We start from the raw sequence: 57,671 nt of genomic DNA, 5'->3' as shown, positions 1-57,671 counted from the left end.
CCGGGGATGACGGACCAGCCCGTGGTCATTCCGGAGCCGCGGTTGCCGAGCCCGATGACGCCGACGCGGACCGTCGCGTGCGGTTCGAAGGGCACGTTGATCATCGACTTCTGGCCCGCGCGCCGACGAGGGGTCGCGGCTTGGCCGAGTACGGACGCGGGGGCGGTGGCGGGAGCCGCGGAAGCGCCGGCCGCCGATCCGATTCCGACGGCGAGCGCCCCCGTGGCCAGCGTTCCTCCCAGGACCAAACGGCGTGAGACTGCAGGGATTTCAGGCATGCGACAACGCTCCTCGTTACGCGACCGGGCATCACTGGCGGGGTCGACTCTCGCCGGAACGTCGGTGACATGTCAAGAGTTGCTCACCATCGCCGAGTTTCGAGCATTAGTGAGCATTCGATCGACCCGGGTCTGTCCGGAAGTCATGACGACGGACCGTCCCCTACGCTGCTGCTCGTTCGTCGTGTGGGTGAGAACCCACTCACTCCGGAGGATGCGATGCAGTACGCCCTGCTGATCTATGCGGCGCCCGACCAGGAGGATGCGCTGTCGGACGCCGAACGCGAGGCGGCGTACGCCGAGTACCTGACGCTGGCCGAGGACCCGCGGAGCGTTGCGGCCGCACAGTTGCAACCGGTCGAGATGACGACCGGTGTACGGGTGGCCGGTGGCCGCACCCTGATCACGGACGGCCCGTTCGCCGACACCAAGGAGGCGCTCGGCGGGATCTGCCTGATCGAGGCGGCGGATCTGGACGAGGCGATCGAGACGGCGTCGCGCGTTCCCGCCGCACGCTACGGCGGCATGGTGGAGATCCGGCCGGTGGTGCGGCGCTGACCGCGTTGGAGGAGGTCTTCCGGGACGAGTGGGGCCGGGTGCTGGCCGCACTCGTCGGGTATCTCGGCGACTTCGACCGGGCCGAGGACGCCACGCAGGAGGCGTTCGCGATCGCGGCCGAACGCTGGCCCGGATCGGGCGTGCCCGACCGGCCGGGGGCCTGGCTGGTGACGACCGCCCGCAACCGGGCGATCGACCGGATCCGCCGGGACCGCACCCTGGCCGAGAAGATCCGCCTGCTGGCGGCACCGGAGGCCGTCATGGACGCGTTCGACGACACCGTGATCAAGGACGAACGCCTGGAGCTGATCTTCACCTGCTGCCACCCCGCACTGCCGCCGGAGGGGCAGGTGGCGCTCACGCTGCGGGCCCTGGGCGGCCTGGAGACCGCCGAGATCGCCCGGGCCTTCATGGTCTCCGAGGAGACCATGAAGCGGCGGCTGACGCGGGCCAAGGCGAAGATCAGGGCGACCGGAATCCCGTTCGCCGTCCCCGGCGCCCACCTGCTCCCGGACCGTCTCGACGCGGTCCTGGCCGTCCTCTACCTGATCTACAACGAGGGCTACCGGGGCCGGGTCGACCTCGGGGCCGAAGCCATCCGCCTGGGGCGGGTGCTCGCCGATCTCATGCCGGACGAGCCGGAGACGCACGGGCTGCTGGCACTCATGATGATCCACCACGCCCGGCGGCACGCCCGGTTCGCCGGCGAGGATCTCGTACTGCTCGACGACCAGGACCGCTCGCTGTGGGACATGGACCGGATCGCGGCGGGACGGGCGGTGCTCGACCGCGCCTTCGTGCTCGGCGGGCGCGGCGCCTATGTCGTACAGGCCCTGATCGCGTCGATGCAGACACGGCAGCCGGTCGACTGGCCGCAGATCGCCGCGCTGTACCGCCGCCTGGTCGAGCTCACCGGCTCCCCGGTCGTCGAGCTCAACCACGCCGCGGCACTCGCCCAGGCCGGCGACCCCGCCGGGGCGCTGCGCGCCGTCGACCGGCTGGACCTGGACGGATACCTCTACTACCACTCGACCCGGGGCGAACTGCTGCGGCGGCTCGGCCGGCCGGCGGAGGCCCGGGACGCCTACCGCCGGGCTGCCGAACTGGCCACCACGACGCCCGAGCGCCGGTTCCTGAACCGGCGGATCGAAGAATCCTGACCCGGGCCGTCCCCCCGGGGCCGGCCCGTTCGTCGTCCGGGTGAGAGGGAGAACCCACTGATCCATGGAGGACGTCATGAGCACCGCCCCAGCCACCGCGGCGATTCCGGGATACCTGGCCGGCACCTGGCGGGCCGACCCGGACCGCTGCGAGGTCGCCTTCTCCCTGCGGTACCTCACGTTCGGCACGGCACGCGGCCGGTTCACCGGGTGCGACGCCACGATCGTCACGCGCGAGGAGCCCCGGGCCTCGGCGGTCACCGCGACGGTCGACGTCGCGTCGATCGACACGGGCAACGAGAAGCGCGACAAGCACCTGCGCTCCGCCGACTACCTCGATGCCGAGAACCATCCGACGATGAGCTACCGGTCCACCGGAATCCGCAGGAGCGCCGACGGCTGGACGGTCGACGGCGAGCTGACGCTGCACGGGGTCACCCGCCAGGTACCCCTGGCCGTCGAGCCGGACGGCTTCGGCCCGGGCCCGTCAGGCGGGCAGCAGGCCGGTTTCACCGCGACCGCGCGCATCGACCGGCGCGACTTCGGGATCACCGCCCGGACCGACGGGGGAGGCGTCCTGGTCGGCAACAAGGTGTCGATCCGCCTGCTGGTCCGGGCCGCCCTCGTCAGGTAGCGACCCGGGCCGGGCTCCCGAGTGACGCGGGCCGTCACTCCGTACACGACCTCAGGAGAGGCAACATCCTCAGGAGAGGCAACATGTCGACAGAGCAGGAAACCCGCAACAGAGCGGCATTCGACCGCTTCCACGACGCGACGAACAGCGGGGACCCGGACAACATCGCGAGGACGGTCGACGAGGTCGTCGCCCCGGACGTGCTGTTCCACGCACCGCTGCCGGGCGACCGGACGGGTGTGCAGGCGATCAAGGAGGTGTGGACGGTGCTGCTCCGCGCCTTCCCCGACATCCAGGTCGCGGCCGAGGACGTGATCGCGCACGGGGACCGGATCGTCAGCAGGCAGACCGTGACCGGAACCCACCGGGGCGAGTACCGCGGTATGCCGCCCACCGGCAGGTCCGTCAGGTACGGCGAGATCTTCATCCTCCGCTTCGAGGGGGGCCGCATCGTGGAGATCTGGGGGGTGGTCGACGTCCTCACCCAGCTGCGACAGCTCGGCATGGCCCACGCAAGCGCTGCGTGAGCGCGGATACGGCGAGGACGACGGGTCAACGAGGTTGCGGGGTGCGGCGGGAGGTCCGGCCCACGGCTGTCGCGCGGTCGGCGGAGGTCGAGGAGGACGAAGCAGCTCAGTGAGGAGCCGAGTCCCGGCCGGTCAGCAAGGTCTGGCCGGCACGGGCGCCGCTTCCGCCCATTCCCGGCAGGGAATTGCCGCTGTCGCGGGCCCGGCGCAGGATCGTGTCCGAAGCGATCCACCGGGCAAGGAGTGCACACGTGACCGAGAGTGACCCGCAGGACCTGGCCGACCGCTACATCGCCCTGTGGGTGGTACCGGATGCCGGCGAACGCCGTGCGGCCATCAAGCAGTTGTGGGCCGAGGGCGGCACCCACTTCCTTCAGCCTCCCGTGGAGATGCGGGAGACCGCGGCAGGACTCGGCTTCGACCGAACGGCTTTGACGGCCCAGGGCGTCGATGCCTTCGAGACCCGCGTGGCGCGCAGCCACGAGCAGTTCGTCAAGGAGGCGGGACTCACCTTCCGCTCGCGCGGTGACGCCGTACGCCTGCACGGCATCGTCAAGTTCTCCTGGGAGACGGTGTCCACCGGCACCGGCGACGTGGTGGGCGGCGGTCTGGAGATCCTGGTGCTCGACGACCACGACCGGATCACGGCCGACTACATGTTCCCGGGGGCCTGACCGGGAGCCGGTCCCGCCGGGATCGTCTGCCGGGCCGCTGACGCGAGGGCGTCGGCGGTCTCCTGGTCGGCCGGCAGGAACGCCTCCAGTCTCAGTTCGGCGAGCGTCACGTCGACGGCGGTGGCGAAGGTCGTCACCGTCGTCATCAAGCGCAAATCGCCCAGCGATGAGCGGAGTTGGAGGGGAACGGCGAATCCGAGCTGACCGGAGGAATGATCCGGGCCGGGGACGTATCCGGCGAGTTCGTCGCGGAGTTCCTTCAGATGACCGAGGCCGGCGAGGATGTGGCGTCCCCATTCGGAGAGGTTGCGGATGCGGGGAGCCAGTCCGTCGGGGTGAAGGGCGAGGCGGTAGACGTTCCTGCCCGGGCCGACCAGCTCGGGGGCCGCACCCTCGGTGAGGAGACCGAAGGCGGAGTTCGAGGCGACCAGGTCGCCGGCCCGGTCCACGACCAGGGCCGGGTAGGGCAGATGGCCGTACAGAATGCGGTCGATCGCCGCCCGTACCGGGGCCAGTTCCGGTCCGTCGATCGAACCCTCCGGGTACGCGGGCGCGTACCCGGCCGCCAGGAGCAGGTCGTTGCGCTCGCGCAGCGGCAGCTCCAGCGACTCGGCCAGCCGTACGACCATGAGCCGGCCCGGGGCAGACCTTCCGGACTCGATGAAGCTGAGGTGGCGCTGAGTGGTTCCCGCCCGGAGTGCCAGGTCGAGCTGGCTGAGCCGGAGACGGGTGCGGCGGTCGCGTAACGCGCGGGGGAAGTCCACGGGCCCGTTGTACCGGTGCGGGAGGATTCAGGTCCATTCCCCGCAGGGAATGAGCGGGGCGTCTCCCGGCTCACCGGCCGTGCGCGGAGCGGCCGTTCGTCCCGGCGGGCTGCCCGAAGAGGCAGTGCCGGATGCCCCGGCCCCGTCGGAGGCGGGCTGGACGGGGCAGGGAATCTGCCGTGATGGTGGAGAACCGGCAGGAGGAGCGGGCCACTGCGGTCCTGCGTGGTGCACGCCCGCGACGGTGCGGCCAGGGAGACGGTGATGAGCGCACAGGACCACGGCCATCCGCACGAACAGGACGCCGGGCGGGAGCACCACGCTCCGCCGCGGGAGGGCGAGTACGACCCGGGGCGCGGGCACGGGGAGCACCTGCACGGTGCGGCCGCCGTGGCGCAGCGTGCGGCGGACACCCGGGAGAGGGGTGCGGACACGCACCACCTCCTCCGGGCGGCGGCCACCGGCCGGGCCGATGTCGTCGGAACAGCCGGCATGGGAATCCTCCAGCGGACGGTCGGAAACGCCGCGCTCGGCCCGATGATCCAGCGCTCCAGGGCGGCGGGAACACCCGAACGGGCCGAGGACGAACCGCGGTCGCCGGTCCACGACGTCATCTCCTCATCGGGCGGCACCCCACTGGACACGGACACCCGCACGGATCTGGAGAACCGGATGGGCGCGGACTTCTCCGACGTACGCATCCACAACGACTCCTCCGCGCACGAGTCGGCCAAGGGCGTTGGCGCGCACGCGTACACCGTGGGGAACAACGTGGTCTTCCAGCGTGACGCCTACGACCCCGCGTCACCGCAGGGACGCACGACGCTGGCGCACGAGCTGACCCATGTGATCCAGCAGCGCAGCGGACCCGTCGAGGGTACGGAGGCGCCCGGAGGCATCCGGGTCAGCGACCCATCGGACCGGTTCGAGCGCGAGGCCGTGGCGAACGCGGACCGCGTGCTGGCCGATCCGGCGCCGGCGGCCGCCCCGGCCGCCGCGCCGACCGTCGCATCCGCCCCCGCCGTGCAGCGGGCCGCCACCGAGGACGAGGACGAGCAACCGGCCGACGTGCAGGGCTCGTTCGTACAGCGGGCGCAGGACAGCGCCGCGGAGGAAGAGGAGGAGACCCCGCCGGCCTGAGCGCCGCGCCGGCATCTGCCCCGGTCAGCCCGCGGAGTCGGCGCGCATCGTGCCGCCGAGGAAGAGCGACTCCGAGCACCGCGAGGGTGTGCGTGCGGCGACCGGCTTGCCGACCTTCCGGCAGTCGATCGTCATGGTGACCTTGCCCCCCGCCGGGACCAGGATCGGCGTCACGAAGTGGTAGTCCGAGTCACGGAAGTTCTCCAGCCCGAGGCTCAGCACACTCGTGTTCGACCCGGCGGAGACGACGACCGTTCCGGCATCTCCCTGCGGGTTCTGGACGACGATGTCGGTCAGCTGGAACGTGTGGCCGTCCGGCACCTGGAGGGCGGCCGCGGAGTTGGTGCCACCGCCCACCGAGTCCCTGACCCGGACCTGCGCACTCGTCGGAGTGGCCGCCCCGGCACCCGCTTCCGAACCGGCCTCGGCGGAGGGGCTCGGCGTGGGCTTCGAAGCGCCGCCGCCCGACCCCGCCCCGGCGGAGTCACCGGTCCCGGCATCGGCGCCGGCCCCCGCCGCGTCGCCCTGCTGCGGCGCCTTGCTCTTGTCGGCCGCGGCGGCGGAACGTACCGCCTCGGGGGTGACCGCCTCCCGCGCCGCGGACTTCACGGCCGGCCGCAGCAGCGCGTACCAGAGCCCGACCAGGGCGATCAGCAGAACGGCCGCCGTGATGAGGGCCCGCGGCAGCCAGCGCGGCAGGATGGGCTCCTGCTGGTAGGAGCCGTCGACGAGGACCGGTTCGACGGGCTCCTGGCCCTCGGCCACCTGCGTGGCGGCGAACACCTGGAAGGGGTGCGTCACCGGCGTTCCGCGCCAGATCCGCTTGGCGGGCCGGACCCGCAGCCGGCCGAACTCCGCCTGCCCGGGTGCGATCAGCAGCTCGGGCGCGACGAACGCGACCCGGGCGAGCTCGGTCCCCGGCTGTGCCCCCAGCCGCACCGTCACCGGTGTGTTGCCCAGGTTGTCGACGGCGAGCTGGTGCCGTCCGCGCCGTGAACCGTGCGAGCTGCGCGGGACCAGTTCGGCCGTCGTCGCGGTGAACGGCAGCACGGTCACCCGGCCCTCCGGCACCACCGTCCCGCTCTGCTCGCCGGTGGGTACCACCCGTACTCCGAACGGGGTCTCACCGGCGGGAACGGTCGCATCGCGAGGCGGCCGCAGCACCAGTGACACGGTCCCGGAGTCGCCGGGGTACAGGGACAGGACCGCCGGCTCGACCGCCGACCAGGCGGCGCACGCACCGACCACCTCGAAGCGGTACTCCTCGACGGTCGGGCCGGAGTTGCGGACCTGAAGGGGGACAGTCGTCTCCTCGCCCGGTGCGGCGTTGACGGACGAGGCGTCGAGACTTGCCGTGAGACTCATACCGCGGACCGTAGAGTCGGCGGAGCCATCGAACATCGGCCTCGAAGGAACACTTTCGGGCAGATCCCATGCCCCTGACACTCTTTTAGTTTCCCTTTTCGAAGCCAAGGGCATCTTCTGACCGCCTCATGACCAATGAGGCGTACGCGAACGGCTGTGAGGCGTGTGCGTGTTGTGGCTTCCAGCTGTCGCCCGAGGGGGAGCATCGGCATGGAACACAAGGAACGCACGACGGTCGCGTTACGGGCCCAGGATCCGATCTCGCAAGCAGGTGTGGCCAGCCAGTTGAGGGCCCGCCCCGAGGTCAATGTCATGGAATGGGGCGAGGGCGAGAACGCGCCCCAGGTCGTCGTCATGGTCGTGGACTCGGTCGACGAGGACGTGTTGCGGACGCTGCGCAGTATTCAGCGCACCAGCGACTCCCGCACCGTGCTGGTCACCACGGACATCGATGAGCAGAAGCTCGTGAGCGCGGCGGAGTGCGGGGTCGCCGGCGTGATCAGGCGGTCGGAATCCACGCCGGAACACCTGGTCCACGTCATCGCGACGGTCTCCCGTGGCGAGGGCCATCTGCCCTCCGACCTGCTGGGAAGGCTCCTCGCGGAGGTGGGCAGGCTCCAGGGACAGGTGCTGGGACCGCGCGGTCTCCACTTCACCGGTCTGGCGGCGCGCGAGGTGGACGTGCTGCGTCTGGTGGCCGAGGGATACGACACCGCGGACATCGCCACGAAACTGGCCTACTCCGAACGCACGATCAAGAACGTGCTGCATTCGGTGATGACCCGGCTCCAATTGCGGAACCGTTCCCACGCGGTGGCGTACGCGATGCGCCAGGGTCTGATCTGACTTCTCCGGCACCCCGCACCCGGCTGTTCCACTTCCGGAATCCGCCGAGTTGATCCCTTTCACGTGATCTCCCGGACCCGCCTCCCGGAAGTGATCTTTCGGAGTGATCCTTAGCGGTGATCCCTCGGAATGATCCATTGGATCCATTTCCTGGGCCGGCCGGGCGTGCGCTTTCGCGGAATTGCCCCAAAGGGCAATTCCGGCTACCCGGGGAAGTGGCTCGCCTTCCGCTGTGGGCGGCAGGTCCCCGCGGGATCGTGTGGGCGCGGCTCTTGGCTGAGAGGGTCCGGGTGCGGGGGAGGAATGCGGTGCGGTGGTTCCAGCCGGTGAAACGGTCACGCGGACTCGTGGGCGCGCGCCGTTCGGCGGCGCTGGTCCTGCTCCTCCTTGCTGCCGGAGTCGCCCCCGCGTCGACCGGGTCAGGCATGGCCCGGGCGGTCCCGGTGCCACCCGATCCGTGGGTCACTCCGGCGAGCGTCCACGAAGCCCTCGATCCGGGCGGCTCGACGGGGGTGGACAAGCAGGTGCGCACACCGGCCATCCCGCCGAAGCCGGATGTGGTGCTGCTGGTGGACGGGACCGGAAGCATGGGTGTCCCGATCGACAACGTGAAGTCCGGCCTGAAGTCCATCACCGACGCGGTACGCGCCGAGCAGCCGGACTCCTGGTTCGCCGTGGCCACCTACGGTGACGAGAAGGACGACCCGACGGCGGAGTTCGCGGTCCTCCAGGGCCTCACCGACAACCTGAGCGACGTCCAGCACAAGGGCGTCGACGAACTCGGCACCGGCCGCGGGTTCAAGAGCAAAGGGCCGTCGGAGGACTGGATCTACGCCCTGTGGAAGGTGGCCAACGGAGCGGACGGCGGGACGGCGTTCAGGGCGGGGGCCAGCCCGGTCGTCGTCCTCGTCGGAGACGCGTCGAGCCACAACCCGAGCAACGGGATCCGCTACGAGGACGCGGTGTTCGCCCTCCAGGACAAGGGCGTACGGGTCATCGCCGTCGACGTGACGACCGCGGACGGCGACGGCCTCAACGGGAACGGCTACTCGAGCGACACCTACCAGGACCCGTATCACCAGCCCGACCAGGCCAGACGGATGGCCGCGGCCACCAACGGGCGGATGCTGAACGGAATCCCCGGCGACGGGGTGTCCGATGCGATCATCGAGGGCCTCAACAACCTTCCCACCGCGGTGGGTTACCGCCTCGACAACTGTGACCCCCACCTGACCGTCGCCCTCGACCCGCCCACCGTTCAGCTGACCAGTGGCGAGACCGCGCACTTCGCGGAGAACATCGACGTCTCGGCCGACGCGCCGCAGGGCACGACCCTCACCTGCACCGTGCAGTTCCTGCTCGGCACCCAGGTGCCGGGAACGGACACCATCGGGCCCGCCGCAGCCGCCGATCCCGACTTCCAGCAGCAGATCAGCATCGACGTGAACGACATCGACGCCCCGGTCGTCACCGTCGACGACCGCATCGCCCGGCCCGAGAACGACGACGGGGCACGCATCCGCTACACGGCGACGGCGACGGACGCCAACGACGGGACCCTGCCCGTGGTCTGCACCCCCGCCTCCGGATCGTTCTTCCCCGTCGGAACGACCACGGTCACCTGCTCGGCCACGGACGCGGCGGGCAACACCGGAACGGACACGGCACGGTTCGAAGTGCTGAAGCCGCCGCCACCGGGGAAGCCCCCGACCCCGCCGGGGCCGCTGCCGCCCGCGTCCGAGATCGCGGTCAAGGTGGACGTCAGCCCGGACCGCACCTACGTCACCCGCCCGGCCCGCGCCCGCTTCACCGTCACCAACGCCGGCCCGGACACGGCCAGGGGAGTCGTCATCGGCGCGACCTGGCCGGTCCCGACCGCGGCGAAGGACCGGAGCCTGCCCGCACTCACCCGCTGCACGGCCGCCGAGCCGTGCACGATCCCGGCGGGCGGCCGGATCGAGGTGACGCAGCCGGCGACCTACCGTGCGGCGATCACCGGTGACGTACGGGCCACGGTGCGCGGCACGGTCCCGGACCACCGCACCGCGAACAACCGGGACACGGACCGGTTGCGTGTCCTGAAACCGGCCCTCACCGTCACCCCGCAGGTCGCCAGACCGGGACAGCCCGTGCTGGCCCGGGGGAGGGACTATCCGCCCGGCGAGACCGTGAACCTTACGTGGGACATCGGCATCACGGCCGACCGCTCTGGCGTGAGAGTGGCCCGCGACGGCACGTTCGAGGTGCAGATGCTCGTGCTGCGCAAGGACACGCTCGGCCCACGCGTCCTGCGCGCGGGCATCCGCAGCCTTCCCCGGCTCCAGAGGCCGGTCCTGGTGGTCCAACGCAACCTGCAGCCACCGGACTTCAAGGGCCGGACATGAGAGAGGCCGTCTCCGGATGATCCACGAGGTGGACGACGTACTGCGCTCCCTGATCCGGGCCGAGGTGCTGGAGGGCGGCCAGATCGCGGTGGTCTTCGACGCCCCGACGCGTGAATGGGCGGCCAAGGTGAACGCCCCGATGGTCAACCTCTACCTCTACGACATCCGCGAGGACATGCGGCGGCGCGAGCGTGGACTCCACAACGAGTACGACGAACGGGGCGCCGTCGTGGCACGCCGCCGTCCGCCCCGCTACTTCAAGCTGTCGTACCTGATCACGGCGTGGACGAAGCGCCCGGAGGACGAGCACCGCCTGCTGTCCTCCCTGCTCTCCTGCCTGCTGGCGTACGAGGCCCTGCCCCCGGAGAGGCTGGCCGGCTCCCTCGCCCGGATCGGGGCCGCCGTCCCGATGTCGATCGCGCTGCCGCCGCCGGAGGACCGCTCGTTCGCGGACGTGTGGAGCGCGTTGGGCGGTGAGCTGAAGCCCTCGCTGGACCTGGTGGTGAGCGTCCCGGTCACTGCCTCGCCGACCTACACGGCGGGCCCGCCGGTGGGGGAGGAGGGGCTCCAGGCGCACGTCGGGGACGTACCGCCGCCCGTGGAACCCCAGCGCCGCGATCCGATGCCGGGACGCGACGGCCTCCCCGTGTACGGCAGTCGCCCCGGGCGGCCGGCACCGGAGTCGGCACCCGCCTCCACGGAGCCCCGTCGCGGCCTGGCCCTCCGGATCACCGAGACCCGCCGCGCGGAGGACGGCCGTACGGAGGACGGCCGTACGGAGGGCAACTCCGCATGACACCACCCCCCGGGCACCACCCCGCCGACGACCCGAACCTGCGCCATCTGCTGGCCCGAGCGGTGGACGTCGAGCGGCGCATCCGCCATGCGGTCGAGGTGAGGCAACGCACGGATCCGGACCCGGAGGACGGGTTCCGGGGGCTGTACCTCACGGACGAGAACATCGCGAGGCTGCTGGAGGGGGACGGAGGGCGGGAATTCCCCGAACCCCCGGCACAGGGCGACGTCGGCCCTTCCGGGAGCACGGACTCCCGCCTCACCACACTCCAGGCCGACTTCGGACTCACCGCGCTCGACATCGACATCCTCCTCATCGCGCTGGTCCCGGATCTGGACGACCGCTTCGAGGCGTTCTACGGCTACCTCAACGACGACGTGACCCGCCGCCGCCCGTCGATCGGCCTGGCGCTCGGCCTGTGCGGCCGGTCCCCGGCCGACGCGGTGGCGCGGGGCCGGCTGGCGGCGCGCGCCCCGCTCCGTCGGGCCGGCCTGCTCCTGGCCGAGGACCTGGACCGCCCGTTCCTGAGCCGGGCCCTGCGCGTACCGGACCGGATCACGGCCCACCTCCTGGGCGACGACACGAGGGACCCGCGCCTCGCGGACCTGCTGGCGCCCTGGCACGCGATGGCGGGCGTTGGCGACCCCGCCCCCCTGGCACGGGTCCTCGCCGACGGACTCCCGCTCGCCTACCTGAGCGAGGACCAGGGCGGGGCGGGAACGGCCCTGGCCGCATCGGCACTCACGCTCGCGGGCCGGGACGTCCTGGGCCTGGACCTGAGCCGCCTGGCGGAGGACCCGGCCCCGCCCGACGCGGTACGGTCCCTGGTCCGCGAGGCACGACTCACGAACGCGGGCCTGGTCTGCGCCCCGCTGGACGCGCTGTCCCGCGAGCACCCGCAACTCCTCAGACTGCTCACCGGCACACCCGTCCAGACCGTCATGGTGGGCAGAGCGCCGTGGGACGCGTCCTGGTCGACGGTCCCGCCGCTGCTGCTGCACGCCCCGAGGGTGGAACCGTCGGCACGCGGCGCACTGTGGAGCGACGCGTACGCACACACGACATCGACCCCGATCCCACCGTCCCTCGACCCGGACCACCTCCTGGCCCCCTTCCTCCTCACTCCCGAGCAGGTCACGGGCGCGGCCCGCAGCGCGGCGCAGACGGCGCAACTGGACGGAGGAACGCTCACCCCGGACCACGTACGCCAGGGAGCCCGCGCCCAGAACGCGGCAGGCCTGGACCGCCTGGCCCGCCGCATCGAACCGGCGGTCACCTGGAACGACCTGGTCCTCCCACCGGACGCCCACACCCAACTCCGCGAACTCACCGCCCGCGCCCGCCACCGCGACCGCGTCCTGGGGGAGTGGGGCATGCGGCCGGGAGGGGGCAGGGGCCGGGGCGTATCAGCGCTCTTCGCAGGCGACTCCGGCACGGGCAAGACGATGTCGGCGGAAGTGATCGCGGCCGATCTGGGCCTGGACCTGTACACGGTCGACCTGGCGACGGTCATCGACAAGTACGTCGGCGAGACGGAGAAGAACCTGGAACGCATCTTCACGGAAGCGGCGGGCGTCAACGGCGTCCTGCTCTTCGACGAGGCGGACGCGATCTTCGGCAAGCGCTCGGACGTGAAGGACGCGCACGACCGCTACGCGAACGTCGAGAGCGCGTACCTCCTGCAACGCATGGAGTCCTTCGACGGCCTGGCCATCCTCGCGACCAACCTCCGCGCCAACCTCGACGACGCCTTCACCCGCCGCCTGGACCTGGTCATCGACTTCCCGGTCCCGGACCCGGAGCAACGCCTGGTGCTCTGGGAGCGCTGCCTGGGCACGGTGCTCCCGCGCGGAACGGATCTCGATCTCCCGTTCTGCGCCGAGAACTTCGAGCTGGCGGGCGGCAACATCCGCTCGATCGCGGTGACGGCGGCGTACCTGGCGGCGGACACGGGGGGCCCGGTGACGATGACGACGCTGATCCACGCGATCCAGCGCGAGTACCAGAAGCTGGGGAGGCTGACGCTGGCTTCGGAGTTCGGGCCGTATCTGGGGTTGGTGCAGGGGTGAGGGGCGAGGAGCGGCCGGCTTCCCCTCGGCCGCCTGACACATCCCTCCGCGTGTTCCCTTGCGCGGGCCGGTGGATGACGCCACCGTGGGCGGGCGGACGTGCTGTTGACCGACAGACCACCGCCGTACTGCGACGGGAGCCGACGTGACTGCTTTGTCTGTACTGCCTCATACCCTGCACGGCGAGGGTCCGCACAAGGTGATCGCGGTCCACGGCTGGCTCGCCGACCGTTCCGCGTACGACCCGGTGCTGGCGGACCTCGACGTCGCTACGTTCCAGTACGCGGTGGTGGACCTGCGGGGATACGGCGAGGCGAGGGATGTGGGCGGCGCCTACACCACGGCTGAGGGTGCCGCCGACGTGCTTGCGCTGGCCGATCGGCTCGGCTGGGACCGCTTCTCGCTGATCGGCCATTCGATGGGCGGTTCCGTCATCCAGCGGACGCTGGCAGCCGCGCCGCAGCGGGTGCGCAGGATCGTCGGTGTGTCACCCGTCCCCGCGTCCGGCCTGCCCCTGCCGCCTGAGCAGTGGGAGCTGTTCGCCGAGGCGGCGCAGAACCCGGGCAACCGTCGGGCCATCCTGGACATCACCACCGGAGGCCGACGCCCGGCCGCCTGGCTGGACCGGATGGTGCGTCGCTCGGTCGAGTGCAGCGACGTGAAGGCGTTCCGGGCGTGGCTGGATTCCTGGGCGGGCGAGGACTTCCACGACCGGATCGACGGTTCGCCGGTGCCGGCCCTGGCGGTGGTGGGGGCTCTGGACCCGGCCCTCTCCGCGGATCTGCAACGTTCCACGTGGATGCGCTGGTTCCCGAGCGCCGAGCTCGTGGAGCTGCCGTCGTGCGGCCACTACGCGATGGACGAGGCTCCGCTCGATGTCATCCGGGCGGTGGAGGACTTCCTGCGGGCGGACCCGGAGGGTGGCGAGGCGAGCGCGTGAGCGGGCCCCTCTCCCCGGTATCCGTCCCGGACGTCTTCGATCCGAGGCAGTACGCGCTGGGCGTCCCCCACGACCGCTACCGCCACCTGCGCGACCACCACCCCGTCGCGTGGCAGAAGGAGCCGGAAGTTCTGGGCTGGCCGGCGGGCCCGGGCTTCTGGGCGGTCAGCCGGCACGAGGACGCCGTCCGCGTACTGAAGGACTCGCCCACGTACTCCTCGTACCTGGGCGCCACCCAGATCCGCGACCCGGACCCCGCGGACCTGCCGTTCATCCGCCGGATGATGCTCAATCAGGACCCCCCGCACCACCGGCGACTGCGTACGCTCGTCAGCCGCGCCTTCACCCCGAGACGCGTGGACCACTTCGAATCGGTCGTAAGGGAACGAGCCCGCTCCCTCCTCACCCGCGCGATCACCGAGGCACGGGCCGCTGACGGCACCTGCGACCTGGTCACTCAGGTCACCGACGACTACGCCCTGCTCAACCTCACCGATCTGCTGGGCGTACCGGCCACCGATCGCGCGCTCCTCCTCCACTGGACCCAACGCGTCATCGGATATCAAGACCCGGACGAGGCAGGGACGCCGACACTCGGCCCGGACGGCAAGCCGGTCAACCCGCGCTCCCCGGCGTCACTGCGCGACATGTTCGACTATGCGCACACGCTGGCGGCACACAAGCGCCGACACCCTGCCGACGACGTCATGACGGCCCTCGCCACCGACCCGGAACTGACCGCACCCGAGCTGGAGATGTTCTTCTTCCTGCTGGTGGTGGCGGGGAACGACACGGTACGCAGTGCGGCCCCAGGCGGTCTGAACCTCCTGGCCGAGTACCCCGAGGCGTACGCTCGCCTGCGCATCGGCGAGGTGGGGTTCACCACCGCAGTCGACGAACTGCTGCGTCGCCACCCGCCCGTCCTCACCTTCCGCCGCACTGCGGCGGCGGACACGGACCTGGCGGGCACGCGCATCCGCGCCGGCGACAAGGTGGTCGTCTTCCACGCCTCGGCCAACCACGACGAACGCGTCTTCCCCGACCCGTTCACCCTGGACCTCGCCCGCTCCCCGAACCCGCACATCTCGTTCGGCGACGGCTCGCATGTCTGCCTGGGCGCGCACTTCGCGCGCTTGCAGCTGAGGGCGTTGTACGAGGAGGCGTGCCGGGTACTCCCTGCCGGGCCACTCCGGCTTGAGGGCCCACCACGTCGCCTGGTGTCGAACTTCATCAACGGGCTGAAGTCGCTGCCGGTGCGGGTGGCCGATGAGTGACGCCCGCTGTCCTCATGGCGCGAGTCCTGTGCTCCCGCTGCGGCGGATTCTGAGGAGAGCTCCTGTCCGGCAGCAGGGAGTGGGCCCGAGGCTCCAACAGCGGAACACCACTGGCTGGCTGTCGATCCCAAGGGGTATGTAGGGGATCCCGCCTATGGCGGCGGCACGTTGCTGACGTCCCGCGCGCTGACGCTCTCTGAAGCGGATGACCTGGGTAAGGCTTTCCAGCGCGGCGTGGATGTTTTCGCCGAGGCCGCGGGAATCGACCGTGAACGCGTCCGGCGGTGGGCCCAGTTCAATGCCTCTAGGCTGCATTCTGGGGCCGGTGCCACGGTTTTCGTATCGCCCGTGCCGGACCACGGCTGGGCTCACCGAGTTCGCCGCCCGCCTGGCGGATCTGCTCACCGGACGCTCGTAGAGCGTGATGGTGATGGCCGGGTCCGGTCGGGGGGCGAACGAGTGTGGCCACCTTTGATCATCGTGAGTTGTGCGGACTGACGATGAGATGGCGGCCACAGGCCACAGCATGGATCCCGACCGGTTGCGGGAGGCGTTCGTGGTGGCCATGAGTGGGCCCGGGAAGGCCGGCCCGCACGGAATGCAGCGCCGGCGGCGACTCGATCAGCAGCGATCCCTCACCAGCCACCACCGGTGACAAGTCGCATCCCGGACGGGAAGATTGTGCTCTACAGCTGGGTTTTTAGGGACTTGCTGCTGAGGCAGAAGGTCACGCATCGAAAATGCTTCGCAGCATTTGATCCCAGTAACCGTTGGTTTGGGTCGGTGCTCCGGAGTCTGTACTCGCCAGATTCATCAGAAAACCTTGGAGGAAGTCATCGAAGGATGGGGCAGGAGAACTTTCGGTCTCTTCGAAATCGTTAATTTGTTTCTGAATCTTGCAAATGAAATCGATAAAGAACTGAAGGTGCGTGTTGATCCGCTCCGTCGATTCGTCATTCCAGGAAAATACCTCTCCCGTGCTTCCGTCGAGGAGGATTACTCCTGAATGGGTGCCTGCGCCGAGGTAAAGCAGGTCATCAAGGTTCGACCGGCTTTCCCCGCCAGCCTCTTCGCGCGCCTCTTTGAGAGTCTTGATTCCCTTGCTGATGTCATGGAAGAAGAGGTCATTTCCCAATTGTTGCGGGATTCCGAGCTCGGAAAGGAGAGTCGTGACCTTTTCGTCGGGCGCCCGCGCAGCGAGTCGGAGGCGGGCTCCTCTCCGTATGCCGATGCCTTCATAGGAAAAGACGTCCAGATATTCGACCGGATCGATCACGGTGATTCACTCCTATGTGGAATCGGCGTTTTCTATCTTCTTCTTCGTTTCCTCGATGGCGGCGTTCAACGCGTCGGTTCTGGCTTTTAGGGTGATCTTCTGATTATCGGTCAATTTCTCGTCGGACAAGTTCGACGAGTCCAGGACCCCAACCTTGACTTTTGCGTCCTGGAGAATTGCAAGTGAGAGCAATCCTTGGTCCCTTTTTCTTCTGATCTTAAGCCATTCCTCGTCCTTGGGGTTCCCTGGGCTGTCCTCGGTTCGCCCCCAGTATCGGTCGGGGTCCGCTTCCAGTAGCATCGTTCTTTCCGAGGCGGGTGTCAGGTTGCTTTCGTTGAGGAATAGTTCGACCATCTTTCGATTTCGATCGATCCAGGATTCAGAGACCGTGGCCGGTCGGGGGTTGCTTCCGCCGATATTCCCGCCCTGATAGAACGTGGAGAACTTGGCGGTCGCGTTTATTGCGTAACCGGCGTCGGTGAGTTCCTTGACAAATGTTGCCAAATAGTCTGCGCACTTGACGCAACAATTGTATCCGACATGCAGGTCAATTTTAATGATCACGTCGCCGGGTTTTGCTCCACTGGCTTCCAGTTCGCCCTTCTTTGCTTCCCAGAAGGATTTAAATATGGCTATTACGGTTTCTTCGGCGTGTGCGATTTCGCTGACCTTTGCTTCTTCGCGTGCGGACACCTTCGGTTTGTTCTTGGAGGGCCCGAAGAGTATTCCGTCGATTTCATTGATCACGATGCTTCCTGTCGCCCAGGCCTTACCACTCACTGTGATCTCGGAGTAAGACATGAGGTGCTGAACATTCTCCTTGTTCGGGTCGAATGTAAACGAAGGGCTTTCGTCGGCCGGGTTTACTTTTGCCAGTACGAGAAATGAACCGCCTGGGGCCGGTTCGATGGTGAGTGACTTAACTCCTTTCTTTTTCCATTTCTCTAAGGATGAGCTTATTATTTGAGGTAGGTCCTTCGGGTTCTTTCCTGATATGATCTTCTTGTAGGTGTCTCGGGATGCATCGTTGGCTATCTTTGCCTTTTGTTGTTGGGTGAGGTTTTCTGTATCTCCTTCCTTGGTGGAATTTCCTGATGATGGTTTCGGCTTTGCTTTCTCCTTCTCTGGTTTGGGTCGGAATCTCCTGGCCTTCTTGGCAATGAAGTCCACGATCTTGTCGATCGCCCGGTTCACCGGCCGCGCCACCGCATGGAACACGCTCTTGACCTTGTTGGCCAGGCTCCCGATGCCCAGCAACGACGCCAGGAAACCGATCAGCAGCGGCACGCTCGCCGCCAATGCCGCCTCGACCATCTTCGGGACGCCTGCCTGGCCGCCGTTGGCTATCGCCACCACCGCGTCCAGCACCGAGTTGACGAACTCCGCTATCTGCGCGCCCTGCGTCACGACGAAGGTGACGATGTCGATGATTCCCTTGACCGCGCGGACGAAGGCGGAGGCCGGGTTGAGCAGGGAGAGGATCCATGTGACGCCCGCGATGATGACCGTCGGGATCAGGTAGCTCGTCAGCTTTTCCAGGATCGTGGCCTTGAGGTCGCCGGCCTCCGCCTGGATTTCCTTGACCGCGCCCGCCGGGCCCTCGCTCGCGATGTTCTTCGCGACCGGGACCGACGTCTCGACCGCCGCCATCGCCTCGTCCGGGACGCCCTTGCGGGTGACGCGGGCCTTGATGTTGTCCCAGGTCAGGCCCAGCAGTGAGCCGATGAGCTGGATGATGCCCTTCATGTCGAACTTCTGGGGGAGTTCGAGGCCCGCCTTGACCGCGGTGCCGAGGAGCCAGGAGACGACGCCCGTCTTCAGGTGCTCCGCGATGTTCGTGACGAAGAGGTTGAGGCCCGCGCCCACGGCCCTGACCAGGTTGCCCAGGAAGCCGATGGGGTCCTTGATGATCTTCATGATGGCGCCGGCGGCCTTGGCGAGGATGCCCAGGAGGAGGTTCTTCAGCTCGTTGATCGTCTTGATGGCGCCGACGATCGCGTCCTTCGCCTTGTCGATCAGGCCCTTGTTGGCCTCCTGGAGTTTCTTTATTTCTTCGTCGATCTTGTTGAGCGCCGCCGTGTACTTGGACGCCAGGTCCTGGACCAGCTGCTCCGACTTCTCGTTGACCGTCGCTTCCAGGTCGTCGAACTTCCCCGCGAAGTCCTTCGCCGCCTCCTCGCCGAACTGGCGCAGGTCCGCGGGGAGTTTGTCGACCTCCGCCTTGAGTTCGGTGCGGCCCTTGGCGATGCGGGCCTTCGCCTTGCCGAGTTCCGTGCCGATGATGTCGGCGACCGAGGAGATCACCGTCTGCATCTGGGCGACGTAGAGCTTGCGCGCTTCCTGGTAGAGGTCGTTCGCCGCCTCGGGGAGGCCGGCGAACTTGTCCTTCACCCAGCGGGCCTTGCCGGTCCAGCCCGAGTAGCGCTTGTCCTTGTACTTCTTCATCCGGCGCTTGTGGTCCGCCGTGAACGCGTCCCTGGCCGCCTTCTCGCCCGCCGTGAACGCCGTGTCGACCTTCTTGTCCAGGTCGGAGAGCGTGGTCTCGACGTCCTTCTTCGTGCCGTCGTAGACCTTCTGGAGCTTCGCCGTGACCTCGGCGCGCTTCTTCTCGTCCTTCGACTTCGTCTCGCCCTTGCCGCCGTCCACTTGCTGGCCGGCCTCGCCGCGCGTCGCGGTGAGGGCCGTCATGGCGGCCGCGCCGGAGGCGGCCGCGCCGGCCTTGGCCGTGGTGAGCTGCTGGTTCTCGGCGGCCCTGCCCTTCGAGGGGGCCTTCTCGGAGTCCGCCTCGGCCGTCTTCTTCGCGGAGAGGGCCTCGTTGAACTCCGGTTCGTTGCCCTTGGCCAGCTGGTCCTCGGTGACCTCGGCGTCCGCCATCTCCTTGTCGTTCTGCGCCGGGCCTTCGGAGAAGTCGGTGACGGCCGGCGGCTGCTTCGCGGGGATCGCGTCCGACGCGGCAGGGGCGCCGGGATTGCCCGGCGGCCGGTCCGGGGTGAGGGGAGTGACCGGTTTGTCCTTGGCGGCCGAGGTGTCCGGTGGGGCCTTCGTCGCCGTGTCTATGTCCTTGGCCGACGACTCCTTGCCGTCCGTGACCTTGCCGTCGACCTCCGCCTTGACCTTCTCGGCCTTGCCCGACTTGGAGAACTTGTCGGCCTCGTCGAGGTTTTTCGGCGCCTGGGCGTCGATCGCCTTGTTCACCGCGTCGACGAACGCCTTCTTGTCGAACTCACCGGGCTTCGCCGCGTTCATCTTCTCGGCGTTGGCCGCCTTGCCCTGGGCTTCCTTGTCGTCAGGGGGTGCGACCGCCGCGTCCTGGGACGCCTTGGACTCCGCGGCCGCAGGCGGGTGGACGGCGATGTGCGTCTTCTTCGCCGCCACGGCCGCCTTGAGGCTGCGGAAGCCGGGGGCCTGGGCCGGGGCCGGCTTGACCGGGGCCGTGTAGCGCTGGGCCACCAGTCGGGAGACCGCCGCGTTGCCGGCCGCCCGTTGCAGGCGCTGGATGCTCCGGCGGTCCGGGGCCGCGGCGGACGGGGCGGGGGCGGCCCGGTCCGTGCGGGGGGCGGCGTCCGTACGGGGCGTTTCGGGTGGGGTCTTCGCCGGAACCGCCTTCATCCGTCCCTCCCGCCAGCCACCGAACCGCCCGGACGTGGTGTGCCAGGCTGCCGCGCGCGTACCGGGCGGGTCGAGCGCGGGCGGACCGCGGCCGGGGCACGCCCCCGTGGTGCGGGAGGCGCTCGCGGATTGCCTCATCGGGCAGCCGCCGGTGCACGGCGGGGCGGCCGAGTATCCGTTCCCGGTGATCGTGCGACTGGCGAGAATTGCTCGCGGTCCCCGGCCGTGAAACGGGGCGAGGAACATGTCGAGGAGCGCGTCAAGGAGAGGCTCATATGCCGTCGTACCTGTCCCCGGGCGTCTACGTCGAAGAGGTCGAGTCCGGATCCCGGCCGATCGAAGGGGTGGGCACATCGGTCGCCGCCTTTGTCGGCTTCGCCCAGCAGGGTCCGTTCGACGAGCCGACGCTCATCACGAACTGGAGCCAGTTCGTCAGCACCTTCGGCGACTTCGTCGACGGCACGTACCTCGCCTCCTCCGTCTACGGCTTCTTCGCCAACGGGGGCGGCATCTGTTACGTCGTGCGCATCGACGAAGGAGCTGACGGAGCGGAAGGGGCCGAGCGGGCCGAGGGACTGGACAGCGGTGCCGGTGCGCCGGCCGTCGGGGCCGAGGTCCAGATCGGGCCGTACGCCGTCAAGCCCCGGGCCGGCGTGACCGGTGAGATCAGCGTGGAGGTCGCGGAGGCCGAGGGCGACGACCCGCCCTCCGACGTCTTCCAGCTGATCGTCAGGCGGGACGGGCAGGTCGCGGAGACGTACCCCTCCGTCACCACCAAACGCAGCAAGGAGAACGTCGCCACCCGCGTCAACGCGAAATCCGAGCTCATCGAGATACGCGAGACGGGGCGCGGCGCCGCCCCCGCCAGGCCCGAGGTCCAGACCGTCGCACTCGCCCCGGCCGCCCCCGCCGCAGGCGGTGCCGGAGCGCTCGCCCCCGAGGTGTACGTCGGCGACGCCGACCGACGCACGGGGCTCGGCGGGCTCGAAGCGGTGGACGAGGTCACGATGATCGCCGTGCCCGACCTGATGGGTGCGTACCAACGCGGCCTGCTGGATCTGGAGTCGGTCATCGCCGTGCAGCAAGGGCTGATCACTCACTGCGAGTTGATGGGCGACCGCGTCGCCATCCTCGACCCGCCGCCGGGACTCTCTCCCCAGCAGATCAGGGGCTGGCGCACCGACCGGGCCAACTTCGACTCGAAGTACGCCACGCTCTACTACCCCTGGATCAGCGTCGCCGACCCGTCATCCGGCCGCGCCACCCTCGTACCGCCGAGCGGGCACATCGCGGGAATCTGGGCGCGCAACGACGACACGCGCGGGGTGCACAAGGCGCCCGCCAATGAGGTGGTGCGCGGGGCCGTGGCGCTCCAGACGCAGCTGACCAAGGGCGAGCACGATCTGCTGAACCCGATCGGGCTGAACTGCATCCGCTCCTTCCCCGGGCGCGGCATCCGGGTCTGGGGCGCACGCACCCTGGCCTCCGACCAGGCCTGGCGCTACCTCAACGTCCGGCGGCTCTTCAACTACCTGGAGGAGTCGATCCTCTCGGGCACGCAGTGGGTCGTCTTCGAGCCCAACGACGATGCGCTGTGGGCACGTATCCGGCGTACGGTCTCGGCGTTCCTGGTGAACGAGTGGCGCAAGGGCTCCCTGTTCGGGCTCACTCCGGACGAGGCGTTCTACGTGAAGTGCGACCGCGAGACCAACCCGCCCGAGAGCGTCGACGCGGGCCAGGTCATCTGCGAGATCGGCGTCGCCCCGGTCAAGCCGGCGGAGTTCGTGGTGTTCCGGCTGTCCCAGCTGACCGGCGGCAGCGGGGGTGTCGACGAGTGACCCGGGCGCCGGCAGCACCTCGCTCAGCAGTGACCGGCCCGTCCTCCCACCTGGCGTAAGGAGCCTGTTGTGCCACTTCCCGATCTGGACAGTTCCGTCGGGCATTCCTTCGGCCTGGAGTTCGACAGCGTCATCATCAAGCAGATCACCGAGGTCAGCGGTCTGAAGATGGAGCAGGACGTCATCGAGCTGAAGCAGAACACCGCCGACGGCAAGTACGCCATCAAGAAGCTGCCCGGCCGGCCCAAGGCCGGTGAGGTCACCGTCACGCGCGGCCTCACGGAGGACAACAGCTTCGAACGCTGGATCAAGGACTCCCGGTTCGGCCGCATGATGAGCGCCCGGCGCAACGGAGCGGTCATCGTCTACGACTACGAGGGCCTGCCCATCAAGCGGTACAAGCTGATCAACGCCTGGCCGAAGTCCCTGGAGATCGGCACGCTCAAGGCCGGTGACACCTCGGTCCTCACGGAGAAACTGTCGATCACCTACGAGAGCATGGAGCTCGACTGATGCGGCGCTCGGTCCAGTTCCAGGCCCCTCAGCGGGAGCCGACGGAGCGGGGGGAAGGTGCCGGGCGGCCCGAGCCGTTGCGCACGGAGTTCGCCTTCGACCTGCCGCGCGGGTACGTCGACGAGTCGGGCACCGTCCACCGTTCCGGTGTGATGCGGCTCGCGACGGCCCGGGACGAACTCGTGCCGTTGCGCGACGACCGGGTCCGGGAGAACTCCGCGTATCTGTCGGTCGTGCTGATCTCCCGCGTCGTGACCCGCATCGGGACGGTCGAGGACATCCACCCCGGTGTCATCGAGGACCTGTTCGCGTCCGACCTGGCGTTCCTCCAGGACTTCTACCGCCGGATCAACGCGGAGGGGCACACCCGCGCCGCCGTCTCGTGTCCGTCCTGCAAGGAGGAGTTCGCGGTGGATCTCGCCGGCGGTCGCCTGGGGGAATCGTGACGTACGCGGCCGACCTCCTCTACGAGGAAGTCGCGTACCTCGCCTACCACTTCCACTGGCCGCTGGACGACCTGCTGGACCTGGAACATCCGGAACGACTGAAGTTCGTCGCACAGATCGCTCGCCTCAACGGGCAGTAGCGGGAGCGCGGGAAGGGCGGGAGATTCCATGGGACTGATGTCCTGGCTGCGCGGCGGTCGCGCCACCGGCGACGCGTCCTCCCCGGCCGTCGTGGACGCTCCGCGGCCGATGGGGCGCGACCGCGTCGATGTGAGCCGTCTGGCGCCTGTGCAAAGGTCCGTCACCGCGCAGGACCTCGTCATCGACCCCGGCGGATTCCAGGCCGCTTTGACGACTCGTCGGGAGACGGCACTCGGCACGCCGCTGGGGCACTTGGTCAGCCCGGACGCGCCCGCGGGGCTGGTGCGCGGAGTCGCCCTTGCGGCGCCCGGAGTCGCCCTTGCGGCGCCGGGGAGCCCCGCCCCCGCGGTGCAGCGGGCCGTCGAGATGCCGCTGCGGATGCCGGGCAGGTCCGCTCCGGTGGCTGTTCAGCGCCACTACGGGGAAGACGCACCGTCCCTGACGTCAGCAGGGAATTCCTCGGCCGTGGCCGGTCTTCCCGTACGGCAACTGGTCGGCGAGCAGCCGCTCGTACAGCAGGCGGAACACGTCGAGCACCCGGCGATGGGCGCGGAATCCGGAGGGGAGGCTCTGCCCGGTGCGGCTGCGGTGCAGCGCACCGTCGGTTCCCCGCCGGCGCGGCCGCCTCGGCGTACGCCGGGGCTCGGGGCGCCGCTGCCCGGTCTGCCGCCGACCGCGCAGCGCCGGGCCGTTCGTTCGTCTTCCCCACAACTACCTTCACTCCGGCCTCCGTTGGTGCAACGGGATGCGGCCCCGGATGCGCCGGTGGACGATCCGGCTGTTCCGGCGGACGGCGGGACACCTGCCGCTCCGGAGGTGCAGGAGCCGTCCGAGCCGTCAGAGACGGCCGAGCCTCTCGCCCCGTTGCTCGGTGATGCCCCCTCGGTCGGTGTGATGTCCGGCGGAGATCCGGGCGGGGAGAGCATGGTGGCCCCGGCCTCCACGGACCGCACTGTCCCCGTCCAGCGCTCCGCGGCCGATTCGGCTCCCACCCCCGTACCTCCGAACACCCCCGTACCGCCGCCCGCAGTCGGCCCCACGGCGCCCCTTCTCGGCGAGCGCCCGTTGTCCCTCCGCGCCGCCAGCGCTCCGGACGATGCCGGTCCATCGGCCGCGGCGGCCGTGCAGCGCGCGTCCGAGGGCGGTGGCGGGGTGCAGCGGATGCCATCAGAGCCCGGCGGCCCGCCCCTGTCCGTGATTCAGCCGTCCGCCGTGCCCGTACGGTGGACCGCCCCGGCTCCGGGAGCGCCTGCCGGTCCGCCGGCGGCCCTCTTGCAGCGTGAAGTGTCGCCCGTACCACGGCACACGGGCGGGGCGCCGCCCGTGCCCGGCCCGGCCGCCCGTACCGGGGGCCGTGCAACGTACCCCACCGCCGGCTCCGCCGCCGTGGCGGCCGGAGTTGCCCAGCGCATGGCCGACGGGAGCGTCGTCTTCGCGGCCGCGCCCCTGCACGGGACCTCGCGGCCGGTCGTCCAGCGGGACGCGGAGATCGCCGAGGAGCCGCCACCTCTGCCGGAGCCCGAGCCGCCTCCCGTGACGGATTCCGGAGCCGAGGAGGGGCCGGGGCCGGAGGGCGGTCCCTCCGGCGACGTGTCCGCCGGTCCGGAGACCCGCACCGGGGCGCCGCTGGGTCAGGGCGCGCCTCCCGTGACGGACGAGCTGGTCCGTGCTCTCTACGGGCCGCTCAGCCGGCTCCTCAAGGCCGACCTCCGGCTCGAACGCGAACGCGCCGGATTCCTGATCAACACCCGCCACTGACGATCAGCGCCCGTACCCGAGTCACTGAGCCACCGAGTCATCGATCGAGAGGCACGTGCCATGGCCACCTCCCCGGACGACGATCCCGCCGTCAGCGTCTGCTTCGTCGTGACCATCGACGACATCGAGCTCGGGTCGTTCAATACCTGCGACGGGCTGGGCTGCGAAGTGGTCCTCGAAACCCGGGAGGAGGGCGGCAACAACGGGCATCTGTGGCAGTTGCCGACCCGGCTGAAGTACTCCAACGTCAAGCTGTCCCGGCCGCTCACCCGCGAGACGGAGAAGGTCGCGCGCTGGTTCGCCACCATGACGACCGGGTTCAGCCGCAAGACGGCGCACATCGAGGCGCGGACCGGGGACGGGCGGAAGGTGGCCCAGTGGGGGCTGCTGGAGGTCGTGCCCGTGCGCTGGACCGGGCCCTCGTTCACCCCCGAATCGCCCAAGGTCGCGATGGAGACGATCGAGATCGCCCACCACGGTTACGTGATGGAGGGCTGAGCGGCGTGAGCGGCGCGGGACCCATCGCCTTCAGTGCCGCCGGTACGTCCGGAGCGGCGTCCTCGGCCAAGGGCGGCTCGGCCAGGCCCAAGCTGGAGCACGCCTACCTGGAGCTGCGGACGCCGCCCACCGGGGGCGGGCTCACGCCCGGCGGACCGTGCGGGCGGATCGACTTCCAGTTCAACCCCAAGGAGCTGAGCCTGACCAAGGCCGCCTCCTGGAAACGCACCCCGGCCAAGGGGGCGAAGAGCTCGGGCCCGCCGGAATACCAGGGGTCGCAGCCCAGCAAGCTCACCGTCGAGATGTTCTTCGACGCCAGCGACACGCAGGACACCCGGGTGGTCACCTCGGTGGAGCAGCTGTTCGCCTGCTGCGTGCCCACGAGCGAGACCCGCCAGCAGCAGCGGTCGTCACCGCCGTGGGTGGTCTTCCACTGGGGCGGACTCACCGGATTCCCCGGGTACGTCAGCCAAGTCGCCGCGAAGTACACCCTGTTCACCACGTCCGGGGTGCCGATCCGGGCCGTCTGCCAGGTCACCATGGAGGAGATCAGCGGGGAGACGCCCGGCCAGAACCCGACATCGGGCGCGCTCGCCGCCCGGCGCGTGCACCGGGTCGCCGCGGGGGACTCGCTGCCTTCGCTGGCCCACCGGGAGTACGGGGACGCCGGCGCCTGGCGGATCATCGCCGAGGCGAACCGTATCGACGACCCGCTGCGCCTCGCACCGGGAACGCAGCTCCTGCTGCCCGCCCTCGACGAGCTGAGCAGACTCGGCGGCGGCGAAGCGGACCGGGGGCCGGTGCGATGACCCAGCAGGGCGTGGCCACCGCGCTGGTGGTGGAGTTCAACGGCACCCCGCTTCCCGCGAAGTTCGTGAACACCCTTGTCGAGGGGTACGTCGACGACAGCCGTACGCTCCCCGACCTGTTCCTGCTGCGGTTCCGGGACCCCGACCGGGTGCTGCTGGAACAGGCCGGGCTGAGGATCGGCAGCGAGGCCCGGCTGCTGGCCAGGGCGGGCGGTGACACCGCTCCGAAGCCGCTGCTCGAAGGCGTCGTCACGGCGCTCGAGGTGGAGCTCGACGAGACCGGCACGTTCACCGTGGTGCGCGGACTCGACGAGTCGCACCGGCTGCTGCGGGGACGGCGCGTCGCCAGCTACCAGAACATGACGCTCGCCGACATCTGCGGCCAGGTCGCCCAGCGCGCCGGACTGAAGCCGGGGACGGTGGACGTGGCCGGCCCCGTGATCGAGCACATCGCCCAGCCCAACGTCACCGACTGGGAGTTCGTCCGCGGGCTCGCCGAGGAGGCCGGTGCGCAGGCGTACGTACGGGACGGACAGCTGCACATCACCCGTCCCGCCGAGGCGAGCGCGGCGCCGGACGGATCCGCGCGCGCCGGACGCAACGCCCTCGTCCTCGAACTGGGCGACAACCTGTTGCGCTGCCGTGCCGGGGTGTCGGCCGCCGAGCAGGTGTCCGAGGTGGAGGTGCGCGGCTGGGACGTCGGCGCGAAGGAGCCGGTGGTGGGCAGGGCCCCGGCCGGAACCTCGACGACGCTGGAGCTCGGCGTCACGGCGGCCGACGTGTCCGCACCGTTCGGTGAGGCGCGGTTCGTGGTGACCGACGCGGTGTACGGGGCGCAGGCACAGGTGGACCGGGCGGCGAAGGCACTGGCGGAGCGGATCGCCGGGTCGTTCGCGGAGCTGGAGGCGGTGATCCGGGGGAACCCCGAGGTCAGGGCCGGCAGCGCGGTGGCGCTGAACGCGGTGGGGGCCCCGTTCGAGGGCCGCTACACCGTCACTTCGTCGCGGCACGTCTTCGACGCCGTACGCGGCTACGAGACCTGGATCACCGTGTCCGGGCAGCAGGAACGCTCGCTCTTCGGGCTCACCGGAGGCGGGCAGGGGACGGCCGGTGCGTCCGTGGGTGGGGGGCGATGCGCCGGACTGGTCAGCGGGACGGTCACGGACACCCAGGACCCCGAGGGATCGGGCCGGGTGAAGGTGCGCTTCCCCTGGCTGTCGGACGAGTACGCGAGCGACTGGGCGCGCACCGCACAGTCCGGCGGGACGGGCGGCGGCGAGGCCTTCATCCCGGAGGTCGGGGACGAGGTGCTGGTCGGCTTCGAGCACGGGCACCTGGACCGTCCGTACGTGCTGGCCGGGCTGTACAACGGAAAGGACCGGCCCGGGGGCGGCGGTGGTGGAGGCGCCCCGGCCGCTGCCGGGACTCCCGGCGACGGCGGCGATCTCGTCGATCCCACCACCGGCGCGGTGAACCGTCGCGCCTTCGCGTCCAAGAGCGGAAACCAGCTCGAACTGCTGGACGCGGCGAACGGCCCGCAGGGCGTCAGGCTCCGTACCGGCGACGGAAAGCTCACGATCGACCTGGACCGGCGGGGCACGGCCGTCGTCATCAACAGCGACGGCAGCGTGACGATCGAGGCCAGGGAACAGGTCTCCGTCAAGGCGGCCAAGGGCGTCGCGCTCGACGCCGGCGCAGGGGCCCTGGAACTCGCCGGCGACAGCGTCACGGTGACGTCCCGCAGCGGGGTCGCGGTCGACGGCGGGAACGGCGGGGTCGCGCTCTCCACCGGCGGCGCGGTGGAGGTCCGGGGCGGCCAGGTCACCGTCGAAGGAAGCCGGCGCACGGACGTCAAGAGCGGCGGTTCGGTCTCCGTCAACGCGCCGCTGATCAAGCTCAACTGACCTACAGGGACCGGCTGATGATCAAGTTCGGCCGGCCTGCCGCGATCGACCGCCGGTCACGCTCGACCGACCTGCCGCAATCAGGGGAAGAGGAGTACACCGCATGCCGTCAGCAGCAGCCGCACGGGTCACCGACCCCACCGGTCACCCCGGCACGGTCGGACCGCCCGGAGTGGTGTCGGTGCTGATCGGCGGGAAGCCCGCCGCCACCGTCGGCACCGCCCATCTGTGCGCGTCCCCCCTGGCCCACCCGCCGTCCACGATCGCACCGCCCGGCAGCACCACCGTGCTGATCGGCGGGAGTCCGGCCGCCCGGGTCGGAGATCTGAGCGGCTGCGGGTCCCCGGTCGTGTCGGGCTGCGCCACCGTGCTGATCGGGGGCTGAGCCGGTATGGGACAGCAGTTCATCGGCGCGGGCTGGGCCTTTCCGCCGCGCACGGATGCCACCGGCTCCATCGCGCTGGTGCGCGGCGAGCGGGAGCTGGAGGAGTCGATCCGGCTGATCCTGGCGACCTCCCCGGGAGAGCGGCCGATGCGGCCGGAGTTCGGCTGCGCCGTCAACGACTACGTGTTCGCGCCCGCCGACGCAGGGACGGCGGGGCAGCTCGCGTACGAGGTCCGGCTGGCGCTGGAGCGCTGGGAGCCCCGGATCGAGGTCGCCGAGGTCACCGTCCGGTTCGACGAGGCGGACAACGGGGTCCTCTACATCGACATCGGCTACTCGGTACGCGGCTCCAACGACCCCCGCAATCTCGTCTTCCCGTTCTACGTGATCCCGCAGCACGCGCAGGAGACGAGCCCCGACGACGAGGAGGCAGGCGCGTGACGCTGCCCAGTCCCCATCTGGACGACCGCCGCTTCCAGGGCCTGGTGGACGAGGCCAAGCGCCTGGTCCAGCAACGCTGCCCGGAGTGGACCGACCACAATGTGTCGGACCCGGGTGTCACCCTCATCGAGGCGTTCGCCACGATGGTCGACCAGCTCGTCTACCGGGTCAACCGGGTGCCGGAGAAGAGCTATCTGACCTTCCTCGACCTGATCGGGGTGCGGCTGCACCCGCCCACCGCCGCCCACACCGAGGTGACGTTCCGCCTCTCCGCACCCCGCCCCGAGCCGGTCGTGGTGCGGGCCGGCACGGAGGTCGCCACCGTACGGACGGAGACGGAGGAGGCGGTCGTCTTCACGACCGCCGAGCAGCTGACGATCACCCCCTGTGCCTTCGCCCATCTCGCCACCTGGCCGGTGTCGGGCGAAGCGGCCGACCGTACGGAGGAGCTGGCGATCGGCCGGGACGTGACGTGCTTCGGGGCGACCCCGGCACCCGGCGACTGTCTGTATGTCGGCCTGTCGGCCGCGGTGCCGGCGGGAGTCGTCGTCCTGCGGCTGGACTGCAGGGTCGAGGGCGTGGGCGTCGACCCGCTGCGGCCGCCGCTGGTCTGGGAGGCCTGGGACGGCACCGCCTGGACGGCCTGCGAGATCGAGAAGGACGACACCGGCGGCTTCAACCGCTCCGGCGAGCTGATCCTCCACCTGCCGAGGACACACACCCCCGCAGCCGTGGTGCGGCGCACCGGAGGCTGGCTGCGCTGCCGCCTGATCGAGGCGGAGCCCGGCCGGCCGGGCTATCTGGCACCGCCCGTCGTCCGCCGGATCACCGCCTTCACCATCGGCGCGACCGTGCCCGCCGAGCACGCCGAGACCGTCACCGACGAGGTGCTCGGCGCGGCGGAAGGCGTGCCCGGCCAGGCGTTCGCACTGGCCCGTCCGCCCGTCGTGCCGGGCGACTTCGTGGTCGAGGTGGCCGGTCCGGCGAGCGGACCGGAACCGGAGTACACCCGCTGGACCCGGGTCGACGACTTCGCGCACTCCGGGCCCGACGACCACCACATCACCCTCGACCCGAACTCCGGCCGGGTCGAGTTCGGCCCGGCGGTACGCGAGCGGGACGGCTCCATCCGCTACTACGGCGCGGTCCCCGCGAAGGGCGCCACCGTCCGGGTGCGCTCCTACCGCACGGGCGGCGGCCTCCGCGGGAATGTCGCCAGGTCGACACTGAAGGTCCTGCGCAGCGCGCTCCCATACGTGGCCCGGGTGGAGAACCGCCGGCCGGCCCTCGGCGGCGTCGACGGCGAGAGCGTCGACAGCGCCCGGGTGCGCGGCCCGATGACGCTGCGCACCCTGCACCGCGCCGTCGTCCCGCACGACTACGAGCTCCTCGCCCGGGACATCGCCCCGGACGCGGCCCGCGTGCACTGCATCCGGGCCGATGAGCACGAGGGCGGGAACGCGGGCGGGGGCGACAGCGACGGCTCCGCCCACGGGGTGAGGCTGCTCGTCGTCCCGGCCGGCCGCAGCGACGAGCAGGGCCGCGTCGAGTTCGACGAACTCGTTCCTCCCGAACACACGCTCCGCCTCATCGCCGGTCACCTGGAGGCCCGCCGCCCGATCGGGGCCCGCCTCGTCGTCGAGCCGCCCTTCTACCAGGGCGTCACCGTCGTCGCCTCCGTGCAGGCCGAGCGCGGAGCGGAGCCGGATCGCGTCCGGGAGACGGCCCTGGCCGCGCTGTACGGCTACTTCAACCCGCTGTCCGGCGGGCCGGGCGGTCAGGGCTGGCCGTTCGGCCGGCCCGTCCAGTCGGGCGAGGCGTTCGCCGTGCTCCAACGGGTGCCGGGGGTGGACCTGGTGGAGGACGTACGCCTCTACCCCGCCGACCCGGTCACCGGCGAGCGCACCGACGCCACCGCCAAGATCCCGCTGGACCGGCACGCCCTGGTCTTCAGCTACGAGCACCAGCTACGGGTGAGAGGAGCCTAGGCCCATGCGTACCGGCGTCACCGGCCTCCCGACACCGCACCCGCTGATCGACCAACTCCCCTCCGTCTACCTGGAGCAGGACTTCCTCCGGCGCTTCCTCGCCGCGCTCGACGACGTCCTCGCCCCGGTCCTGCTCACCCTCGACAACCTGCCCGCGTACCTGGATCCGCGCAGCGCTCCGGAGGACTTCCTGGCGTGGCTGGCCCAGTGGGTGGCTGTGGAGCCGCACGAGGACGGCCCGACGGCGCGGCGCCGGGAGACCGTACGGGGCGCGGTCGCACGGCACGCCCGGCGCGGTACGGCGGGCGGGCTCGCCGACGCGGTGCGGCTGGAGACGGGCACGGAGCCCGAGATCACCGAGAGCGGCGGAACGGCCTGGTCGACCGTCCCGCAGACCGTGCTGCCCGGCCGGGCCCGCCCCTGGGTGACGATCCGGGTCCGGGAACCGCACGGCCGGGCGGTCGACCGGGTGCGGCTGGAGGAGCTCATCGGCACGGAGGTCCCGGCCCATGTGGGCTACACGCTGGAGATCCTGCCCGGGGCCGGGGACATGGAAGGAGGTGCGCGGTGATCTGCGAGAGCTGTGGTCACCGGAACGCGCCGGGGCGGGAGTTCTGCGCGTCCTGCGAGGCTTTCCTGGCGTGGGAGCCGGATGAGGCGGGCGGCGCCGGTGGCCTGGACGGCCGGGCCGGCGAGAGGCGTGGGGGCGGTCCGGCCCCTGCTCCGGGTGCGACTGACCCGGGAGTCGGGGGGCCCGTGCCCGCCGTCCCGCCCGATGGCTCACTGCCCCGCCCCGCGCCGGCGCCCGCTGCGGTGAACCCGCCTGCCGGCCCTTCGCCGCAGGTGACGGCCGCTCCCCGGCGTCCCGGCGATGCTCCCGAGGGGCCCGCGCCCGGGCCCGAGGCATGGCCTCCCGGCCAGGGGTCCGACGACCCCGCTCCACCCGGGCCGGCGCCGACGGCCGGCGGCGTGCCACGGGTGTGCCCCAACTGCCGTACCGAGAACGCTTCCGAACGCACCTACTGCATTCGGTGCGCACTGCTCCTCGACCCGGGGCCGCCGCCCGGGCTCCGTCCGCCGTGGTGGCGACGCATCCTCCGCCGGGGGCGGGGCAGAGGCCGTGCCGCCGGTACACGCCCCCGACGGGGACGGCGCAGGCCGAGGTTCGCGCTGCCGCTGGTGCTGATCCTGCTGGCGGTCGGCATCTGGTTCGCACTGCCGTATCTGCCCGGCCTGTTCGGCTTCGCCAAGGAGGAGACGGGTGCACCGGAGTCGGTCGTGCCGTCCGCGTTCCGGAGTTCCAGCGCGGCGTCGGGGCATCCGGCACGTGCGGCCTTCGACGGCTTCAACAATCGCTACTGGGCTCCGGGGGAGACCGGCGACGGTGCGGGGGAGTACCTGGAGTGTACGTTCGCCCAGCCGGTCCGCCTGCTGAAGATGGTGGTGTTCTCCGGGACTTCGGCCCGCAAGGACGAGTTCCTCACGCAGGCCAGGCCGGCCCGGCTCACCGTCGTGCTGACCTCGAAGGACGGCAAGAAGACCACGCGTACGATCCGGCTGACGGACCAGGCGGGCCAGCAGACCTTCGACCTCCGCGGATCGGAGACCGTCAGCGCGCGCCTCACGGTCGACTCGGCGTACGGCACCGGCAAGGGCCGCCGAGTGGCCGTGGCGGAGGTCGAGTTCTTCGGCCAGGGATCGTGACCGCCACGGACCGCGGCCGCCACTGTGTCCCGGCTGCCGGGGGTTCCGCCTACGACCGTGCTTCGCCGTTCCCTCTACCCGGCCGTTCCGACTCCCGGCCTTTCCGACTCCCGGACGAGGTGCGTCAGACGCAGGAGCAGCCCGTCGTCCCCGAAGCCGCCCGCCTTGATCAGCACCGGAAGCGAGGGCTGCCCGAGCGGCGTGCCACGGGCGACGCCGGGCTCGGGTTCGTCGAGCAGGTCGATGCCGTGGATTCCCAGGGCCTCGAACACGGTCGCGGCCGTCTCCCCGCCCGTGACGACGAGCGCGTCGGCCAGACGTTCTTCGGCCGCGGTCCGCACGACTGCGGCCAGGGAACGGGCGAGCACGTGTGCGGCCTCCGGCGCCCGGCGTTCATCGGGCGTCTGCAGGGCGAGGACGGGCGCGGTCAGGCCGCGCAGTGCGGCCACCGCCGCGGCGGGGTCGTCACCGACGGTGACCCCCTGCACGTCGGGCCGGGCGCGGAGCGCGGCGAGCTGTCGCCGGGTCGCCGGGTTGGCGCTGCCGACGACGACCAGCGGGCGGCGGGCCGGTGCGGGGGCGGGAGCGGCCTGACCGGCGGCGGGTGCGCAGCGCCGGGCCAGGGCGGCCGCCAGCCCTGGGGAGCCGACCCACAGCACGTCGTCGAGGTGCGGGACCGCGGCGACGAGACGGTCGAGATCGCCGTCCGTCGCCGCGGAGCAGACGATCAGGCCGCCCCCGCCGGTCAGCCCGGGCAGTTCGGCCGCCCGCTCCGGACCGAGCACCACGGCCTCGGGGAACACCGTCGCCAGGTCCGAGCACCGCACGGGGTGGACCGGATCACGGGCGAACTCGCTCTCATGGACCGGGACGCCCCGCACGTACTGCACCGATCCGACCGTCACCCGGCCCTCCGCGGGAAACGCGGGAGCCATGACGACGGCGGTGCGTCCCGATCCGGCCCACGCGGCCCGGACCTCCGCCGCGACATGGCCGCGCAGGGTCGAGTCCACCGTCTTGAGCAGGAGCGCCGAGCCGGCGAAGCGCCGGGCGGCCTGTCCGGTACGTGTGGCGGCCGGGGTCTCGTCCAGCAGCCGGGTTCCCAGGTCGACCGCGGTCACGCCGGGGCCACGCGTCGTGGCCGCGCCAGGGTCCTGCGGGGGCACCGTCCCCGTAGCCGAGAGGATGATGCGCGCCCCGTGGCCGGTCCGGCGAAAGGGTGCGGCGCCGTCGCCCGCGCTGGTGAGGTCGTCCGCGAGGATGCCGATGCCCCGCCGGTCGTCCGTGCCGGATGTCATGCCCACCTCGTCATCTCTCGACGTCATCGCCCCACATCATCCCTTCACGGCCGAGTCGCCGAATCCCCGAGTCGCTTCATCGACCGGCACGGGAGCGCGGGACGGCGGACCTCGCTTGCGGCCACGCCACCGGCACGGCAGGGTTCCGGGGTGTGGCCACTCTGCTGATCGTGCATCACACACCCTCGCCGAACTGCCAGGCGCTGTTCGAAGCCGTCGTCTCCGGTGCGACGACGGACGGGATCGAGGGCGTCCGGGTCGAGCGCCGCGCCGCGCTCGCCGCGACCGCGTCCGACGTGCTGGCCGCCGACGGCATCCTGCTCGGGACCCCGGCCAACCTGGGCTATGTCTCCGGTGCGCTCAAGCACTTCTTCGACCAGGTCTACTACCCCTGCCTGGACGCGACGCGCGGCCGTCCCTTCGGGTACTACGTGCACGGCGGCAACGACGTCACCGGGGCCGTGCGGGCCATCGAGTCGATCACCACGGGCCTGGGGTGGCGCCGCGCCGCCGACGCCGTGACGGTCACGGGAGAGCCCGCCAAGGCCGACATCGAGGCGTGCTGGGAGCTGGGTGCCACCCTCGCCGCCGGTCTCACGGACTGACCCGCGGATTCCGGGCCCCGCGCCCGCAGGGCCTCCGCGGCGGCGCGATGTCACCCGCTTGCCGGTCCCGGGGTTGCCGCTAATGTCGATATGTAGGCCATTTGTGGATTTTCGTTTCCGCGCTCTCCCGGTGGAGGGACGGCGCCGTACGAGAAGGAGCCTCCCATGACCCGTACATTGCGGAGCGCGATCGCCCTGGCCGGAGCGGCGGCCCTGTCGCTGGGCGCCGTGGCGACCAGCGGCGCGGCGCAGCCGGGGACGGGCCGCCAGGCCGACCAGGTGAAGATCGGCCTGCTGCTGCCCGAGAGCAAGACCACGCGGTACGAGAAGTTCGACCGGCCGTACATCGAGGACAAGATCAAGGAGCTGGCGCCGGGCGCCCAGATCGACTACTACAACGCCGCCGAGAGCGCGACCACCCAGCAGCAGCAGGTGAACACCGCCCTCGCCAAGGGCGACCAGGTGCTCATCCTGGACGCCGTGGACGCCAAGTCGATCCAGTCCTCCGTGCAGAAGGCCCGGGACGCGGGCGTGAAGGTCGTGGCGTACGACCGGCTCGCGCAGGGCCCCGTCGACGCCTACGTCTCGTACGACAACCACAAGGTGGGAGAGCTGCAGGGCAAGGCGCTCCTCGCCGCGCTGGGCAGCAAGGCCAAGAGCGGCGAGATCGTCATGCAGAACGGCTCGCCGACCGACCCGAACGCCGCCGAGTTCAAGGCCGGCGCCCACTCCGTCCTCGACGGCAAGGTGAAGATCGGCAAGGAGTACGACACCCCGAACTGGGACCCGAACAACGCCAACCAGCAGATGGCGGGTGCCATCAGCGCACTCGGCAAGGACAAGATCGTCGGTGTGTACTCGGCCAACGACGGCCTGGCCGCCGGCATCGCCACCGCCCTGAAGGCGGCAGGCATCAGCGTGCCGCTGACCGGCCAGGACGCCCAGCTCGACGCCATCCAGCGGATCCTGGCCGGCACCCAGACCATCACCATCGAGAAGCCGTACAAGCCGGAGGCGGACACGGCGGCTGCGATGGCGGTCGACCTCGCCCAGGGCAAGGACATTCCGAAGTCCCTGACGCCGACCACCGTCAAGAGCGGCAGCGGTGAGAAGGTCCCGGCCAAGCTGCTGACACCGGTCGTGGTCAACAAGGACAACATCAAGGACACCGTCGTCAAGGACGGTCTGTACACGGTCAAGGAGATCTGTACTCCGGCCTACGCCGACGCCTGCAAGAAGGCCGGCCTCCAGTAGCTCCCGCGCCCGGCCCACGGCCCTCATGACCGTGCACGGCCGCGCACGAACCCGGACGAGCCGCGACACGCGGCTCGTCCGGCGGGGGCCGAGACTGTCCGCCCGTGCGTACGGGCAACCCAGGAGGCGGTTCCTTTGCCGCAAGCACCTGTGCTCACTCTGCGGGGGATCTCCAAACGCTTCGGCGCCGTCCAGGCACTGTCGGGCTTCGACCTGGAAGTCAGTCCCGGCGAGGTCGTCGCACTCGTCGGCGACAACGGGGCCGGGAAATCGACCGCGGTCAAGGCGATCGCGGGCGTCAATCCGCCCGACGAGGGCGTCATCGAATGGCAGGGCCGCCGAGTGGCGATCGGCCGCCCGCACGACGCCCAGAACCTCGGCATCGCGACCGTCTACCAGGACCTGGCCCTGTGCGACAACCTCGATGTCGTCGGCAACCTCTTCCTCGGCCGCGAACTGCGCCGCTTCGGCGTGCTCGACGAGGTCCGCATGGACCAGCGCTCGCGCGAACTGCTCGACACGCTGTCCATCCGCATCCCCAGCGTCCGCATCCCCGTCGCCTCCCTCTCCGGCGGACAGCGCCAGACGGTGGCGATCGCCCGTTCGCTGATCGGCGACCCGAAGGTCGTCATCCTGGACGAACCGACCGCGGCCCTCGGCGTCGAGCAGACGGCCGAGGTCCTCGACCTGGTCGAACGGCTCCGCGACCGCGGCCTCGGGACCATCCTCGTCAGCCACAACATGGTGGACGTCATGGCGGTCGCGGACCGGATCGCGGTGATGCGCCTGGGCCGGAACAACGGCTTCTTCGACCGGCGCTCCACCACCACCGAGGAGATCATCTCCGCCATCACGGGTGCCTCGGACAGCGCGGTCACCCGCCGCCAGGCCCGTAAGCGGGAGGAGGAGCGATGACCCGGGATCCGTCACGCGACGCCGACGACGCCGGCCAGCAGCCGGCCCGCGATGCCATGCCCGCCGTCGACTCCCGGCTGCTCGTCCGTGAGGAGGGCATCCGGGGGTACGCCAACGAGTTCTGGCGCAAGATGCGAAGCGGGGAACTCGGCTCGCTGCCCGTCGTCATCGCGGTGATCATCATCTGGACGGTGTTCGGCAGCCTCAACAGCACGTTCCTCTCGGCGCAGAACCTCTCCGACCTCAGCCAGCAGATCGTCGGCACCGGCATGATCGCCGTCGGGATCGTCTTCGTGCTGCTCCTCGGTGAGATCGACCTCTCCGTCGGCTCCGTCAGCGGCCTGTGCGCCGCGATCTTCGCCGTGCTGAACGTCCTCAACGGAATGAACGAGTGGCTGGCGCTGCTCATCGCCGTGCTGGGCGGCGCCGCCGTCGGGCTCATCCAGGGCTTCTTCTTCGCCAAGGTCGGGGTCCCCGCCTTCGTCGTCACCCTGGCGGGCAACCTCGCCTGGAACGGGCTGATGCTCCAGGTGCTCGGCGCCAGCGGCACGGTCAACATTCCCGGTGACAGCGTCGTCGCCGAGATCTACTCGACCATTTACCACAGCCCGGCCGCCGCCTACGTGGCCGCGGCCGTCGGGGTCGGACTCTTCCTGCTGGCGTCCCTCCTGGACGCGGCGCGGCGCAGAGCGGCCGGAGTGCCGTCCCGGCCGGTCGCGGAGATCGTGCTGCGCACGGTCGTCATCGCCGCGATCGCGTTCGTCACCGCGTACATCCTCAACCAGTACCAGGGACTCCCGCTGGCTCTGCTGATCTTCCTGATCGTGCTGGTGCTGCTGGACTTCGTGCTGCGCCGCACCACCTACGGGCGGAAGGTCTTCGCGGTCGGCGGCAACTCCGAGGGTGCGCGGCGGGCCGGTATCAGCGTCCCGTTCGTCCGGATGTCCGTCTTCTCGATCGCGGGAACCATGGCCGGGGTCGGGGGCCTCTTCCTCGCCGGGCAGATCCAGTCGGCGAGCCAGACTTCGGGCGGCGGCAACCTGCTGATGAACGTCATCGCCGCGGCCGTCATCGGCGGTACGAGTCTGTTCGGCGGGCGCGGTTCCGTCTGGTCGGCGCTGCTCGGTGCCCTGGTGATCGGTTCCATCCAGTCCGGGATGAACATCATGGGCGTGAGCAACGCCGTGCAGTTCATGATCACCGGATCGGTCCTGCTGGCGGCCGTGGTCGTCGACTCCCTGTCCCGCAGGAGCCAGAAGGCGGCCGGACGCGCCTGATCCCCGCCGGCCGGCGGGCTGGGGCAGGCAGGGGAAAACAGTCGTCCGACGGCGGAACAGACGGCGTGGCCCCGTTGTTGAGGCTCACGGCAGTGTGAACACGACCATGATCTGCCGGGCATTGCGCGGCGCCGCCGTCGCGCGTAGCGTTCCCGGCAGGTCATGAGTGTCAGCGCACAGCCCCGGCTCGCTGACCGGCAACCCTCCTGCGCGGCGGGGTGCTCCGGGTGACGACCGGGCGGGGCCCGACCGGGTTCCGCAAGCGCGAGGCCCCCGGGCCCGCCGAGCGGGAAGAGCGGAGGCGACGGTCATGCCACCGGTGACGCGTCCGCTCGTCAAGGTCCTCGCCCCCCGGCGCCGTGTCCACCTGTACTCCCGGCAGCACATAGACCTCCAGCGCGTGGCCGGCGCGCTCTGTTGTTCCTGACCCGTTCCCGCGACGCCGAACCTCCCGACGAGGCCCGGCGATCACCCACGGTCGATCAGGAAGGCACCCTTTCGTGTCCGCATCGTCATCGCCGCACCCTCCCCTGTCCGCATCCCCCCTGCACCTCGCCGTCGCCCTGAACGGTGCCGGCTGGCACCCGGCCGCCTGGCGCGAGCCCGGGGCCCGGCCCGGGGAACTGCTCACCGCCGCGTACTGGACCGACACCGTGAAGGAGGCCGAAAGCGGCCTGCTCGACTTCGTGACCATCGAGGACGCCCTCGGGCTCCAGTCCTCGCGGTACACCGAGCCGGACGGACGCACCGACCAGGAGCGCGGCCGGCTCGACGCGGTGCTCATCGCCGCCCGGGTGGCCCCGCTGACCCGCCACATCGGGCTCGTCCCCACCGTCGTCGCCACCCACACCGAGCCGTTCCACATCTCCAAGGCGATCGCCACCCTCGACTACGTGAGCGGCGGCCGGGCCGGTCTGCGCGTCCAGGTGACGCCCCGGCAGCACGAGGCGGCCCACTTCGGACGCCGTACGTTCCCGCGCTTCCGCATCGAGGACCGGGACACCCCTGCCGTACGGGACCTGACCGCCGAACTCTTCGAGGAGGCCGGCGACTACGTCGAGGTGGTACGCCGGCTCTGGGACAGCTGGGAGGACGACGCGGAGATCCGGGACGTCGCCACTGGACGGTTCATCGACCGCGACAAGCTGCACTACATCGACTTCGAGGGCCGCCACTTCAGCGTCAAGGGCCCCTCGATCACCCCCCGGCCGCCGCAGGGCCAGCCGGTCGTCAGCGCCCTGGCCCACCAGAGCGTGCCCTTCCAACTGGTGGCGCGCTCGACGGACATCGGATACATCACCCCGCACGACACCGGTCAGGCCCGCACCGTCATCGACGAGATCCGCGCCGGACAGACGGCGGCGGGGCGGGCCGCGGAACCCCTGCACATCTTCGGTGACCTCGTCGTCTTCCTCGACGACGATCCCGCGGCCGCGGCGGCCCGCCGGGAGCGTCTCGACGAACTCGACGGCGCGCCGTACACCAGCGACGCGAAGGTGTTCACCGGAACCCCCGCACAACTGGCGGACCTCCTCCTGGAATGGCAGCAGGCCGGACTCTCCGGCTTCCGGCTGCGCCCCGCCGGGACCGGCCACGACCTCCGGGCCATCACCCGGGGACTGGTGCCCGAACTGCAGCGCCGCGGAGCCTTCCGGAGCGCCTACGAGGCCGACACCCTGCGCGGGCTCCTCGGCCTCGCCCGCCCCGCCAACCGCTACGCCACCGTCTGAGCCGGAGGGACCACCTACATGAGCACCAGCAACGGCGCCGGCACCAGCACCGGCAAGCCGCTCAAGCAGATCCACCTCGCCGCCCACTTCCCGGGCGTCAACAACACCACCGTGTGGAGCGACCCCGCGGCCGGCAGCCACGTCGAGTTCAGCTCGTTCGCGCATCTCGCCCGGACCGCCGAACGCGCCAAGTTCGACTTCCTGTTCCTCGCGGAGGGGCTCCGACTGCGCGAACAGGGCGGAAAGATATACGACTTGGACGTGGTCGGGCGCCCCGACACGTTCACCGTGCTGTCCGCCCTGGCCGCCGTGACCGATCGCCTCGGCCTCACCGGCACCATCAACTCCACGTTCAACGAGCCCTACGAGGTGGCCAGACAGTTCGCCAGCCTCGACCACCTCTCGGGCGGGCGCGCGGCGTGGAACGTCGTCACCTCCTGGGACGCGTTCACCGGCGAGAACTTCCGGCGCGGCGGATTCCTCCCGCAGGAGGAGCGGTACTCCCGGGCCAGGGAGTTCCTGGCCACGGCCAACGAGCTGTTCGACTCCTGGCGCGGCGACGAGATCGCCGCCGACCCGGGGACCGGCACGTTCCTGCGGGACGCGCGGGCCGGGTCGTTCGCGCACAAGGGGCAGCACTTCGACATCGAGGGGCAGTTCAACGTGCCCCGCAGCCCCCAGGGCCGCCCGGTGATCTTCCAGGCCGGCGACTCCGAGGACGGCCGCGAGTTCGCGGCGGCGGGCGCCGACGCGATCTTCAGCCGGTACAGCACCCTGAAGGAGGGGCAGGCGTTCTACGCGGACGTCAAGGGCCGCCTCGCCCGCCACGGCCGCACCCACGACCAGCTGCTGATCCTGCCCGCCGCCACCTTCGTCCTCGGCGACACGGACGCCGAGGCGCAGGAGCACGCCCGCGAGGTACGCCGGCAGCAGGTCAGCGGCGCCACCGCGATCAAGCACCTGGAGTTCGTCTGGAACCGTGACCTGTCCGCGTACGACCCGGAGGGTCCGCTGCCGGACATCGACCCGGACCCGGGCGAACACACCATCGCCCGCGGCCGGGCCCAGGTCCGGATGTACCGCGACCCGCTGGCCACCGCCCGGGAGTGGCGGGAGCTCGCGGCCGCGAAGAACTGGTCGATCCGCGACCTGGTCATCGAGACCGGCAGCCGCCAGTCCTTCGTCGGCTCCGCCGCCACCGTCGCCGCCGCCATCAACGACTTCGTCCAGGCGGACGCCGCCGACGGCCTGATCCTCGCCCCGCACATCACCCCCGGCGGTCTGGACGTCTTCGCCGACACCGTCGTCCCGCTCCTCCAGGAGCGGGGTGTGTTCCGTACGGAGTACGAGGGCACGACGCTGCGCGACCACCTCGGCCTGGCCCACCCCGACGACGCGGCGTCCGGGCGGGTGGCGTCATGAAGTTCCTGGCCATCACGCTCATCGTCCACGCTCCGGACCCGGTGACCGGTGTCCAGAAGTCCACGAACGAACGCTTCCGGGAGGTGATCGACAACGCGCTGCTGGCCGAGGAGCTCGGATTCGACGGCTTCGGCGTCGGCGAACGGCACGAGCGGCCGTTCATCTCGTCCTCGCCGCCGGTCGTGCTCAGCCACATCGCCGCACTCACCTCGCGCATCCGGCTGTTCACCGCCGTCACCACGCTCAGCCTGCTCGACCCGGTGCGTGCCCACGAGGACTACGCCACGCTCGACCATCTCTCCGGCGGCCGCCTCGACCTCATCATCGGCAAGGGCAACGGGACGGCGCAGCGCGAGCTGTTCCACGTCACCCCCGAGGACCAGTGGGACCGCAACGCCGAGGGCTACGAACTGTTCCGCCGGCTGTGGCGCCAGGACAAGGTGAGCGCGCAGCCGCGCTTCCGGCCGGAGCTCACGGACGCGGAGGTGTGGCCGCGGCCGCTCCAGCAGCCCGTCCGCGTCTGGCACGGCAGCGCCACCAGCCGGGAGTCGGTCGACCTCGCCGCGCGCTACGGCGACCCGCTGTTCTCCGCTAACGTCACCCACGCGATCGAGCCGTACGCCGAACTGATCCGGCACTACCGGGAGCGGTGGGAGCACTACGGCCACGATCCGGCGCTGGCGGCCGTCGGTGCCGGAACGGCCGGCGTCCACGTGGCCCGGACCTCGCAGGAGGCCGTCGCCGCCTACCGGCCGGTGTTCGAGGGCTATCTCGCCTTCCAGAAGCGGCTGGGGGCCGAGCCGGTGTTCCCGAACCTGGAGGACTTCGTCGAGCGCAGCTCGGCCCTGATCGGCAGCCCCCAGCAGATCATCGAGAAGGTGCACCGCTACCACGAGCAGTTCGGCCACACCGTCCTGCACCTGAACGCGGACGCCGGCGGACTGACGGATGCCCAGCACCGGGGCTCCCTCGCGCTCTTCCAGTCCGAGGTCGCCCCGGTCCTGCGACGCGAGATCCCCGACCCGCCGTTCGACTGGGCCCCCGTGCTCGCCGGGCCCGTCCCCGTCCCGACCAACCGCTGAGGAGCACCCCGGTCATGTCCCGCATCCCTCTCGGCGTCCTCGACCTCATACCGGTTCCCTCCGGCGCCACGGCCGGCGACGCGCTGCACAACACCCTCGACCTGGCCCGCCGGACCGAGGAGTTCGGCTACGCCCGCTACTGGTTCGCCGAGCACCACCTCAACCCCGGCGTGGCCGGCACCTCGCCCGCCGTCGTCCTGGCCCTGACCGCCTCGGCGACCTCGACGATCAGGATCGGCTCCGGAGCCGTGCAGCTGGGGCACCGCACCGCCCTGTCCACGGTCGAGGAGTTCGGCCTCATCGACGCCCTGCACCCGGGGCGCCTCGACCTGGGCCTCGGCCGCTCCGGCGGACGTCCGCCGGAGCGCAAGGACGGGCCCGCGCCGACCACGATCCCGGTCACCGACGGACGCACCCCGAACGGGCTGCGCATCCCGCCCCGCTTCTCCTTCGAACACCTGCTGGGCTCACCCCGGACAGCGCTCCAGCAACGGCTCCTGCACCAGCCGGGCGCCCGGGCACAGGACTACGGCGAACAGATCGACGACATCCTCGCGCTGCTGCACGGCACGTACCGTTCGGACGACGGCATCGAGGCACACGCCGTCCCCGGCGAGGGCGCCGACCTCCAGGTGTGGATCCTGGGCAGCAGCGGCGGACAGAGCGCGGACGTGGCCGGCCGCAACGGTCTGCGCTTCGCCGCGAACTACCACGTCAGCCCGGCCACCGTGCTGGAGGCGGCCGAGGGTTACCGTGCGGCGTTCCGGCCCTCCGACGAGCTCGACAAGCCGTACGTCAGCGTCTCCGCGGACGTCGTCGTCGCCGAGGACGACGCGACCGCCCGCGAGCTGGCCACGGGGTACGGCCCCTGGGTCCGCTCCATCCGCACGGCCGAGGGGGCCATCGCGTACCCCACCCCGGAGGAGGCCCGCGCCCTTCCGTGGAGCGACGCGGACCGGGAACTGGTCGCCGACCGCGTCGACACCCAGTTCGTCGGATCGCCCGGACGCGTCGCCGACGAGCTCGAACGCCTCCAGGAGGCCACGGGCGCCGACGAGTTGCTGATCACCACCATCACGCACGGCCACGCCGACCGGGTGCGCTCCTACCAGCTGCTGGCCGAGGAGTGGCGGAGGCGTTGAGGCGGGGGGTTTGCCCCCGGCGGGCGTTCAGGCGGGGTCCGTGAGCACCTCGGCGAGCGACTCGATGAGGACGGTGAGACCGTCCCGCCCGGGGCCGCTGCGAGCCCTGCGGTATCCGTGCCGCCGGCCCCAGAACGCGCCCTGCACCGCATGGAGCTGCGCCCAGCGGCGGGTGCGCTCACGGTCGAGCTCCGCCGCCTCGGCGAAGATGTCCAGCGTGCGGCCGGCAGCCGTGCGCAGGTCGCCCGCGCCCCGGAGCGCGAGCGCCCGCGTCTTGAGGAGGGTGCCGCCGTCGTACGCCGGGTCGCCCGCGTAGCCCTTCGGGTCGACGGCCAGCCACGGCTCGCGGTCGGCGCGCAGGATGTTCCTGGCGTGGAGGTCGCCGTGGACGATCACGTCCGGCTGGGTGGAGCCCAGTTCGCGGACCGTGGCCACGGCGGCGTCCACCGCCCGGCGCGACAGCCGATGGGGCAGCTCCCGGGCATCCGTGCGCAGTTGCTCCTCCCAGGCCCCGGCCTGCTCCCGCAGCCGGGGCAGCCCCGGCGGAGCCGGTACGGCCAGCCGGTGACTGAGGCGGCCCGCCACCCGCACGACTTCGTCGTTGTCCGCGACCTCCCCGAGGTCCGACATCCCCACACGCTCCAGCAGCATCGCGAAACGCCCGTCGTCACGCTCGTACAGCCGGACCGCTCCGCGCCCCTCCCACGCGACGAACGCATCCGGTTCGTGGACGTTGCCGGGGTGCGGGAAGGACACCTTCAGCACCGCGTCCGCCGCGCCCCGCCGACGGACCGGCACGATGACGCCGACCCCTCCGTGCACGACCTCGCCGTCCGGAACGCACTCCCAGCGTTCGAGCAACTCGTCCACCAGCAGCGGCAGTCCGGCGATCCAGGCCGCTCCTGCCGCACCCTCGCGCGCAAGGGTGCCGCGCGTGAACACCTCCGGGATCCCGATCATCCCGGCACCCTATGCGCCGGCCCGGGCAGTGTCGCGGAAAAGGCGTGGCGGGCACGGACGCGGCGCGCTACGCTGCCCGCGATGACGACACACACTGCTCTCAGATTGGGGGACCCGTCCGCGCAAGGTGAGTGCTGATGCTCATCGCGAACGCGAATCGGGATCCCTTCCTGTCCTTCTGGCTGCGCGTGCGCGAGTTCGCCGTGCCGCCCTCCATGATCGAGACCGCGACCGCCCGCCGCCACGCCGGGGACTGGTCCGGGGCCTGCGCCGCCGCGGGCATCGACGTCGACCTGAAGCCACGCTCCCTGGCACGCACCCACGGCAGCGAACTCGCCACCCGGGTCCGGACCGACCTGCGCCACCTGGTGCCGGACCTGCTCCGCTGGCACCTGCCGAGGATCGCCCCGCACGGGCTGTTGCGCCCGGGGCTGACGATCGCGCTGGCCCGGTACGACTCCGAGGAACCGGGTGGCCGCGCACCCGTGCACCTCGTGGTCCGGACACCGCCGGCCTGGGCGGACGCCGGACAGCGGATCAGCCTCGCGCTGTGGGACGGTTCCCGTACCGAGGCCGGCGCCCGCCGCCACCCGCACCCCCACCCCAGCCGGCGGTTCCGCCTCGACCTGCACCGTCACCTCTGGGACGCGCGCAGGACCGGTGAACTGCGCGGCCGGTCCGGGGCCGACCGGCCGGCCGACGGCGGCGAGCCCGAACCGGACCGTACCGTACGGGACATGGTGCCGCGGGGCCGGCGCTGCGCCGTCGGCCGCTGGGCGGACGAGGCCGCCCTGCTCCTGCGCGCCGAGGGCGGGTCCGCGACCGCGGGGACCTTCCTCGTACGGTTCGGGGGCCGCCACCGCCTGCTCCTGAGCCTCGACGCGGACGACGACGGAGCCGGCGCGCCCGTCCTGCGCCTCACGCCGGCGCCCGCGGCGGGAGCCGGCACCGCGCCACCGGTCCTGCCCGACGCGGCGACCTGGGCCCTGCCCGACCTGGAGCTCATCCGCACCGGCGCCGTCGACGCCGGCCGGCTGCACCCGCTGGTCGCCTCGGCGCTCGTCCCGGATCACGTACCGGTACGGCCGTCACCGGTCCCGGACGGTGCCGGGCAGCCGCGCCCGGTGGAGTGCCGGGGCGCGCGGCACCGCATCGGCCTGGTCGACGGGGTGCTGGTGCCCCTCGACCACGACCCCGCCGAGGTCCGGCGCGAGGAACTCCTGGCCGCCCTGACGGGCACGCCGATGCCGTGTCTCCAGGCCATCGACGCGGCCCACCGCCGCCCGGAATGCCTCGACGGCGTCCGGGAGCGCCTGGACCACGGCGACATCACCGGTGCGCTGGCCGTCGTCGAAGGGCTGCTGGGCCCCGGCGCCGTACTGCGCAGCGGAGCCCTGCGGGACGAACTGGAGACCGCCGCCCAGCGGCGGATCGACTACGGCCTGTTCCGCGCGGACCTGATGGGACACGGTCCGGGCAGCGCCCGCCCGGAACACCCGCGCTCCCGGGACCGGCACCCGTACCGGCTTCCCCGCCACGCAACCTTCCGCTGAACCGAGGGCCTTCGTCCCCCGCGATCGACGCCGCATCCCTTCCGTACCGAGACCCCAAGGTGATCGCCATGCCCACACGCACCCTGTCCGCGCCCACCCGCCCCGCCCACGACCGGGCCGCCGCCTCCCAACTGGACGTCGCGGGCGAGCTGGTGGCCCTCCTGAGCGACACCACCACCGAACCGCGCCCCGACACCCAGCTGGAGGCCCTGACCCTGGCCGTCGCCGCCGACCTGCCCGTACTCCTGTGGGGAGAGCCGGGCATCGGCAAGAGCGCCGCCCTCACCCAGCTCGCGGACTCCCTGGACCTCCCGCTGACCACGGTCATCGCCAGCGTCCACGAACCGTCCGACTTCTCGGGGCTGCCCATCGTGGGCGACGACCCGGCGGAACAGGGTGTCCCGATGGCCCCGCCGGACTGGGCGGTGCGCCTGGTGCGGGCCGGCCGCGGACTGCTGTTCCTCGACGAGCTCTCCACCGCGCCGCCCGCCGTCCAGGCCGCCCTGCTCCGCCTCGTCCTGGAGCGGCGCATCGGCGCGCTCCGACTTCCGCCGGGGGTAAGGATCGTGGCCGCCGCCAACCCGCGCTCCTCGGCGGCCGACGGCTGGGAGCTGAGCCCGCCGCTGGCCAACCGGTTCGTCCACCTCCAGTGGGTCCACGACCACGAGGTCGTCGTCCGTGGCCTCGGCGGCACCTGGCCCCGTGCGACCCTGCCCCGGCTCGCCCCCGAACGCCTCGCCGACGCCGTCGGCTTCGCGCGCCGGGCGGTGTGCGGACTGCTCTCCGCACGCCCCGCGCTCGTCCACCGGCTGCCCAGCGGGGAGACCCGCAGGGGCGGAGCCTGGCCCTCGCCGCGGAGCTGGGAGATGACCCTGCGGCTGATCGCCTTCGCGACCGCCGCCGACGCCTCACGCGACGTGCTGTCCCTGCTGGTCAGAGGAACGGTGGGGGACGGTCCCGGGCTGGAACTCCTGGCGAGCCTGGAGCGGATGGACCTTCCGGACCCGGAGGACCTGCTCGCCGACCCGGCCGGCGCCGATCTGCCCGAGCGGGGGGACCTGCGCCAGGCTGTGCTCGACGGCGTGGTGGCGGCGGTCCGGCGACGCCCGGAGAAGGCCCGCTGGGACGCGGCCTGGGCCCTCCTGGTCAGGGCGCTGGAGACCGGGGCGCCGGACCTGGTCGTCGTCCCCGCCACGACACTCGCCACGCTCAGGCAGGGGGACTGGGACGTACCGGCGTCGATCGAGGCGCTCTCCGGGGCCGTGCTGCTCTCGCGGCGCGCCGAGCAGGCGGCGGCCCGTGCCACGGCCGCCACCAAGGCCGGCCGGTGACCGCGGGCGGCGCGGGGATGCTGGACCGCGACAAGCTCTTCGCCGCCCGGCTGCAGGCGGCCCTGGCCCGGCCCTACCTGGCGACGGCGCTGTTCGCCCTGCACACCGTGGAGTCGCGGCAGGTCCCGACGATGGCGGTCGACCGGCACTGGCGGTGCTACGTCGCGCCGGGCTTCGTGGACCGGACACCGGTGGAGGAACTCGCCGGCGTCTGGGTGCACGAGGTGTCGCACCTGCTGCGCGACCACCACGGGCGCAGCGACCGGGTGGCGCGGGAGCGCGGGCTGACCGGCCGGGCCGAGCGGCTGCGGATGAACATCGCGGCCGACTGCGAGATCAACGACGACGTGTACGGCGACGGCCTGGTCCGGCCCGAGGGAGCCGTCGAGCCCGCGACCCTGGACCTCCCCGAGGGCGAGCTGATGGAGGACTATCTGCGGCAGTTCGGACTCGGCCCGCGTACGCAGGACCTGGCCTGGCTGGACTGCGGCAGCGGCGCCGACGGGCTGGAGCGGGAGTGGGACCTGGGGCCGGACGGCGGCCACGGCCTCAGTGAGCAGGAGCGGGACGCGGTGCGCTTCCGGGTGGCCCAGGGCATCACCGGCCGGCCGGGGAGCGCCTCGAAGGGGTGGCGGCGGTGGGCGGAGGAGGCCTTCCACCCGCCGCAGCCGTGGCGGCAGTTGCTCGGTGCGGCGCTCCGCTCGGCGGTTTCGGGCTCGGGGGCGGGGGAGGACTACACGTACGGCCGGCCGTCGCGCCGCTCGGCCGGTGTGCCCGGAGCCGTACTGCCGAGCCTCAGGCGCAGGCCGCCGCGGGTCTCGGTGGTCGTCGACACGTCCGGATCGGTCAGCGACACCGAACTGGGCACCGCCCTGCTGGAGGTCGCCGCCATCTCCCGTGCGGTGGGCGGCCGTCGGGATCTGGTCACCGTGCTGTCCTGCGACGCTGCGACCCGGGTGGTGCACCCGCTCTGCCGGGCCGAGGGCATCGTGCTGCTGGGCGGCGGGGGCACGGATCTGCGTGCCGGCTTCGCCAAGGCGCTGAGGTCCCAGCCACGGCCCGACGTCATCGTGGCCCTCACCGACGGACAGACTCCCTGGCCCAGTGCGCCGCCGCCGTGCCGGACCGTGGTGGGCCTGTTCGACCGGCCCGGCCGGCGGCGATGGGACGAGGACGACGCCGAATACGTCCCGGACACACCGCCCGCGTGGGCGCGCACGGTGGTGATCGGATCCGCTGCCTCGTGAGAGGCCCCGCGGGTCAACAGGCCTAGGGCTGCGGCGAAGGCCCGCCCGCACCCGGTGCCCCGGCCCGGAGCCCGTCCATCACGAGGTCCAGCAGCCAGCGGGCTCTGGGCTGCCAGTCGCTGTGCGGGTCCAGCTGCCAGAGTCCGGCGATGGCGAGCACGAAGTCGTCGGGGGTCACCCCGGGGCGGATCGTGCCCGCCTCCTCGTTCGCGTTCAGCAGGAGGGTGAGGCCGCGGGTCACCGGGTCGTGGCCCAGCTGGGCCAGGCTGCCGTATCTGCTGGCGGTGGTGCGCAGGGCGTCGGCCAGTCCGGCCTTGGCCATGGCGTACTGCGCCAGCCGGTCCATCCACTCCCGCAGGGCCCGGTCGGGCGCGCGGGTCCTGAGCAACTGGGCCGCGGTGTCGGCGACCTGCTGCATCTCGTAGCGGTAGACCTCCAGGACCAGGGCCTCGCGGTTGGGGAAGTTCCGGTAGAACGTCCCCTGCCCCACGCCCGCCTTCTTCGCGATGACGCTCACCGGGGCGTCCGCGGACCGGGTGAGCTCAGCCAGCGCGACGTCCAGGATGCGCTCGCGATTCCTTTGCGCGTCCGGGCGTTGGGGCGTGCCCTTCTCCTCCTGCACGCCTCCTCCTTCCGACACACGGCTGAGCCGGTCTTGCTGAGCGGACAGCTGTCCGCTAGGTTCGACAGATAAAGCGGACAGCTGTCCGCTTCACTCCACCATAGCGGCAGACCGGGCCAGTGTGGCCGACCGGTGTCTTTCATTTCCTGCTACCACCGGAATGGCCCTCTCCCACTCGGTACTTCCGCCGGATCGTCTCGTTCGACGCGCATAAGCAATGCGAAAGAAGGCTGATCATGGCCCCATCGACGTCCAGTGCCATCACTCTGAACATCAATGGCGAAAAGCACACCCTGCCCGTCGACCACCGCACCACCCTGCTCGACGCCCTGCGCGAGCGTCTCGATCTGACCGGCACCAAGAAGGGCTGCGACCAGGGGCAGTGCGGCGCCTGTACGGTGCTCCTCGACGGGCGCCGGGCCGTCTCCTGTCTGCAGCTCGCGGTCGCTGCCGAGGGGCGCGCGATCACCACCATCGAAGGCGTCGCCGACGGCGACCGGCTGCACCCCGTGCAGCAGGCCTTCCTCGATCTCGACGGTTACCAGTGCGGCTACTGCACGCCCGGACAGATCTGTTCGGCCCTCGCGGTGATCGAGGAGCACGCCGCGGGCTGGCCGAGCGCCGTGACCGAAGACGTACGTCCGGAGGCCGGGGTGCCCGCGCTCTCCGCCGAGGAGATCCGCGAGCGGATGAGCGGAAACCTCTGCCGCTGCGGCGCCTACGTGTCGATCGTGCAGGCCGTCGCGCGCGCGGCGGAAACCTCCGCGGCCGAGTCCGAGGAGGTCGTGGCATGAGGGAATTCGGATACGAACGCGCCCTGGACGTCTCCGGGGCGGTGGCCCTGCTCGCCGAGGACCCCGACGCCCGCTTCCTGGGCGGCGGCACCAATCTCGTCGACCTGATGAAGGCCGGCGTGGAGCGGCCCACGACTCTCGTCGACGTCCAGGAACTCCCTCTCGGCGACATCACGTTCACCCCCGACGGCGGGCTGCACATCGGGGCCACCGTCACCAACAGCGACCTCGCCGCGCACGCCGATGTGCGCCGTCACTACCCGGCGCTGGCCCAGGCCGTGCTGGCGGGCGCCTCCGGGCAGCTGCGGAACATGGCCACGGTCGGCGGCAACCTGCTCCAGCGGACCCGCTGCGGCTACTTCGGCGACCTCGGGAAGCCGTGCAACAAGCGGACCCCCGGCAGCGGTTGCCCCGCCCGGGCGGGCGAGCACCACAATCACGCGATCCTGGGCGCATCCGAGCACTGCGTGGCCACCCACCCGTCCGACATGGCGGTCGCGCTCGCGGCCTTCGACGCCGTCGTCTCGTACGAAACGGCCGACGGGCCGGGCGAGTTGCCGATCGGCGACTTCTACCTGCCGGTGGGCGACACCCCGCACATCGAGACGGCCCTGCCGCCCGGCGCCCTGATCACCGGCGTCACCCTGCCGCCGGCCGGGGTGGCCGCGCACTCCCGGTACCGCAAGGTGCGCGAGCGGGCCTCCTTCGCCTTCGCGATCGGCTCCCTCACCGCCGCGCTCGACGTCGAGGACGGCACCGTCCGCGAGGTGCGGCTCGCCTTCGGCGCGGTGGCGTCCCGGCCCTGGCGGGCCCGTGCGGCCGAGCGCGCCCTGACCGGGGGACCGGCGAGCGCGGAGGCGTTCGCCGCGGCGGCCGACGCCGAACTGGCGGCGGCCGAGGCCCTCCCGGACAACGGATACAAGGTGACGCTGATGCGCAATCTCGTCGTGGCCGTACTCACCGAACTCGCCGAGGAGGCCGCCCGATGACCACGACCACCGACAGCACCACCGTCCAGGGAGCCGTCGGCTCCTCCCGCACCCGCGTGGAGGGCCGGGACAAGGTCACCGGCGCCGCCCGCTACGCGGGGGAGATCCCCTTCGCCGAGCTCGCCCACGGCTGGCTGGTCCTCTCCACCGTGGCGCGCGGCCGGATCCGGTCCGTGGAGGACGCTCCCGTCCGGTCCATGCCCGGAGTCCTCACCGTCCTGCACCACGGGAACGCACCGCGCATCGACACCGACTACACGGGCATGCTGGGCCGCCCCAACCCCGTCGTCGGGCTCTTCCAGCACGACCGGGTGCCGTTCGTCGGCTGGCCCGTTGCGCTGGTCGTCGCCGAGACGTCCGAGCAGGCCAGGGAGGCCGCCGAGGCGCTCGTGGTCCGCTACGACGAGGAACCGCACGACGTGGAGTTCCTCGCCGGGCATGCCGGGGCCTACACCCCGGACGGCTCGGACGCGGAGACGGAGAAGGGGGATCTGGAAGCCCGGCTGAAGGCCGCCGCCTTCGTCGTGGACGAGGAGTACTCCACCCCGGAGGAGCACCACAACTCCATGGAGCCGCACGCGGCGACGGCCCGCTGGGAGGGCGGCCGGCTCGACGTCGTCGACTCCAACCAGGGCACCTTCTGGGTGTCGAGCGAACTCGCCTCGCTGTTCTCCCTCGATCCGGGCTCCGTCCGGGTGCGCTCCGAGCACGTCGGCGGCGGCTTCGGGTCGAAGGGCCTGGCACCGCACCAGGTGGCGGCCGTCATGGCCACGACCCTGCTGCACCGCCCCGTGCGGGTCGTGCTGACCCGTCGCCAGATGTTCTCCCTGGTCGGTTACCGCAGCCCCACGGCGCAGCGGATCACACTCGGCGCCGGCCCGGACGGCCGTCTGAGCGCCTTCGACCACCGGGCGCTGAGCCTCACCTCGACCGTGCACGAGTTCATCGAGTCGAGCGCCAACGTGGGACGCACCATGTACGACGCCGACGCGCACCACACCCGGCACCAGGTGGTGCGGCTCGACGTGCCGACCCCGACCTGGATGCGTGCGCCGGGCGAGGCACCGGGCTCCTTCGCCGTGGAATCGGCCCTCGACGAGCTGGCCGAGAGGAGCGGCATCGACCCGGTCGAGCTGCGGGCGCGCAACGAACCCGCGGCGGGCCCCGTCTCCGGGCTGCCGTTCAGCCGCCGCAATCTGCGCGCCTGCCTGGAGGAAGGGGCCCGCAGGTTCGGCTGGGCGGAGCGCGACCCGCGCCCCGGACTGCGCCGCGAGGGGCGCTGGCTGCTGGGTACCGGAATGGCGGCGGCGTCCTTCCCCGCGGGCGTCGGCCCCTCCACGGCCGCCGTGACCGCGGAGCCCGACGGCACGTACACCGTGCGGATCAACGCCGCCGACATCGGGACCGGCGCACGGACCGCGATGGCCTCGGTCGCCGCTGACGCGCTGAGGACGGACCCGGAGCGCATCCGCGTCCGCCTCGGCGACAGCGACCTGGGACCGGCCTGGATCGCCGGAGGCTCCATGGGCACGCGCTCCTGGGCCTGGGCGGTGCGGCTGGCCGCGGACGAACTGCGGGAGCTGCTCGCGCTCGGCGGGTCCGTTCCGCCGGAGGGACTCACCACCAGGGCCGACACCTCCGACGCCATCGGCGCCATGGCCCAGAAGGAACGGCACTCCTACGGGGCGCAGTTCGCCGAGACCGCGGTCGACGTCACCACCGGCGAGGTGCGCGTCCGCAGGCTGCTGGGCATCTTCGCCGCGGGCACCGTCGTCAACCCGCTCACCGCCCGCAGCCAGCTCGTCGGCGGCATGACCTGGGGCATCTCGATGGCCCTCCACGAGGAGGCGGTCCGCGACCGGGCGTCCGGCGGCTACGTCAACGCCGACCTGGCCGGCTATCACGTCGCCGCCCACGCCGATGTGCCGCACGTCGAGGCGGACTGGGTCGACGACCACGACCCGGAGGACCCGGTGGGGATCAAGGGCATCGGCGAGATCGGCATCGTGGGCGTCGCCGCGGCGATCGCCAACGCGGTGTGGCACGCGACCGGGGTACGCCACCGCCGGCTGCCGATCCGCCCCGACCGCGTCCTGGCGGCGGAAGAGGCCCGGCCGGGGGCGGAGGGAGCCAGCGGTGCTTGACATCGCGGCGGCCCTGCACCGCTGGTCCCAGGAGGGCCGGGACTTCGCCGTCGCCACCGTGGTCGAGGTCGGCGGCAGCGCACCCCGCGGCCCCGGCGCCGCGATGGCCGTCGACGGCGACGGCACGGTCATCGGCTCGGTCTCCGGCGGCTGTGTGGAGGGGGCCGTGTACGAGCTCTGCGTCCAGGCACTCCAGGACGGCCGGACGGTACGCGAGCGGTTCGGCTACAGCGACGAGGACGCCTTCGCCGTGGGACTCACCTGCGGCGGCGTCATCGACGTGCTCGTCACACCGGTGCGCTCCGGCGCACCGGTGGTCCGGGCGGCGCTGTCGGCCGCGGACCGCGGCGAGCCGGCGGCGCTCGCCCGCGTGGTCCGCGGCCCCGAAGGACTGCTCGGCCGCGCCCTGCTCGTCCGGGCCGACGGAACGTACGAGGGGAGCCTCGACGGGCGTGCGGACCTCGACCGCGAGGCGGCGGCGCAGGCCCGGGCGCTCCTGGACTCCGGGCGCACCGGATCCGCCGAACTCGCGGAGGACGGGACGAGCTGCCCGGGCGGACTGACCCTGTTCGTGGAGTCGAGCGTGCCGCCGCCCCGGATGATCGTGTTCGGTGCGGTGGACTTCGCGACGGCGCTCGTGCGGGCGGGGAAGTTCCTCGGCCATCACGTGACGGTGTGCGACGCCCGGCCGGTCTTCGCCACCCGTGCCCGCTTCCCCGAGGCGGACGACCTCGTCGTCGACTGGCCGCACCGCTACCTCGCCGGCACGGAGACCGACGCGCGCACCGTGCTGTGCGTGCTGACCCACGACGCGAGGTTCGACATTCCGCTCCTGGAGGAGGCGCTGCGGCTGCCGGTCGCGTACGTCGGGGCGATGGGCTCCCGCCGTACCCATGAGGACCGCAACCGGCGCCTGCGCGAGGCCGGTCTGACCGACGAGGAGCTGGCCCGGCTGCGCTCCCCGATCGGCCTCGACCTCGGCGCCCGTACGCCGGAGGAGACCGCGCTGTCCATCGCGGCGGAGATCGTCGCGGAGCGCCGGGGTGGCACGGGAGCCCCGCTCACGGGGTCGCGGACGCCCATCCACCACGACGGCGGCGGCAGGACGGAGGACGGGACCCCTTCGCCCGCCGCGGCATGAAGGGGCCGGGCGGTGGGCAACCCCACCGCCCGGCCCCCGGCCCGCCGTCAGAACGTGCGCAGCGTGACCGAACCGCCGGGGCGCAGGCCGACCTTCCTCGTCCGCCCCGCGAAGCACACCTCGGTGGTCCGACCGCCGACGCTGTGGATCCTCGCCTCGCGCACCCTGCCGTCACGCCAGCTCAGGTCCACCAGGAACCCGCCGCGCGCCCCGATCCCGGTGACGGAACCCGAGCCGGCCCAGGCGTCCGGCAGCGCGGGCAGCAGCTCGATGTGGCCCGGCCTGGAGTACAGCAGCATCTCCAGCATGGCGGTCGGGGTGCCGAAGTTGGCGTCGATCTGGAAGATGCCGCGGTCCTCCTCGACCTGGTAGATGTCAAACAGGTTCATCGAGGAGCCGTTGCTGCTGCTGACCGACGGCCGCAGGTTGTTGACGACGAGCTGGTACGCGTTGTCCGCGTTCTTCAGCCGCGCCCAGCACATCGCACGCCAGGCGTTCGCCCAGCCGAAGCTCTCCATGCCGCGGGCCCTCAGCAGCGCGGTCGCCCCGTCCAGCAGCTCGTCGGACACGGCACCCGGGCGGATGCGGTCGCCCGGGAAGAGACCGATCAGCGGGGAGAGGTGGCGGTGGGTCGTCTCACCGAGGTTGTCCGGGGACATCCACTCCTGGAGCCAGCCCGTCGTCGGGCTGACCTCCGGGAGATACAGCCGCTTCCGCATCGCCGCGACCGTCGCGCCGTACCGTGCGTCGCGGCCCAGCAGCGCACAGGCCTCCTCGAAGTGCAGGAAGAGGTCCCGCACCACTTCCTGCACATAGGTGTTGCCCTTCGTGTCCTGCGGCCCGTGCTCCGGCGACCAGTCGCCGTCCGCGATCAGGACCTCGCGCCGCTCACCCGTCGCCGCGTCCGTCACCGTCGTCGTCAGCAGCCGCGCCTCCCAGAACTCACAGGCCCCCTTTAGCATCGGGAAGATGCGCGCCACGTGCGCGCGGTCCTGCGTGAACTCGTAGTGCTCCCAGAGCGAGTTGCACAGCCAGGCGTTGCCGGCCGGGTGCCACCACCAGCCGAGGCCGCCGTAGATGTTCGTGGAGAACGCCACGGTCCAGCCGGCGACCCGGCCGCTGGAGTTGCGGAACCGGTTGGCCGGGTCGTTGAAGTGCGCCCGGGTGAGCTCGCTCCAGGAGGGCAGCTGGGCCAGACAGTAGTCCGTCAGCGCGTCGAAGCAGGAGGAGAGACCCGCGCGGCCCGCCATCCAGTAGTTCATCTGGATGTTGATGTCGGTGTGGTAGTCACCCATCCAGTCCGGGTCGTTGCCGTCCAGCCACAGCCCCTGGAGCGCCACCGGAAGGCCTTCGCGCGAACCGGAGATCATCAGATAGCGGCCGAACTGGAGGTACATCGCCTCGAGTTCGGGGTCGGGATCGCCCTCGGCGGTGCGGGCCTGCAACCGCTCCCAGGTGTCCAGGGCGCGCTGCCGGGGTGTGGAGGAGCCCAGCTCGACACTCATCCGGCCGAACAGCGCCCGGTGGTCGGCCACATGGGTGTGCAGCAGCTCGGTGACGGTCGCGTCGGCCGCGTCCCGCGCCTTGGTACGGGCGAGGACGAGCGGGTCGACGGCGGGGTCGCGGTAGCCCGTGGCCGCGTCGGGTGCGTAGTCCGTGCCGCCGCTGATCACCACGGTCAGGTCCGCGCACCGGGTGAACGTGATCCGGCCGCCGTCCGTGGACACCTTCCCGCTGCGGCTGTACGCGAGCACGACGGCCCCGTACCGCAGTCCGTTGGCGAACGAGTCCGCCAGGAAGATCTCGGCCCGGTGCGCGTCGGCCGACGTGGATTCGCCGTGCGTGCCGTCGAGCGCTATGGAGCCGGTGTAGTGGCCGCCGCCGCGCTGGGTGAAGTGGGCGACCACGACGTCGTCGGGGCGGCTGGCGAAGACCGTGCGCTCGTAGACCACACCGGACCGGGTGTAGCGGGAGCTGACGACGCCCTGGGCCAGGTCGAGGCTGCGGCGGTAGCCGGACACCGCGGACAGTTCGTGGTCCGGCAGCTCCACGGACACGTTGCCGAGGAGCGTGAAGCTGCCGAAGTCCTCCCGGCCGTAGGGGAACTGGCCGTCCGTGTCCAGCTGGTCGTTGATGCCGCCGGTCCACAGTGTGGCGTCGGTGAGGTGCAGCAGTTCGTGGCCGGGGTCGTTGCCGACGAGCGCGCCGAGCCGCCCGTTGCCGACCGGGAGGGCCTGCTCGATCATCGCCCCCGCGTCGGCGGGCACCCGGTACCACATCTCGGTGGTGCGCCCGGGAGCGCGCATCGGGGACGAGGCGGGCCGCACCGGTGGCGCGCTCGCGGCGAAGGCGGGCAGCGAACCGAGCGCGGTGGCCGAGCCGACGGCGGCGGCGAGCGAGAACAGCCGGCGGCGGCTCAGACGGTCGGCCTCCGGCCGGGACTGCGGCTGGGGGTGCTGGTCGTTCACGGTGACTCCATTCCGGTACGGCTCACGTGCGGGGGAGAAACAGTGCGGGCGCGGAGCGCGGCGGCCGGGTGAGCCGGCCGCCGCGCCCGTCGGAGAGGTGATCAGCTCCGCTTCGGCACATCGATCCGGTCGATGTCCGGCGAGAAGCCCGATGCGCCGCTGTCGAACGTGACGGTGTTGCGGCCGGCCGCGAGCGTGACGGGCACGCTGACGGTCTCCGGCGTGCCCCAGTCACCGGTGGACGGGAAGACCCTGCTGACGGCCGGCTTCCCGTTCACGGAGATCCCGACGGACCGTTCGTCACCCGACGTGTAGGTCACGTCGACGTAGTACGTCCCGGCCCGTTCGGCCTTGACGCCGGTGAAGGCGAGGGAGCCGCCCTGGTAGAGGTTGCCGACCTTCTTGCCGCCCGAGCAGGCCTCGCAGCCGGAGACCGCCGCGTTCCCGCTCAGCGTGTTCGCCGGCGACTCCGCCTCGTACGCCGTGGTCCGCAGTCCGGGGCCGTGCGGGGTGACGGTGAACAGCCGTGAACCGTGGGCGGGCAGCGCCTGGCCGATGCCGTCCTTGTGCTGCCCGAGGTCCTCGCGGTTCCACAGGTCCCGGACGTCCGCCCGGCCGGTGAAGCCGAGTGCGGACCAGGGGGCCGTGACCGACGCGGGGGAGTCGCCGAGGTTGAACAGCGCCACGGTGTAGCTGCCGTCGGGGTTCTTCGACGCCCACACCTGCTGGTCGCCCGTCGTGGTGACCGGACGGGCCGGGGTGCCGGGCTGCTGGTTGACCCGCAGGACCTCACGGTTGGTCAGCAGGGAGACGCCGTACGCGTCGAGCTTCGTCAGGTCGTCCCCGGAGTAGAGCGGCGACTTGGCGATCGACCACAGCGTCATGTAGCTCTGCCGCTCGGCCTTGGTGAGTCCGTCCATCTCGCCGTTGCCGACATCGACGGCGTCCAGGTCGTTCCACCCGCCCGGTCCCGCGTGC

The 57,671-nt window shown here is 71.5% G+C and carries 50 protein-coding genes, 1 pseudogene and 1 riboswitch (2 of these 52 running past the window's edge); of the genes and pseudogenes, 41 read left to right on the top strand and 10 right to left on the bottom strand.

What is annotated here, in order from left to right:
• On the bottom strand, positions 1-278 hold the 5' end (the start) of the coding sequence (locus tag OG521_02785) for a Gfo/Idh/MocA family oxidoreductase (GenBank protein ID WUW19763.1). It extends 1,171 nt beyond the left edge of the window; the window shows 278 of its 1,449 coding nt (coding positions 1-278); its start codon is at positions 276-278; its stop codon lies beyond the left edge, outside the window.
• Positions 279-497: 219 nt separating this feature from the next.
• Here OG521_02785 and OG521_02780 point away from each other — a divergent pair, with 219 nt between their 5' ends.
• The 5 genes from OG521_02780 (at position 498) to OG521_02760 (ending at position 3,831) form a co-directional block, all read left to right on the top strand.
• Positions 498-836: a YciI family protein gene (locus OG521_02780; protein ID WUW19762.1), complete on the top strand. Its 339-nt coding sequence runs from the start codon at positions 498-500 to the stop codon at positions 834-836.
• A 5-nt stretch (positions 837-841) separates the two neighbouring features.
• Positions 842-1,996 (top strand): sigma-70 family RNA polymerase sigma factor, encoded by a 1,155-nt coding sequence (locus OG521_02775; protein WUW19761.1) that lies wholly within the window; start codon positions 842-844, stop codon positions 1,994-1,996.
• 76 nt (positions 1,997-2,072) lie between these two features.
• Positions 2,073-2,630 (top strand): YceI family protein, encoded by a 558-nt coding sequence (locus tag OG521_02770; GenBank protein WUW19760.1) that lies wholly within the window; start codon positions 2,073-2,075, stop codon positions 2,628-2,630.
• 83 nt (positions 2,631-2,713) lie between these two features.
• Positions 2,714-3,157, top strand: coding sequence for an ester cyclase (locus OG521_02765; GenBank protein ID WUW19759.1), 444 nt, complete (start codon positions 2,714-2,716; stop codon positions 3,155-3,157).
• 251 nt (positions 3,158-3,408) lie between these two features.
• Positions 3,409-3,831 (top strand): hypothetical protein, encoded by a 423-nt coding sequence (locus tag OG521_02760; GenBank protein WUW19758.1) that lies wholly within the window; start codon positions 3,409-3,411, stop codon positions 3,829-3,831.
• Here the strand turns inward: OG521_02760 and OG521_02755 are convergent.
• Positions 3,810-4,595, bottom strand: coding sequence for a helix-turn-helix domain-containing protein (locus OG521_02755; protein WUW19757.1), 786 nt, complete (start codon positions 4,593-4,595; stop codon positions 3,810-3,812). The two genes, OG521_02760 and OG521_02755, sit on opposite strands and share 22 nt — an antisense overlap.
• A 264-nt stretch (positions 4,596-4,859) precedes the next feature.
• On the opposite strand from OG521_02755, the gene OG521_02750 reads away from it, so the two are divergent.
• The gene (locus tag OG521_02750; GenBank protein ID WUW19756.1) at positions 4,860-5,735 is read left to right on the top strand and encodes a DUF4157 domain-containing protein; all 876 of its coding nucleotides are present in this window, start codon (positions 4,860-4,862) and stop codon (positions 5,733-5,735) included.
• Between the two features lie 24 nt (positions 5,736-5,759).
• On the opposite strand, the gene OG521_02745 is transcribed toward OG521_02750, so the two are convergent.
• Complete coding sequence (locus OG521_02745; protein ID WUW19755.1) at positions 5,760-7,100, bottom strand: hypothetical protein; 1,341 nt, start codon at positions 7,098-7,100, stop codon at positions 5,760-5,762.
• A 210-nt stretch (positions 7,101-7,310) separates the two neighbouring features.
• On the opposite strand from OG521_02745, the gene OG521_02740 reads away from it, so the two are divergent.
• The 7 genes and pseudogenes from OG521_02740 to OG521_02710 all read left to right on the top strand — a co-directional run bounded on the left by OG521_02740 (position 7,311) and on the right by OG521_02710 (position 15,827).
• On the top strand, positions 7,311-7,946 hold the full coding sequence (locus tag OG521_02740) for a response regulator transcription factor (GenBank protein WUW19754.1): 636 nt from the start codon (positions 7,311-7,313) through the stop codon (positions 7,944-7,946).
• Positions 7,947-8,272: 326 nt separating this feature from the next.
• On the top strand, positions 8,273-10,330 hold the full coding sequence (locus OG521_02735) for an HYR domain-containing protein (GenBank protein WUW19753.1): 2,058 nt from the start codon (positions 8,273-8,275) through the stop codon (positions 10,328-10,330).
• Between the two features lie 16 nt (positions 10,331-10,346).
• Positions 10,347-11,126 carry a DUF4255 domain-containing protein gene (locus OG521_02730; protein ID WUW19752.1) on the top strand — a complete coding sequence of 260 codons (780 nt, stop codon included), beginning with the start codon at positions 10,347-10,349 and terminating at the stop codon, positions 11,124-11,126.
• On the top strand, positions 11,123-13,195 hold the full coding sequence (locus tag OG521_02725; GenBank protein ID WUW19751.1) for an ATP-binding protein: 2,073 nt from the start codon (positions 11,123-11,125) through the stop codon (positions 13,193-13,195). Before OG521_02730 ends, OG521_02725 begins: the two co-directional genes overlap by 4 nt.
• A 145-nt stretch (positions 13,196-13,340) precedes the next feature.
• Entirely contained in the window at positions 13,341-14,135 is a 795-nt protein-coding gene (locus tag OG521_02720; GenBank protein ID WUW19750.1) for an alpha/beta hydrolase, read from the top strand.
• Positions 14,132-15,409, top strand: a complete 1,278-nt coding sequence (locus OG521_02715) for a cytochrome P450 (GenBank protein ID WUW19749.1) — start codon at positions 14,132-14,134, stop codon at positions 15,407-15,409. The genes OG521_02720 and OG521_02715 overlap by 4 nt, the downstream gene beginning before the upstream one ends.
• Before the next feature lie 111 nt (positions 15,410-15,520).
• A pseudogene (locus OG521_02710) lies at positions 15,521-15,827 on the top strand (aminoglycoside phosphotransferase family protein).
• 309 nt (positions 15,828-16,136) lie between these two features.
• On the opposite strand, the gene OG521_02705 reads toward OG521_02710, so the two are convergent.
• Together OG521_02705 and OG521_02700 are read right to left on the bottom strand one after the other, a co-directional pair.
• Complete coding sequence (locus OG521_02705) at positions 16,137-16,685, bottom strand: SUKH-4 family immunity protein (protein WUW19748.1); 549 nt, start codon at positions 16,683-16,685, stop codon at positions 16,137-16,139.
• 12 nt (positions 16,686-16,697) lie between these two features.
• Positions 16,698-20,540 (bottom strand): hypothetical protein, encoded by a 3,843-nt coding sequence (locus tag OG521_02700; protein WUW19747.1) that lies wholly within the window; start codon positions 20,538-20,540, stop codon positions 16,698-16,700.
• Between the two features lie 29 nt (positions 20,541-20,569).
• Between OG521_02700 and OG521_02695 the strand changes: the two genes are divergently transcribed.
• The 13 genes from OG521_02695 to OG521_02635 all read left to right on the top strand — a co-directional run bounded on the left by OG521_02695 (position 20,570) and on the right by OG521_02635 (position 32,719).
• Positions 20,570-22,132: a phage tail sheath subtilisin-like domain-containing protein gene (locus OG521_02695; protein ID WUW19746.1), complete on the top strand. Its 1,563-nt coding sequence runs from the start codon at positions 20,570-20,572 to the stop codon at positions 22,130-22,132.
• A gap of 69 nt (positions 22,133-22,201) precedes the next feature.
• Positions 22,202-22,645 carry a phage tail protein gene (locus tag OG521_02690; protein WUW19745.1) on the top strand — a complete coding sequence of 148 codons (444 nt, stop codon included), beginning with the start codon at positions 22,202-22,204 and terminating at the stop codon, positions 22,643-22,645.
• On the top strand, positions 22,645-23,091 hold the full coding sequence (locus OG521_02685) for a hypothetical protein (GenBank protein WUW19744.1): 447 nt from the start codon (positions 22,645-22,647) through the stop codon (positions 23,089-23,091). Before OG521_02690 ends, OG521_02685 begins: the two co-directional genes overlap by 1 nt.
• Positions 23,088-23,231, top strand: a complete 144-nt coding sequence (locus OG521_02680) for a hypothetical protein (GenBank protein WUW19743.1) — start codon at positions 23,088-23,090, stop codon at positions 23,229-23,231. The genes OG521_02685 and OG521_02680 overlap by 4 nt, the downstream gene beginning before the upstream one ends.
• A gap of 1,411 nt (positions 23,232-24,642) precedes the next feature.
• Complete coding sequence (locus OG521_02675) at positions 24,643-24,990, top strand: hypothetical protein (protein ID WUW19742.1); 348 nt, start codon at positions 24,643-24,645, stop codon at positions 24,988-24,990.
• Between the two features lie 60 nt (positions 24,991-25,050).
• On the top strand, positions 25,051-25,488 hold the full coding sequence (locus tag OG521_02670; GenBank protein WUW19741.1) for a phage tail protein: 438 nt from the start codon (positions 25,051-25,053) through the stop codon (positions 25,486-25,488).
• Between the two features lie 5 nt (positions 25,489-25,493).
• Complete coding sequence (locus OG521_02665; GenBank protein WUW19740.1) at positions 25,494-26,297, top strand: LysM peptidoglycan-binding domain-containing protein; 804 nt, start codon at positions 25,494-25,496, stop codon at positions 26,295-26,297.
• Positions 26,294-28,201 carry a VgrG-related protein gene (locus OG521_02660; protein ID WUW19739.1) on the top strand — a complete coding sequence of 636 codons (1,908 nt, stop codon included), beginning with the start codon at positions 26,294-26,296 and terminating at the stop codon, positions 28,199-28,201. The genes OG521_02665 and OG521_02660 overlap by 4 nt, the downstream gene beginning before the upstream one ends.
• A gap of 103 nt (positions 28,202-28,304) precedes the next feature.
• Complete coding sequence (locus OG521_02655; protein WUW19738.1) at positions 28,305-28,586, top strand: PAAR domain-containing protein; 282 nt, start codon at positions 28,305-28,307, stop codon at positions 28,584-28,586.
• A gap of 6 nt (positions 28,587-28,592) precedes the next feature.
• Positions 28,593-29,027 carry a GPW/gp25 family protein gene (locus tag OG521_02650; protein WUW19737.1) on the top strand — a complete coding sequence of 145 codons (435 nt, stop codon included), beginning with the start codon at positions 28,593-28,595 and terminating at the stop codon, positions 29,025-29,027.
• The gene (locus tag OG521_02645; GenBank protein WUW19736.1) at positions 29,024-31,015 is read left to right on the top strand and encodes a putative baseplate assembly protein; all 1,992 of its coding nucleotides are present in this window, start codon (positions 29,024-29,026) and stop codon (positions 31,013-31,015) included. Before OG521_02650 ends, OG521_02645 begins: the two co-directional genes overlap by 4 nt.
• A gap of 4 nt (positions 31,016-31,019) precedes the next feature.
• Positions 31,020-31,586, top strand: coding sequence for a phage tail protein (locus OG521_02640; GenBank protein WUW19735.1), 567 nt, complete (start codon positions 31,020-31,022; stop codon positions 31,584-31,586).
• A 608-nt stretch (positions 31,587-32,194) separates the two neighbouring features.
• Positions 32,195-32,719: a hypothetical protein gene (locus OG521_02635; GenBank protein ID WUW19734.1), complete on the top strand. Its 525-nt coding sequence runs from the start codon at positions 32,195-32,197 to the stop codon at positions 32,717-32,719.
• 74 nt (positions 32,720-32,793) lie between these two features.
• Here the strand turns inward: OG521_02635 and OG521_02630 are convergent, their stop codons facing one another.
• Positions 32,794-34,044, bottom strand: coding sequence for a hypothetical protein (locus OG521_02630; GenBank protein ID WUW19733.1), 1,251 nt, complete (start codon positions 34,042-34,044; stop codon positions 32,794-32,796).
• A 125-nt stretch (positions 34,045-34,169) separates the two neighbouring features.
• Here OG521_02630 and OG521_02625 point away from each other — a divergent pair, with 125 nt between their 5' ends.
• The 8 genes from OG521_02625 (at position 34,170) to OG521_02590 (ending at position 43,444) form a co-directional block, all read left to right on the top strand.
• Complete coding sequence (locus OG521_02625; GenBank protein ID WUW19732.1) at positions 34,170-34,622, top strand: NAD(P)H-dependent oxidoreductase; 453 nt, start codon at positions 34,170-34,172, stop codon at positions 34,620-34,622.
• Positions 34,623-34,787: 165 nt separating this feature from the next.
• A complete protein-coding gene (locus OG521_02620; protein ID WUW19731.1) occupies positions 34,788-35,876 on the top strand; it encodes a substrate-binding domain-containing protein in 1,089 nt (362 codons plus the stop codon).
• A gap of 135 nt (positions 35,877-36,011) precedes the next feature.
• Positions 36,012-36,791, top strand: coding sequence for an ATP-binding cassette domain-containing protein (locus OG521_02615; protein ID WUW19730.1), 780 nt, complete (start codon positions 36,012-36,014; stop codon positions 36,789-36,791).
• Positions 36,788-38,068, top strand: a complete 1,281-nt coding sequence (locus OG521_02610; protein ID WUW19729.1) for a sugar ABC transporter permease — start codon at positions 36,788-36,790, stop codon at positions 38,066-38,068. Before OG521_02615 ends, OG521_02610 begins: the two co-directional genes overlap by 4 nt.
• Positions 38,069-38,226: 158 nt before the next feature.
• Positions 38,227-38,339, top strand: a riboswitch (SAM riboswitch).
• A gap of 229 nt (positions 38,340-38,568) precedes the next feature.
• On the top strand, positions 38,569-39,798 hold the full coding sequence (locus OG521_02605; protein WUW19728.1) for an LLM class flavin-dependent oxidoreductase: 1,230 nt from the start codon (positions 38,569-38,571) through the stop codon (positions 39,796-39,798).
• Between the two features lie 18 nt (positions 39,799-39,816).
• On the top strand, positions 39,817-41,220 hold the full coding sequence (locus OG521_02600; protein ID WUW19727.1) for an NtaA/DmoA family FMN-dependent monooxygenase: 1,404 nt from the start codon (positions 39,817-39,819) through the stop codon (positions 41,218-41,220).
• Positions 41,217-42,302 carry an LLM class flavin-dependent oxidoreductase gene (locus OG521_02595; protein WUW19726.1) on the top strand — a complete coding sequence of 362 codons (1,086 nt, stop codon included), beginning with the start codon at positions 41,217-41,219 and terminating at the stop codon, positions 42,300-42,302. Before OG521_02600 ends, OG521_02595 begins: the two co-directional genes overlap by 4 nt.
• A gap of 14 nt (positions 42,303-42,316) precedes the next feature.
• Positions 42,317-43,444, top strand: a complete 1,128-nt coding sequence (locus OG521_02590; protein ID WUW19725.1) for an LLM class flavin-dependent oxidoreductase — start codon at positions 42,317-42,319, stop codon at positions 43,442-43,444.
• A 27-nt stretch (positions 43,445-43,471) separates the two neighbouring features.
• Here the strand turns inward: OG521_02590 and OG521_02585 are convergent, their stop codons facing one another.
• The gene (locus OG521_02585; GenBank protein ID WUW19724.1) at positions 43,472-44,404 is read right to left on the bottom strand and encodes an aminoglycoside phosphotransferase family protein; all 933 of its coding nucleotides are present in this window, start codon (positions 44,402-44,404) and stop codon (positions 43,472-43,474) included.
• Positions 44,405-44,541: 137 nt separating this feature from the next.
• Here OG521_02585 and OG521_02580 point away from each other — a divergent pair, with 137 nt between their 5' ends.
• The 3 genes from OG521_02580 to OG521_02570 all read left to right on the top strand — a co-directional run bounded on the left by OG521_02580 (position 44,542) and on the right by OG521_02570 (position 48,535).
• A complete protein-coding gene (locus OG521_02580; protein WUW19723.1) occupies positions 44,542-45,957 on the top strand; it encodes a hypothetical protein in 1,416 nt (471 codons plus the stop codon).
• Between the two features lie 68 nt (positions 45,958-46,025).
• Positions 46,026-47,288, top strand: a complete 1,263-nt coding sequence (locus OG521_02575) for a MoxR family ATPase (protein ID WUW19722.1) — start codon at positions 46,026-46,028, stop codon at positions 47,286-47,288.
• A gap of 17 nt (positions 47,289-47,305) precedes the next feature.
• On the top strand, positions 47,306-48,535 hold the full coding sequence (locus tag OG521_02570; protein WUW26555.1) for a VWA-like domain-containing protein: 1,230 nt from the start codon (positions 47,306-47,308) through the stop codon (positions 48,533-48,535).
• 22 nt (positions 48,536-48,557) lie between these two features.
• Here the strand turns inward: OG521_02570 and OG521_02565 are convergent, their stop codons facing one another.
• Positions 48,558-49,157: a TetR/AcrR family transcriptional regulator gene (locus OG521_02565; GenBank protein ID WUW19721.1), complete on the bottom strand. Its 600-nt coding sequence runs from the start codon at positions 49,155-49,157 to the stop codon at positions 48,558-48,560.
• Between the two features lie 236 nt (positions 49,158-49,393).
• Between OG521_02565 and OG521_02560 the strand changes: the two genes are divergently transcribed.
• Genes OG521_02560 through OG521_02545 form a run of 4 tightly spaced genes read left to right on the top strand, consistent with a single transcriptional unit; the run spans position 49,394 to position 54,225 of the window.
• Positions 49,394-49,951, top strand: a complete 558-nt coding sequence (locus OG521_02560; protein ID WUW19720.1) for a 2Fe-2S iron-sulfur cluster-binding protein — start codon at positions 49,394-49,396, stop codon at positions 49,949-49,951.
• On the top strand, positions 49,948-50,940 hold the full coding sequence (locus tag OG521_02555; GenBank protein WUW19719.1) for a xanthine dehydrogenase family protein subunit M: 993 nt from the start codon (positions 49,948-49,950) through the stop codon (positions 50,938-50,940). The genes OG521_02560 and OG521_02555 overlap by 4 nt, the downstream gene beginning before the upstream one ends.
• On the top strand, positions 50,937-53,084 hold the full coding sequence (locus OG521_02550) for a xanthine dehydrogenase family protein molybdopterin-binding subunit (GenBank protein ID WUW19718.1): 2,148 nt from the start codon (positions 50,937-50,939) through the stop codon (positions 53,082-53,084). Before OG521_02555 ends, OG521_02550 begins: the two co-directional genes overlap by 4 nt.
• Entirely contained in the window at positions 53,077-54,225 is a 1,149-nt protein-coding gene (locus OG521_02545; protein ID WUW19717.1) for an XdhC family protein, read from the top strand. Before OG521_02550 ends, OG521_02545 begins: the two co-directional genes overlap by 8 nt.
• Positions 54,226-54,272: 47 nt before the next feature.
• Here OG521_02545 and OG521_02540 read toward each other — a convergent pair whose 3' ends face one another.
• Together OG521_02540 and OG521_02535 are read right to left on the bottom strand one after the other, a co-directional pair.
• Complete coding sequence (locus OG521_02540) at positions 54,273-56,693, bottom strand: glycoside hydrolase family 95 protein (GenBank protein ID WUW19716.1); 2,421 nt, start codon at positions 56,691-56,693, stop codon at positions 54,273-54,275.
• A 101-nt stretch (positions 56,694-56,794) separates the two neighbouring features.
• Positions 56,795-57,671, bottom strand: the end of a protein-coding gene (locus OG521_02535) for a carbohydrate-binding protein (GenBank protein WUW19715.1). 950 nt of this gene lie beyond the right edge of the window; the window shows 877 of its 1,827 coding nt (coding positions 951-1,827); its start codon lies off the right edge, out of view; the stop codon is at positions 56,795-56,797.

This window comes from Streptomyces sp. NBC_01463, from assembly GCA_036227345.1.
In the GTDB taxonomy this organism is placed as follows: domain Bacteria; phylum Actinomycetota; class Actinomycetes; order Streptomycetales; family Streptomycetaceae; genus Streptomyces.
This window is presented reverse-complemented; position numbering and strand designations above follow the sequence as displayed.

Bases quoted from the DNA above. Each gene is read 5' to 3' on its own strand.
- OG521_02780 (WUW19762.1), top strand. From the start codon at position 498: ATGCAGTACGCCCTGCTGATCTATGCGGCGCCCGACCAGGAGGATGCG.
- OG521_02770 (WUW19760.1), top strand. From the start codon at position 2,073: ATGAGCACCGCCCCAGCCACCGCGGCGATTCCGGGATACCTGGCCGGC.
- OG521_02765 (WUW19759.1), top strand. From the start codon at position 2,714: ATGTCGACAGAGCAGGAAACCCGCAACAGAGCGGCATTCGACCGCTTC.
- OG521_02750 (WUW19756.1), top strand. From the start codon at position 4,860: ATGAGCGCACAGGACCACGGCCATCCGCACGAACAGGACGCCGGGCGG.
- OG521_02745 (WUW19755.1), bottom strand. From the start codon at position 7,100: ATGAGTCTCACGGCAAGTCTCGACGCCTCGTCCGTCAACGCCGCACCG.
- OG521_02740 (WUW19754.1), top strand. From the start codon at position 7,311: ATGGAACACAAGGAACGCACGACGGTCGCGTTACGGGCCCAGGATCCG.
- OG521_02730 (WUW19752.1), top strand. From the start codon at position 10,347: ATGATCCACGAGGTGGACGACGTACTGCGCTCCCTGATCCGGGCCGAG.
- OG521_02725 (WUW19751.1), top strand. From the start codon at position 11,123: ATGACACCACCCCCCGGGCACCACCCCGCCGACGACCCGAACCTGCGC.
- OG521_02700 (WUW19747.1), bottom strand. From the start codon at position 20,540: ATGTTCCTCGCCCCGTTTCACGGCCGGGGACCGCGAGCAATTCTCGCC.
- OG521_02695 (WUW19746.1), top strand. From the start codon at position 20,570: ATGCCGTCGTACCTGTCCCCGGGCGTCTACGTCGAAGAGGTCGAGTCC.
- OG521_02685 (WUW19744.1), top strand. From the start codon at position 22,645: ATGCGGCGCTCGGTCCAGTTCCAGGCCCCTCAGCGGGAGCCGACGGAG.
- OG521_02675 (WUW19742.1), top strand. From the start codon at position 24,643: ATGGCCGACGGGAGCGTCGTCTTCGCGGCCGCGCCCCTGCACGGGACC.
- OG521_02670 (WUW19741.1), top strand. From the start codon at position 25,051: ATGGCCACCTCCCCGGACGACGATCCCGCCGTCAGCGTCTGCTTCGTC.
- OG521_02660 (WUW19739.1), top strand. From the start codon at position 26,294: ATGACCCAGCAGGGCGTGGCCACCGCGCTGGTGGTGGAGTTCAACGGC.
- OG521_02655 (WUW19738.1), top strand. From the start codon at position 28,305: ATGCCGTCAGCAGCAGCCGCACGGGTCACCGACCCCACCGGTCACCCC.
- OG521_02650 (WUW19737.1), top strand. From the start codon at position 28,593: ATGGGACAGCAGTTCATCGGCGCGGGCTGGGCCTTTCCGCCGCGCACG.
- OG521_02640 (WUW19735.1), top strand. From the start codon at position 31,020: ATGCGTACCGGCGTCACCGGCCTCCCGACACCGCACCCGCTGATCGAC.
- OG521_02630 (WUW19733.1), bottom strand. From the start codon at position 34,044: ATGACGTCGAGAGATGACGAGGTGGGCATGACATCCGGCACGGACGAC.
- OG521_02620 (WUW19731.1), top strand. From the start codon at position 34,788: ATGACCCGTACATTGCGGAGCGCGATCGCCCTGGCCGGAGCGGCGGCC.
- OG521_02610 (WUW19729.1), top strand. From the start codon at position 36,788: ATGACCCGGGATCCGTCACGCGACGCCGACGACGCCGGCCAGCAGCCG.
- OG521_02600 (WUW19727.1), top strand. From the start codon at position 39,817: ATGAGCACCAGCAACGGCGCCGGCACCAGCACCGGCAAGCCGCTCAAG.
- OG521_02595 (WUW19726.1), top strand. From the start codon at position 41,217: ATGAAGTTCCTGGCCATCACGCTCATCGTCCACGCTCCGGACCCGGTG.
- OG521_02590 (WUW19725.1), top strand. From the start codon at position 42,317: ATGTCCCGCATCCCTCTCGGCGTCCTCGACCTCATACCGGTTCCCTCC.
- OG521_02585 (WUW19724.1), bottom strand. From the start codon at position 44,404: ATGATCGGGATCCCGGAGGTGTTCACGCGCGGCACCCTTGCGCGCGAG.
- OG521_02580 (WUW19723.1), top strand. From the start codon at position 44,542: ATGCTCATCGCGAACGCGAATCGGGATCCCTTCCTGTCCTTCTGGCTG.
- OG521_02575 (WUW19722.1), top strand. From the start codon at position 46,026: ATGCCCACACGCACCCTGTCCGCGCCCACCCGCCCCGCCCACGACCGG.
- OG521_02570 (WUW26555.1), top strand. From the start codon at position 47,306: ATGCTGGACCGCGACAAGCTCTTCGCCGCCCGGCTGCAGGCGGCCCTG.
- OG521_02560 (WUW19720.1), top strand. From the start codon at position 49,394: ATGGCCCCATCGACGTCCAGTGCCATCACTCTGAACATCAATGGCGAA.
- OG521_02555 (WUW19719.1), top strand. From the start codon at position 49,948: ATGAGGGAATTCGGATACGAACGCGCCCTGGACGTCTCCGGGGCGGTG.
- OG521_02550 (WUW19718.1), top strand. From the start codon at position 50,937: ATGACCACGACCACCGACAGCACCACCGTCCAGGGAGCCGTCGGCTCC.